Genomic DNA, 57,671 nt, shown 5'->3' on the forward strand with positions numbered 1-57,671 from the left:
CGCTGACCGAAGCCGGACCAGTCGTCGATGATGTACAGCCCCGGCGTCCCGCGTGGCACGAACACCAGCACCTGCTTGCCGTCGTCATTGATGGCCTTGACCGCGACCCAGTGGGCGAACAACGCGCCGGTCGAATAGAACTTGCGGCCGTTGAGCAAAAACTGATCACCGTCTGCGGTCAGTCGCGTACGGATATCGAGGGTGTTTTTGGTCCCCCGCTCGGGGCCGCCATTGCCGATGCGTGCGCCGCCGAGAACGCTGGCGAAGAGGGTTTGTTTCTGAGCCTCTGAGGCGCTGCCGATCAGCGAATTGAGAATACCGAAGTGGTTTTGCGGAATCTGGCCCACGGCAGGGTCGGCTGCCGACAGGATGGCGAAGACTTCGGCGAGGGTTACGAATGACACCTGTGGCCCGCCATAGATCCGCGGTACCGAGATGCCGCCCAGGCCACTGCGGGTAAACAGCTCGATTTCCGACCAGGGCAGTTGCCGCTCACGGTCTCGCGTGGCGGCATGGGTGCGCACGACGGCGGCCAATTCATGGGCCGCGGCAATCGCGTCGGCGTCGTCGCGCAATAGGTTGGCGGGGAGCAGGGGAGGAGCCACGTCCAGGGTGTGCTGGACAGAAAGGGCGTTCAGATCAGTCATGGTGGTGACCTTCACGAGCGCGAGCACGGGAGTCGTTGTGCTTGACCATTCGAACCTCGAATCAATACCGCTGTGGCGGCGAGAAAATTGACGATGGTCCGGTGGTCCGGTGCATATACCCTAAGCGTGTATAAACATTAAATAAACTCACATTTGGGAATAAGCATAGAAGGTGATGCGGCGGATGCCGTCGCCAGCGCCGTGGCTTGGGTGTAGGTCAGGCATGAACCGAAAGCCAGGGCCAGAATCATGTACTTGACGATATGTCTGCAGGGCATGGTGGACACCTCGTGAGGGGTTTCACCGCAGGCTAGCAGCCTGTTTTCGCGCAGTGAGGAGGTGACCTGTAGGACGCTAATGGAGATGATGTGGGAGGTTTCCCCTCAGTGACTGATCTGTGGCGTCGATCACGATTGCGGCATGTGATTGGAGGCGCGAGGCCAGAGGAGGCGGGCTGCAGACGTGTCGCAGCGCGCTGATGCTGCGCCGCGACAACGTCCTGAGGAGGGCCGATGTCAAGTTTCGGCCTCATCGGTCATGTCGGTCGCCACCTTGATCAACCGCGGCGGCGCCCAGCGCGAGTTGTTGCCGACACGGTCAATCACGCAATAGCTCACCTCCAGATGCGGATCATCGCCCGCCTCGCGCACCAACTCCGCCGGTACGTCCACAACAATAGGCATGCCGACGTCGTCTTGGGTGAGCGCTGGCAGATCCAGACGCATGTCGCCCCAGCGCAGGGTGATTTCGTCGTAGGCGTCCATGTTGGGATAAGCGTCGAGAGTGAGTTGCACGCCCTCATCGAAGTGGCGCGCCGTCAAGCCGCCTTGCATGACTGACTCGGCAAACGTCACGGGTGCCAGTCCCTGATTCTCATCACCCTCGCCGCTGACCAATTGACCGCCGGGAGTCTCCAGTTTGACCCATAGCTTGGCACCGGGGGACTTAATGGGTTCGCTGCCTATCTTTGTAACGCGATAGTAGGTTTTAACCTTTCCACTTCGAAGAAAACTTTCAGGTACATGTAGGACGGATGTATGTCCGATGTCAGACTCTGATAGAAGTTTTGATGCGGCATAACAGCCTCCCCAAAACAATTCGATCAAGTCACCGCAGTCCATCTCTGGCCAGGGATCAATGTGTACCTGCAGATCGGCCGCCGCAAGGGCGCCAATCCCGTGCTTGTTCGACTGCGGAAGGTACGGGGCCATCAGCTTGAAAGACTGCGTCATTACAGGGGTATGGATCATCTCTTAATACTCTTCGAATGTGCGCCTGGGTTAAGGCAAGTCAGGTGATTAATTCATCGCAACTGCAGCGTGAAAACGACTGGCACTAGTACACGCCGGGATGCGCAGGCATGGCAAACATTACAAACGGTGGTAATTAGAGGGTTGCCGTTTTGGAAAGAAAATACACCTAGAGCGATTTCAGCTAATTGTGTTGCGGTGTTTGTGTCAACGGTAATTAAGTTTTTAAAGTGTGTGTAACGCAAATGCAGAAGTTTCCTACACTCGGGCGCTGCTTATGGGGAGGGAGGTGCGACTGTGGTCCTACCTGAGCCGCCGGGCACGCGGTACTCCACAGTCAGCAAACTGATGAAAAGTGTCAGCGGCAGTTATTTGTGGGTGAAGAAATAGTCAATCAACGTTGCGGGGAAGTGGAGAGAGTGAGCGCTGTTTATATTGAAAAAACAGATAGATTGATTACGGTTAGCCGGCGTTGAAATAGTAGGACTTTTAGTGGGTCAACGCTTTTCTAAATATGAACGACAAAGAAAACGGCGCCTGTTGGCGCCGTTTTAAACACATTACGTGTCAGACTAATTCCTGCTGCGCTCAAGAAACTGCCTTGTGCGTTCTTCTTTGGGATTGGCGAACAGCGCTTTCGCCTCGCCCTGTTCAACAATGACGCCCTTGTCGATGAAGATCACCCGATTGGCGACGTCCCGCGCGAAGCTCATCTCGTGGGTCACGATGACCATCGTGCGTTTCTCCAGGGCCAGGGCGTGAATCGTGTTGAGCACCTCGCCCACCAGCTCGGGATCAAGCGCCGACGTTGGCTCATCAAACAGAATGACCTCGGGCTCCATGGCCAGCGCCCGGGCAATCGCTACCCGTTGCTGCTGACCGCCGGACAGTCGACGCGGATACGCGTCCTCTTTGCCCGCGAGGCCAACCTTCGCCAATAGCGCGCGGCCCAGCTCAATGGCCTGTTCGCGAGGCATCTTCTTGACCACGGTCGGGCCTTCGATGACGTTTTCCAGCGCGGTGCGGTGGGGGAACAGATTGAAGTTCTGGAAGACGAACCCGACATGCTGGCGCAGTTGCCGGATCAAACCCTGCTGCTGGCTCAACGGGCGGCTCAGATCGACTTTGATGTCGCCCACGATAATGCTGCCGCTCGTAGGCACTTCCAGTAGATTCAGGCAGCGCAACAGGGTGGTTTTGCCTGATCCGCTGGGGCCGATGATTGCCACCACTTCGCCCGGCTCGACCTTCAGGTCAATGCCCTTGAGCACTTCGTTGCCCTTGAATTGCTTGGTCAGTTTTTCAACCGTGATCATGCCTCAGGACTCCACATCGTGGCGGTTGGCCCGCGCTTCCAGGCGATTTTGAAAATGCGCCAGGATGCTGCACAGCACCCAGTAGATCACCGCAACGGTGAGGTACATGGTGAAAATCTCCAGCGTCCGCGAGGAGATCAGCTGCGCCTGGCGGAACACTTCCGGCACCTGAATGGTGGCGGCCATCGCCGTGTCCTTGACCAGTGAAATAAAGCTGTTGCCCAAGGGCGGCAACGCGGTACGTGCAGCTTGCGGCAGAATGGCGCGGCGCATGGTCTGGGCGCGCGTCATGCCAATGCTCGCTGCAGCTTCCCATTGCCCTCGATCCACCGAACCGATCGCGGCCCGAAGGATTTCGCAGGCATACGCGGCCATGTTCAGCGACAGGCCGATCAGCGCTGCGGTAATCGCATCCAGTTCAATCCCCAGGTCCGGCAGGCCGTAGTAGATCATGAACAGCTGAACGAGCAGCGGCGTGCCACGGAAGAACGACACGTAAACCCTGGCAATGGCACTGATGACCCAGATCTTTGACAAACGCATCAGTGCCAGGCCGAAGCCCAGCACCAATCCGAAAAACATCGACCCCAGGCTCAAGCCCACCGTGTAATACGCGCCCTTGAGCAGGAAGGGCGCGGAGTCCAGCGCGAGCTGAAGGCTCTCTGGGATCATTTGGTCACGTCAGCCTTGAAGTACTTGTCCGACAGCTTGGCGAGGGTGCCGTCGGCGCGCAGCTTGTCGATGGCTTTGTTGATCGCGTCCAGCAATTCAGGCTCGCCCTTGCGCAGCGCGACACCGGATTCCTGGCGGGAGAACGGTTCGCCGGAAACGGCCAGCTTGTCCTTGGTCTTGGCGACCAGTTCGAGCGCAGCGAGGCGGTCGACGAGGATGGCGTCGATGCGGCCGACACGCAGGTCCTGGTATTTGGTCGGATCATCATCGTAGGTTTTGACGATGGCATCAGGCACGTTGGCTTTCAGCCACTCTTCGTAGTTGGTGCCCAGGCCGACGCCGACTTTTTTGCCTTTCAGGTCTGCAGCCGTTTTGATCACGCCGACGTCTTTGGTCTGCACCAGCGCCTGAATACCCGACACGGTGTAGGGTTCGGAGAAGTCGTACTTCTTCTTGCGCTCGTCGGAGATGGTCACCTGATTGACCACAACATCCAGACGCTTGGATTCCAGCGCAGCCAGAATGCCAGCCCACGGTGTGGCTTGCAGCTTGACCTTGACGCCCAATTCCTTGGCCAGTGCTTCAGAGAACTCCACTTCAAAGCCGGTCAGTTTGCCGTCCTCACCCACGAAGCTGAACGGTGGGTACGTGCCTTCCAGGCCGACGTTGAGGGTTCCGTTCTTTTTGATGGTTGCCAGTTGATCGCCAGCCATAGCCTGGCTGACCAGACCCGTTCCCAGCACCAGGCTGAAGGCCGACAACAGAAAGGTGCGGCGGATTGCAGACATGTTCATGAAAGTCCCCTGTTTTAATTGGAATGTCAGGCAAGTATCAGACCCGACGAAGCTACGTTGGCATCACGCGTTTATCCAGCTTTTTCAGTCGCCTGCGGGGCTCTGCGCGCCGGCTGGCGGCGATCATAAGACTCGAATCCAGCGATGAAAAATAATAAAAAGCGGACCGCTTATCAGTTTTTCGAATAACTGGCCCGGACCGCCCTGTGAACAGGAGCGCGACCAAGGCCCTATCTCGCCGAGAAAACATCTGGATATGCAAACAAGGCAGGTGCGCCGCCGGTGTGGAGAAAGACGATAGGACCGTCCTCGAATCGCTGCCGACCAATGCCGTCGAGCAGGCCGGCCATGGCTTTGCCGGTGTAGACCGGGTCCAGCAGCAACCCTTCATGACTGGCCACCAGCCGGATTGCCGCCAACGTGCCGGCATTTGGCTCGCCGTAGCGGGGGCCAAAGTACTCATCCCACAGCTGCACCTTGAACGCGGCCGGCAGTGATTCGCCCAGCAGCTCTACCGTTTGCTCGGCCAAGCGCTGAACTTTGGGCGCCTGGGTTTCTTCCGGGCGCGACACGGTCACCCCAATCACCGATAACTCGGGCAACTCCTCGGCAAGGGCCAATGCCAGGCCGCTGTGGGTGCCGGCACTGCCAGACGCGAGCACGACGGCTGCGAATGAGAGGCCGCTTTGCTTGATCTGCTCGGCCAGTTCAAAACCTGCGCGCACATAACCCAATGCGCCGAGGGCATTCGAACCGCCGATCGGCACCAGGTACGGCTTTTTGCCGCTGAGGCGCAGTCGGCTCGCCAGGGCTTGCAGTTGCTCATCGGCGTTGTCGAGGTTCTCGACCAGCTCGACCTTGGTATCAAACAAATCCAGCAACAGGCGATTGCCGTTGCCCAGGTAATTGCTGTCGTCGGTTGCAATCGGGTTTTCCAGCAGCGCCACACAGCCCAGGCCAAGGCGGGCGGCGAGGGCGGCCGTCTGACGCACATGATTGGACTGAATGGCGCCCGCGGTGATTAGCGTGTCGCACCCTTGAGCCAGGGCATCGGCCGCGAGGTATTCGAGCTTGCGCAGCTTATTGCCGCCCATGGCCAGCGGCGTAATGTCGTCGCGTTTCACGTAGACGTCGCGGCCGGCCCAGGTCGAAAGGCGTTCCAGCTTTTCGAAGGGCGTGGGACCGCCGAGCAATTCCAGACGATTAAAACGGGCGAGCTCTTGTTTGATCATGGTGGTGTCGACAGGTCTGCAATTGGGTCGCAGGACTATAGGCAGACGGTTCCTACAGGGCAACCGCCCAGCGTCCTTCATACTCTGCGCAGAAGCCCCACGAAAATTGTTATTTTTTTGCCGCGAAGGGATATCGTAGAGTGATTCCACTTCGGCCGTTACAGCCTGACTCGCCGTTGAATTGAGGAGAAATCTGCGTGAGCACTATTCCCGACCTGTCCCCGGAGTCCTGCGCCGAGGGCGTGACCGGCCACTGGCAATTGCAGCGGATTGTGGGTGAATTGCGCGCCGCGCGTGATGACTGGCGTACCAGCAACGGCCGAATCAGCGGCGAGAAGGGCGGCCGCGAGCTGCCTTCGCGCGAGGCCATGCGCGACATTCTCGATGCGCTGTGCGGCGCGCTGTTTCCAATGCGACTGGGGCCGGTGGACCTGCGCGAAGAGAGCGAGGACTTCTACGTCGGCTACACCCTCGACGTGGCGTTGAACTCGCTGCTCGACCAGGCGCGGCTCGAATTGCGCTACGCCGCCCGGCAGAAAGGCCAGGATGCCAGCTGCGCGGATGTGCATGCGGAGCGGCTGATTCAGGATTTCGCCAGCGCGCTGCCGACCATTCGCCGCATCCTCGACACCGACGTGCTGGCGGCGTACCACGGTGACCCCGCCGCGCGCAGTGTCGATGAAGTGTTGCTGTGCTACCCGGGCATTTTGGCGGTGATTCACCATCGTCTGGCCCACCACCTGTACCACAACGGTTTGCCCTTGCTGGCGCGCATCAGCGCCGAACTTGCCCATTCCGCAACGGGCATCGACATCCATCCGGGTGCGCAGATCGGCCCGAGCTTCTTTATTGACCACGGGACCGGCGTGGTTATCGGCGAGACCGCCATCATCGGCGAGCGCGTGCGCATCTACCAGGCCGTTACGCTGGGTGCCAAACGTTTCCCGTCCGATGAAGACGGGCAATTGCTCAAAGGACATGCGCGTCATCCGATCGTCGAAGATGATGTAGTGATCTATGCCGGTGCCACGATTCTGGGGCGCATCACCATCGGCAAGGGCTCGACCATCGGCGGGAATGTGTGGCTGACGCGCGGCGTTCCGGCGGGCAGCAACGTCAATCAGGCGAGCCTGCAGCACGAGGATGGTTGTCCGAAGTAGCCCGTCATATCGCAAATTTCAGGGTGCGCACGCTGGCCTCTTCCCGGCTGAAGCCGGTCCCACTGATCGATCGCGTACATCGTGTGGGACCGGCTTTAGCCGGGAAGGCGGCGTGTCACTCCGCAATTTATTCAGTGCTTTGAAAACCCTCCCGAACCCACGGGACGAAAGGCTTTCGGCGTCCGTCCTACCCTCGCCTGAGTGAGCGTCATGCCACTGTGCATTAGTCTCTGGCTGTCTTTTCGTGCTTTAATTGAACGTTCAATCAAGTTAAACCGGTGGTTCGCTGCCCGCTGATCTCAGGAGGCCTACCTTTGCCGCATTCACGTTCCATGATCGATCCCCTCGCCCGCGCGGCGGTATTCATATGAATAATTCAAGCGCACCAAACAGCTCGGCTGTTCGCATGAACGGCCCTGTTTTCTACTTTGCCGCCAGCTTTATCCTGATCTTCGGACTGGTCGTGATCGGCTTCCCGGAAGCCTCGGGCGCCTGGTTGCTCGCCGCGCAGAACTGGGCCGCCAACACCGTTGGCTGGTACTACATGCTGGCCATGACCCTGTATCTGCTGTTCGTTGTGGTCACTGCGCTGTCTGGCTACGGCAAGATCAAGCTTGGTGCTGACCACGACGAACCCGAGTTCAGCTACCTGTCCTGGGCCGGCATGCTATTCGCCGCCGGGATCAGCATCACGCTGTTCTTCTTCTGCGTGTCCGAGCCGCTGACCCATATGCTGCAGCCGCCCCAGGGTGAGGGCGGGACCACCCAATCGGCACGTCAGGCCATGCAGCTGCTGTTTCTGCATTGGGGCCTGCACGGTTGGGGCGTGTTCGCCTTCGTCGGCATGGCGCTGGCCTACTTCGCCTATCGCCATAACCTGCCTCTGGCATTGCGTTCAGCGCTGTATCCGCTGATCGGCAAGCGCATCAATGGCCCGATCGGCTACGCCGTCGACGGCTTCGGCATCATCGCCACCATCTTCGGCCTCGGCGCCGACATGGGCTTTGGCGTACTGCACCTGAATTCCGGGCTGGACTACCTGTTCAACGTGCCGCACACCCAGTGGATTCAGGTCGGTTTGATCACCCTGATGATGGGCGCAGCCATCCTGGTGGCTATTGCGGGCGTCGACAAGGGCGTGCGCGTCATGTCCGACATCAACATGCTGCTGGCTTGCGCGCTGCTGCTGTTCGTGCTGTTCGCTGGACCCACGCAGCACCTGCTCAATACCCTGGTGCAGAACATTGGCGATTACCTCGGCGCGTTGCCGGTCAAGAGCTTCGACGTGTATGCGTACGATGGCCCAAGTGACTGGCTGGGCGGCTGGACCGTGTTCTATTGGGCGTGGTGGATTGCATGGTCGCCGTTCGTGGGTCTGTTCATCGCGCGCATCTCCCGTGGTCGCACCATTCGTGAATTCGTTTGCGGCGTGCTGCTGATCCCGCTGGGCTTCACCCTGGCGTGGATGTCGATTTTCGGTAACAGCGCAATCGACCTGGTGCTGAACCACGGCATGGCTGCGTTGGGCCAGTCGGCCATCGAAGATCCTTCGATGACGCTGTATCTCATGCTGCAGACGTACCCATGGAGCCGGACGGTCATTGCCGTGACGGTGTTCATCAGCTTCGTGTTCTTCGTGACGTCGGCCGACTCCGGCACCGTGGTGCTGTCGACGCTCTCCGCCAAAGGCGGCAGCCCGGACGAAGACGGCCCGAAATGGCTGCGGGTGTTCTGGGGCGTGATGACTGCTTTGATCACCAGCGGCTTGCTGTTCTCGGGCAGCATCGATGCGCTGAAGTCTGCGGTGGTGCTGACCTCACTGCCGTTCTCGCTGATTCTGCTGCTGATGATGTGGGGGCTGCACAAAGCGTTCTACATGGAGTCCCAGCGCCAGATCGCTCAGCTGTACTCACTGGCACCGGTCTCCGGATCCCGGCGTGGCGGCTGGCGTCAGCGCCTGACCCAGGCCGTGGCGTTCCCGTCCCGTGATGAGGTTTACCGCTTCCTCGACCAGACCGTGCGCCCGGCGATTGAAGAAGTCACGGCAGTGTTTGTCGAGAAAGGACTGACCGTCGTGACTCAGCCGGATCCGGCCAATGACACAGTGGGCCTGGAAATCGGCCACGGTGAAGAGCGTCCGTTCGTGTACCAGGTGACCATGCGTGGCTACTTCACGCCGTCCTTCGCACGCGGCGGCATGGGCTCGAAACAGCTCAACAACCGCCGGTATTACCGCGCTGAAGTGCACCTGAGCGAGGGCAGTCAGGACTACGACCTGGTGGGCTATACCAAGGAACAGGTCATCAACGACATTCTCGACCAGTACGAGCGCCATATGCAGTTCCTGCACCTGGTGCGTTGAGGCTGGTTGTTTTCCAGGAGCACGCGTGCCCGCGATGGCGTCGTGTCGGTCCCCTAACCGGGACTGACACGAAATCTTCGCGGGCACGCGCGTTTCTGCAGTCTGGTTTTTTACGCCAAGCCACCATTGGCCCGCAGCACCTGCCCATTCACCCAGCCTGAATCCGGGCCGGCAAGAAACGACACGACGCTGGCGATATCGTCCGGCTGTCCCAGGCGTTGCAACGGCGGCATGCTGGCGAAGTGCTGAATTTGCTCCTCGCTCTTGCCGTGCAGGAACAGTTCGGTGGCTACCGGCCCCGGCGCGACCGCATTCACCGTGATATTCCGCCCGCGCAGCTCTTTAGCGAACACATGGGTGAAGGCCTCGACGGCCGCCTTGGTTGCGTTATAGATCGCGTAACCCGGCAGGTTCAGCGCCAGTGCAGTGGTGGAGAAGTTAATGATGCGGCCGCCGTCGTTCATCCGCGCGCCTGCCTCGCGCAAGGTGTTGAAGGTGCCTCGGGTGTTGATGTTGAACGCCTGATCGAACTGCTCGTCGCTGGTCTCTGCCAGCGGCAACGCCTTCATTACGCCTGCGTTATTAACCAACACATCCACCTTGCCCAAGTGCGTCTCGGTTTGCTCGAACAACGCGCGGACTTCGTTAGCATTGGCAACGTCGGCTTTGATCGCGATGGCCTGACCGCCATCGGCATTGAGCTGCGCAACCAGGGCGTCGGCTTCTGCCGCGCTGCTGGCGTAATTCACGACCACCGCGAAACCGTCGTGGCTCAAGCGCCGGGCGATTTCCGCGCCGATACCACGGGAGGCGCCGGTGACGATGGCGACCGGACGGGGGATGTGTGGAGTGGGCTGCGTCATGGTGAGTCTCCGCTTCATTGAGAGTGAGTGCAGCTTCACATGGCAGACCGCGCTGATAAACGCCGCAGAAGCGCATTCATTGTTCTGCTGCAGCGAACAATGCGATGGCCCTGGCTATCTGTCAGCGCTGAAGCGAAGCGTTCGTCCACTCTCTTGAACCCCCTCGCCGCAGAGAAATCCGAGTAATCTCGCAGGTTCGTTTTGTGACCTGACTTCCATACAAGAAAGAGAGGACCGGATGACTTACATCGCTGCCGAGAACCGTTATGAACGCATTCCCTATCGTCGCGTAGGCCGCAGTGGCCTGGTGTTGCCAGCGCTCTCCATGGGTCTGTGGCACAACTTCGGTGACAGCACCCCGATCGACACCCAGCGTGCGATGCTGCGCACGGCCTTCGATTTGGGTATCAATCACTTCGACCTCGCCAACAACTATGGCCCGCCCTACGGCAGTGCCGAAATCAACTTTGGTCGCCTGCTCAAGGAAGACTTCAAGCAGTACCGCGACGAGCTGATCATTTCCAGCAAAGCCGGCTGGGACATGTGGCCGGGGCCTTACGGTCAGGGCGGCGGGTCACGCAAGTACGTGCTCGCCAGCCTCGACCAAAGCCTGCAGCGCATGGGACTGGACTACGTCGATATTTTCTATTCCCACCGCTTCGACCCGGACACCCCGCTGGAAGAAACCGCCAGCGCGCTGGCGACGGCTGTACAGCAGGGCAAAGCGCTGTATATCGGGATTTCGTCGTATTCGGGCGCCAAGACCCGCGAAATCGCCGGCTTGCTGAAAGAGTGGAAAGTGCCGCTGCTGATTCACCAGCCGGCCTATAACCTGCTCAATCGCTGGGTCGAAAAAGACCTGTTGGACACCACTGAAGAACTCGGCTCGGGGGTTATCGCGTTCACCGCACTGGCCCAGGGACTGCTCTCGGACAAATACCTGAACGGCATTCCAAAAGACGCACGGGTCAACCGTCCCGGCGGCGGCTCGTTACAGGCGGGGCACTTATCGGAACAGAACATCGAGCACGTGCGCGCGCTGAACGAGATCGCCAAGCGTCGTGGTCAGAGCCTGGCGCAGATGGCACTGGCCTGGACACTGCGCGATCCGCGCGTCACCTCCGCGCTGATCGGTGCGAGCCGCCCGGAGCAGATCGTCGAGAACGTCGGCGCCCTCGACAATCTGGAATTCAGTCAGGAAGAACTGGCCGAGATCGACCGGTTCGCGCTGGAAGGCGGGATCAATCTGTGGGAGAAGCCGTCTTCAGCGGAGTAAACGGCTCACTTCGCTGGGGGCGGGTATAGCTCACCGCCCCCAGCGGTGCACGCCAGTTCACTGTCAGATAAGGCTCGCATCGATCCGTTACCAATTGTGCTGGAGCGCTGGCTGGGCGCCAGGCGATGACGAAGAAGGGCAGTTGAGCCGTCGGATCGCTCTTCATGGTCGCAGACTGCCTTCTCTGACCAGTGGATCTGTCGAGTTTTCGCGGGTGACTGGCCAGTGGGGCTGTGCAAGCGTGGCAGGCGCTCGGAGCTGAGGATCATCGGGTGCCTGTTGGTGGTACTCGGGATAATGGTGCTGATAGTCCAAGGCCGCCTGAACCAGACATGCATCGCTGAAGCGTGGTCCCCAGAACGCGGCGTTCACCGGCAACGGTCTGGTGATGCCGGTAGTCCCATGGTCGATGGGAAAAGTCACCATCGGCCATCCCAATGCATTGGGCAGATCGTAATAGCGTCGTTGATTCTGCAATCCGGAAGGCTCGCCCAGTCCCAATCGAAACCCTACATGCGCGCCCAATGGCATGACTACCATGAAATCCACGCCCGCTTCATCCAGAGCGTCTTGCCATAAAGCCATCTGTTCGCGACGTCGCTGCTCCGCTTCTATTCGCACTGAGCACGGCATCTGCTCTATGACAGGGTGGGTGAACGCCGTGCCGTAGTAGCGCAAAAGTGTTTCCTTGTCCTCGTTGGGTCGGCCGGCGGCAAAGTCTTCGACGGCTTGCCAGTAATTTGCTTCGTATTGCTGGCAGTAAGTCGTCGCCATTGCTGGCGTGACACGTATATCGAGGTGTTCAATCGTCCATAGGACGGGGCCTGCGTAATAAAGGCAGTTCGCCTCATCGGCCATGTTCACTCCCTCAAAGTCGAGCACTCTTGCGCCGAGCTGCTGCAACTGCTGTTTGAAGCGCTCAAACGCCAGTCCATGGTCGGGGTCGTAAGTGTGTCCCGGAGGAGCGTCTGAGGCAGACATCCAGTCAGTCTGTGGCACGCCGATCGTAAGTCCCGCCAGCGGGGTTTCTCCCGGACGTGGTGTAGTCGGCATCTGTGGAAACGGCAGCGGCGTATACAGCGTCTGCGGATCGCCAATGGGATCGGGGCCTTGTATCGCGGCCAGGAGATGAGCCGCGTCCTGTACTGAACGTGCCATCGGACCGACCACATCCCAACCTATGCGCAACGGCATCACGCCGCCGGTCGATACGTAGCCCAGCGACGGCTTGATGGCGCTGGCACCGTTGGCAGCGGCCGGAATGATCATGGAGCCGCCGGTTTCCTCACCCAGCGTTGCGACACACAGCCGAGCGATCGGGGCTATAGCGGATCCGGAGCTGGAGCCACCGGGCACTTTGTCCACATCCCAAGCGTTACACCCGAAATCACCGACGGTGCTGCCTGAGAAGCGTGAGCAAATGGTATGCCCCAGCACGACAGCCCCCGCAGCGCGCAACCGGGCGACGGCGGTGGCATTGCGAAGTGCGAAATTGGTACTGAATTCCGGTGCGCCATTCTTGCTCTCAAGGCCGACGATGCCTATGGAGTCCTTGACGCCAACGGGTATTCCGCAAAGCATCGGTGCGATGCCACGCGGATCGTCCGGATTGTTGATCCATGCGTCAGCGTCTTGTGATTGGGCGAGCGCCTGCTCGCGATCAATACGCACAAAGGCGTTATAGCCGCCATTGTCGTTGTAGGTTTCCAACGGACCATTGAGCTGATCAATCCGCTCAAGATAGGCGAGGGTGATTTGTTGGGACGTCAGTTCACCAGTACGCAGCAATGCGGCCATTTCGACGAGCGAATAGTCGACCAGGCGCGCTTGAGTTCTGATTTGCCGGCGTTTAATTCGTTGGCCGATGCCCCATCGAAGGGCGTATTGCCAGAATCGGTTCACGTGATTGAGCTCCCTGTCTCAGTGGTCGAGACGTCAGGAGCTAATCACTGTTGCGGTACTGCGTAAACTGTCACAAATGACAGTGAGATCAGCTTTCATCCCCCTCGTCGTCATCCCCGCCATCGATCTTCATGCCCAGCTCCTTGATCTTGCGGGTCAAGGTATTGCGGCCCCAGCCCAGCAGCACGGCGGCATCGCGACGCCGGCCGGCGGTGTGCTTGAGCGCGGTCTCGATCATGATGCGTTCGAACGTCGGTACAGCACTGTCCAGCAGGCTGGATTGGCCACGGGCCAGTGCTTGATCGGCCCATTGGCGCAGCGCTTGTTCCCAGTTGGTCACTGGCGCGGCGTCCTGGGGCAGGCTCAGCAGTTCGGGCGGCAAATCGCTGACATGCACTTCTCGGCCCGACGCCATCACCGTAATCCAGCGGCAGGTGTTTTCCAGCTGACGGACGTTGCCCGGCCACGGCAAATGCTTGAGGTATTCCTCGGTTTCCGCCTTCAGCAGCTTCGGCTCAACTGCCAGTTCCTGCGCAGCGCGGCTGAGGAAGTGACGCGCCAGTGTCGGGATGTCTTCGCGACGGTCGGACATGCGCGGGATGTGGATGCGGATCACGTTCAGGCGGTGGAACAAATCCTCGCGGAACTTGCCGGCCTGAACCAGCGTTTCCAGATTCTGGTGCGTCGCCGCGATGATGCGCACGTCGACTTTGACCGGCACGTGGCCGCCGACCCGGTAGAACTCTCCGTCGGCCAGTACGCGCAGCAGTCGGGTTTGGGTGTCGGCCGGCATGTCGCCGATTTCATCGAGAAACAGAGTGCCGCCGTCGGCTTGTTCGAAACGGCCGCGCCGCAGGTTGGCCGCGCCAGTGAACGCGCCTTTTTCGTGGCCGAACAGTTCGGATTCCATCAGATCTTTCGGAATCGCGGCCATGTTCAGTGCAATGAATGGCGACACCGAACGCGGGCTGTGGCGGTGCAGGGCGTGGGCAACCAACTCTTTACCGGTCCCGGACTCACCGTTGATCAGCACGGTGATGTTGGAGTGGCTCAAGCGGCCAATGGCGCGAAACACTTCCTGCATCGCCGGCGCTTCGCCGATGATTTCCGGCGTGCGGGTCAACGCTGGTGGAACGGCCAGGCCTTGCTGCTCCTGAGCGTGCTGATTGGCACGCTTGACCAGCGAAACGGCTTCGTCAACGTCGAACGGCTTGGGCAGGTATTCGAACGCCCCGCCCTGATAGGACGCCACGGCGCTGTCGAGGTCCGAGTGCGCAGTCATGATGATGACCGGCAGGCGCGGATGCTGTTCGCGAATACGTGCCAGCAAATCCAGGCCGCTGGCGCCGGGCATGCGGATGTCGGAAATGATCACATCCGGTTGCTGGCGGGCCAGGCGGCTCATCACGCCGTCGGCGCTGTCGAAACTTTGCGTGGTCATGCCCTCTTGTTGCAGGGCTTTCTCCAGTACCCAGCGGATGGAACGGTCGTCATCGACGATCCAGACAGTTTCACTACGGCTCATGTCGACGCTGCTCCTTGTTCCAGCGGCAGGAAGATCGAGAATGTTGTATGGCCAGGGTGGCTATCACACTCGATCAGCCCCTGGTGCTGACTGATGATGTTCTGGGTAATGGCAAGGCCCAGCCCGGTGCCATCCGGACGGCCACTGACCATGGGATAAAAAATGGTTTCTTGCAGCTCCGGCGGAATGCCGGGGCCGTTGTCGATGATTTCGATCTTGCTGACCAGACGGTGGCGCACGTGGCCGATGGTGAACTGGCGCATGGCGCGCGTGCGCAGGCTGATGCGGCCCAGGCGCAGTTCGTTCTGGCTGCTGATGGCCTGCATGGCGTTGCGAACAATGTTGAGCACCGCCTGAATCATCTGCTCGCGGTCGATCAGCACATCCGGAATGCTTGGATCGTAGTCGCGCACGATGGTGATGCATCCCTGGCTCTCGGCTTCTACCAGGCTGCACACGCGTTCGAGCACTTCATGCACGTTGGTCATCGCCAGCATCGGCAGCTTGTTCGAGCCCAGCATGCGGTCGACCAGATTACGCAGACGGTCGGCTTCTTCGATGATGACGTTGGTGTAGTCCTTGAGGCTCTCTTCTGGCAGCTCACGTGCCAGCAACTGCGCGGCGCCGCGAATCCCGCCGAGGGGGTTCTTGATTTCATGGGCCAGGCCACGCACCAGCATTTTGGTGGTTTCCTGCTTGGACAGCTGAGCCTCTTCCTTGGTGATCCGCAGCAAGCGATCACGGGGATGGACTTCCAGCAGCAGCATGGTCTCGGCCTGGGAAAGAATCGGCGTGACGGCGTAATCGACCGTCAGCGTCTGGCCGGTCAGCGCGGTCAGCATCGCTTCACGTTTCGTAAACGGGTGTGCCTGTTCCACTGCCTGACGAAGCGAACTGAGCGCTTCTGCAGATTCGGTGAACAGTTCGCTGATGAATTGTCCGTGGCTGCGCTGACCGCTGATGGCCAGCAGCATCTCAGCGGCAGGGTTCATGTACTCCAGACGCAGGTCCGAGTTGAGCAGAATCGTGGCAGTGGTCAGGTTGTCGAGTAACAACCGATGCAACGCATCGCTGATAGTCATGAATCCCGGTGACCTCTTTTGGCTTTATGCACACGGGCTAGGCCGTGGGTGCAGGCTCTGATTGGTCTTTGCCAGCGCTTGGAAACCGCTGAAACCTGTGATGTGCTCGCGCATTCATTACAAAATGCAAAAACCAAACCAAGGCTCCGAAAAGAAGCGCGGATTGAGAAATTGCGAGCGTTTTTCGGAAGACAGGCCCGGCGACAGTGCATGGATTTCTGAATGCTGAACCAAAATGGGCTTTTTGTGCGCGAGCTTGTCCAGCCCGCGCACCACATTGGAGCATACCTGGTCAGGCAGGATTAACGGAAAAAGGGAAAGAAGCTCGATTTTTCTTCCGGTTTGTCCTTGATGGGGCATTCGGGGCGCACGCCGTAATCATCGGTTTTGCAGGGCTGCGCGAGTCGTTTCTGAGCCAGAGAAATGCGGACCAGATGGAAGGGCTGATTGGGGGTTCGCTCCAGCACCCGCCCGTATTGATCGATGATCTCTACGGACAGCTGGTGAGTGCCGCGGTCAATGTTCTTCAGCGGGAAAACCGGGCTGCGCGTCGGTTCGCCGTAGGGCTTGCTATCGAGCAGTAACCTGTACAAGTGATCCGGCTGCAACTCGGGATCATTGCTGACGGTGACGTTCAGATTGCCTTCAATGTCGCGGATCGTGCTGTCGGGTTCCGGCGCCAGTATGCGCAGCAACTGATAATGAAAGATCGGACTCGCCGCTGGCTTCGCTTTGGATGCCCGACTGGGCGCCTTCGTAGGCTGATCGACCCGGTTGGTTGGCGCTATCTCGACCTTCTTCGCATTGCGGTGAGGTTGATCGGTGAAGACCCGATTACCGTCCGCATCGATGTAGGTATACACCTGGGCGAGGACGGACTGACTCACGCCGAACAGCAGGCATAGGGCAATGGCCAACCGGCGAAAGTGTTTAAGGTCGGCCGACATGGACTCGCTGCACTGTCAGGTTGACCGTCTCGCTTTGCTGGATTGAACGCTGGTTTTCCAGCACCTGAACCGAAAGGCTGTGTTCGCCCCGGTCAAGCTCCACGACCTGCAGTCGCGGAATGTTGGTGGGCTGGCCGTAGGGCGCGCCGTCCACCATCAACTGCAATAAGTGCCCGGGCTGCAAACGAGGCTCTATGGCAACGCCAACAGTAAACGAGCCGTTGTTGGCACGAAGTGCTTCGTCCTCCGGCAGGTCTTTCAGCGCGAGCACCTGATAGGCAGCGGCGCTTTGCTGGTTCTGGTTCTGGTTCTCGGGCAGTGGCGGCGGCGCGGCAGGCACAACGGTCTCGACACTGTTGAGTGGCGGCAACTCGACAGTTTCGGCTTTGGTACCGTTCGGCGGCTGGTTGCTGTACGCCGTGTTCCCGGAGGCATCGGTGTACTTGTAGATCTGCGCGGCAGCGGGCAGTGCGAACACCAGCAGCAGAAAGGCGAGACATTGACGCATGAACACTCCAGTGCAGCGATCAGGACAACCAACAATGGTGCCGCGCTCAATGCAGGGCGCGGCACAAGATCAGCATAGAGGAATACTGATCGACGGTGTCAGTTGAGAAGCGGATCTGCGTGCCTGCTTACTGGGTTGCCGTGATCCGGCAGAGCTCGCCTGCCGCCCGTTGCAGCGCGGTCACAATGACCGGATCGCTTGCCTGTCGCTGGATTTCCGACTGCACCCAACCCGAGCACTTGGCATCGTTGCGGTAAGGCTGAAACGCCGAATAGCTTTGCATCAACACCGGCATCAGCGTATCCAGCCGACCCCGGATGCCGTCGGTGAGGCCGGATTCGGGCTTCTCCGGGGAGTGGCCGGTTTCACGCCACTGCTCGATGCGCGCGTATTGCACCATCTTGTTGGCTTCCATCTGGGCGGTCATGAACTCGCGTGTATCGTCGGGGGCCAGCTTGAATTCACCCGCCCGAGATTCGGCGTTCTGGATCACCTGGCGCTCGCGCTCACTGTCCTGCACCGGCTTGCCGCTGTGCCATTTGCTGCGCGCCACGTCATTGGCGATTTCCAGCCTTTGCTCCATGGCCGCAATAAGCGGCTGGAGTTGCGCGGGAGGCTGCTGAGCGGATGCTGCATTGAGGCATGGCGCAAACAGGGCCATTGCCAGAGCGGTTATGTGAAATGACTTGAGCATGGTTGTCTGTTCTCGCATGAGTGATCGTCGCCCGCAACGGGCCAGGCACAGATTCACCGTTTGGCAGTGCTGCAGTGCTGAGCATATTGCCCGAGAAGGTCGGCTCGAATGCGTTACATGTGTATATGTACCACGCAGTAAAAACCAGGCACAAAAAAGGCCTCCCGAAGGAGGCCTCTTGTTCACGCGGCTTTCGCCGGCGCGACTGGATCAGCAGCTGTAGTACAGCTCGTATTCCAGTGGGTGCACGAAGGTGCGCACTTTGATTTCTTCTTCGGATTTCAACGCGATGTAAGCGTCGATGAAGTCGTCGCTGAATACGCCGCCTTTGGTCAGGAACGCACGACCTTTGTCCAGCTCTTCCAGGGCTTCTTTCAGGCTGCCGCACACTTGTGGGATCTCTTTCGCCTCTTCAGGCGGCAGGTCATACAGGTTTTTGTCAGCCGCATCGCCAGGGTGGATCTTGTTCTGGATGCCGTCCAGGCCAGCCATCAACAGTGCAGCGAAGGCCAGGTACGGGTTGGCTGCCGGGTCCGGGAAACGTGCTTCGATACGACGGCCTTTAGGGCTGTTGACGTAAGGAATACGGATCGAAGCCGAACGGTTGCGAGCCGAATAAGCCAGCATGACCGGCGCTTCGAAACCTGGAACCAGACGCTTGTACGAGTTGGTTGCCGGGTTGGTGAAGCCGTTCAGGGCCTTACCGTGCTTGATGATGCCGCCGATGAAGTACAGAGCGGTGTCGGACAGGCCGGCATAACCTTCGCCAGCGAAGGTGTTCTTGCCATCTTTGGAGATGGACATGTGAACGTGCATGCCCGAACCGTTATCGCCGTACAGAGGCTTTGGCATGAAAGTAGCGGTGCGGCCGTAAGCGTCGGCAACGTTGTGCACGACGTACTTCAGGGTCTGAACTTCGTCGGCCTTCTTAACCAGCGTGTTGAATTTCACGCCGATTTCGTTCTGGCCAGCGGTTGCCACTTCGTGGTGGTGAACTTCGACGACCTGGCCCATTTCTTCCAGAGCGTTGCACATTGCGGTGCGGATTTCGTGGTCGTGGTCGAACGGTGGAACCGGGAAGTAGCCGCCTTTGATGCCTGGACGGTGGCCCTTGTTACCGCCTTCGATGTCCGCGTCGGACATCCATGAACCTTGTTCGGAGTAAATCTTGAACATGGAGCCGGAGATATCGGACTTGAACTTCACTTCGTCGAAGATGAAGAATTCTGGCTCAGGGCCGGCGAATACGGTGTCACCGATACCGGTCGACTTCAGGTATTCCTCGGCGCGGTGAGCGATGGCGCGTGGGTCGCGATCGTAACCTTGCATGGTCGAAGGTTCGATGATGTCGCACACCAGGATCAGGGTAGGCTCTTCGGTGAACGGATCCAGCACTGCGGTTTCGTCGTCCGGCAGCAGGATCATGTCGGAGGCTTCGATGCCTTTCCAGCCCGAGATGGAGGAACCGTCGAACATTTTGCCGACTTCGAAGAAGTCGTCTTCCAGCGCATCGCGGGCCGGCATGGTCACGTGGTGCTGAGTGCCTTTGGTGTCCGTGAAGCGCAGATCAATCCACTTAACGTCATGATCTTTGATGAGTTGAACCGACTTCGACATGCTGTCCTCCGGGGTGGATTAGGGCCTGAGTAGTAGTGAGCCCTTCAATTTGGGTGATGCCGGGCGCGATACTCGACCAAGGCAACCTGCCTCACAAGGGAGCAATTTGCATGCCAGTGCCCTGTGTTGGGTTTTCGGCGGGAATACCTGCCTTCAAGCGCGGTAAACGTCGCATATTCGAAAACCGGCGCACTCTTATGGTGCCAAGTAATTGTATACAGGGCCGTTTTGGTGCGTGGACGATTGACCGTACGATAACTGGTTAAACCTTGAGCAATTTCCGCTATAATCCGCGCCCCCTTTTTCGACCGGGACCTAGCGCGCTGTTTTCATGAAATTAATCGTCAAAGTCTTCCCAGAAATCACTATCAAAAGCCGGCCTGTGCGAAAGCGCTTCATCAAACAGCTGGCCAAGAACATCCGTACGGTGCTCCGCGACCTGGACCCGGCGTTGGTGGTGGATGGCGTGTGGGACAACCTTGAGGTCGAAACCAGGGTCGAGGATGCCAAAGTCCTGCGCGAAATGACCGAGCGGCTCAGCTGCATGCCCGGCATCACGCACTTTCTGCAGGTGGACCAGTATCCGCTGGGCGACATGGACGACATCTATGAGAAGTGCAAACTGCACTTCGGCGACGCGCTCCCCGGCAAGATATTCGGGGTTCGCTGCAAGCGGGCGGGCCATCACGACTTCAGCTCCATGGACGTCGAGAAGTACGTCGGTAGTAAATTGCGCCGTGAGTGCAACGCCGCTGGTATCTCGCTGAAGGCGCCGGAAGTCGAAGTCAGAATCGAGATTCGCGACCAGCGCCTGTTCGTGATTCACAGCCAGCACAACGGCATCGGCGGTTATCCGCTGGGTTCGCTTGAACAGACCCTGATCCTGATGTCCGGTGGTTTTGACTCCACCGTGGCGGCCTACCAGATCATGCGTCGCGGCCTGATGAGCCATTTCTGCTTCTTCAATCTGGGCGGACGTGCCCACGAGCTGGGCGTGATGGAAGTCGCGCACTTCATCTGGAAGAAGTACGGCAGTTCCCAGCGGGTGCTGTTCGTCAGCGTACCGTTCGAGGAAGTTCTGGGAGAAATTCTCGGAAAAGTCGATAACAGTCATATGGGCGTAGTATTGAAGCGTATGATGTTGCGCGCTGCGACCAACATTGCCGACCGGCTGGAAATCGACGCGCTGGTCACCGGCGAGGCGATTTCCCAGGTGTCCAGCCAGACGCTGCCCAACCTGTCGGTCATCGATTGCGTGACGGAGAAGCTGGTCCTGCGACCGCTGATCGCCAGTCACAAGCAGGACATCATCGACCTGGCCGATCAGATCGGCACCGGCGATTTTGCCCGGCACATGCCCGAATACTGCGGTGTGATTTCGGTGAACCCGAAGACCGCCGCCAAGCGCAATCGGGTCGAGCACGAAGAAAAATCGTTCGACATGGCCGTGCTCGAGCGTGCGCTCGAAAACGCTCGTCTGGTACCCATCGACCGCGTGATCGAGGAGTTGGGTCAGGACGTTCAGATTGAAGAAGTCAGTCAGGCGCTGGCCGGGCAAGTGGTCATCGACATCCGTCACCCGGATGAAGCAGAAGACCGCCCGCTGGCGCTGACTGGCGTTGAAGTACAAACGCTGCCGTTCTTTGCATTGAACAGCCGTTTCAAGGAACTGGATGACACGCGCCAGTACCTGCTCTATTGCGACAAAGGCGTCATGAGTCGCCTGCATGCTCATCATCTGCTCAGTGAGGGGCATGCCAATGTGCGCGTTTATCGACCGAGCTAAGTGCCCGGGGCTGTTTGCCTGTGGCTTGCGTCACCGGCCCCCCGACACCAGTCGTCAGCCGTAACGGCTTTCGCCGGCTCTACCGTTCATAGCTGCCTACAATCAGACAGCTGACCGAATCCTCTGATCGAGATACACAAGTGATCGAAAATCTACGCAACATCGCCATCATTGCTCACGTTGACCACGGTAAAACTACCCTCGTCGACAAGCTTCTGCGCCAGTCCGGCACCCTTGAGCGCAACGAGCTCAACGACGAACGCGTGATGGACTCCAACGACCAGGAAAAAGAGCGCGGTATTACCATTCTCGCGAAGAACACCGCGATCAACTGGAATGGCTACCACATCAACATCGTTGACACCCCGGGCCACGCCGACTTCGGTGGTGAAGTAGAGCGCGTGATGTCGATGGTTGACTCCGTTCTGCTGCTGGTCGACGCCCAAGACGGCCCTATGCCGCAAACCCGTTTCGTGACCAAGAAGGCTTTCGAAGCCGGCCTGCGTCCGATCGTGTGCATCAACAAGGTTGACCGTCCAGGCGCGCGTCCGGACTGGGTTCTGGACCAGATCTTCGACCTGTTCGACAACCTCGGTGCCACCGAAGAACAGCTGGACTTCAAAGTCGTCTACGCCTCGGCCCTGAACGGTATTGCCGGTCTGGATCACACCGACATGGCTGAAGACATGACCCCGCTGTACCAGTCGATCGTCGACAACGTCCCTGCGCCAAAGGTTGACCGTGACGGTCCGTTCCAGATGCAGATCTCGGCTCTGGACTACAACAGCTTCCTGGGCGTCATCGGTGTTGGCCGTATCGCTCGTGGCCGCGTCAAGCCGAACACTCCGGTTGTCGCGATCGGTGCTGACGGCAAGCGCCGCAACGGCCGTATCCTGAAGCTGATGGGTCACCACGGTCTGCACCGCATCGACGTAGAAGAAGCCGCCGCTGGCGACATCGTCTGCATCAGCGGTATGGATTCGCTGTTCATCTCCGACACGCTGTGCCACCCGGACGCAGTTGAAGCGATGAAGCCGCTGACCGTTGACGAGCCAACCGTTTCGATGACCTTCCAGGTCAACGATTCGCCGTTCTGCGGTAAAGAAGGCAAGTTCGTGACCTCCCGTAACATCAAGGAGCGTCTGGACAAAGAGCTGCTGTACAACGTTGCTCTGCGCGTTGAAGAAGGCGACTCGGCTGACAAGTTCAAGGTCTCGGGCCGTGGTGAGCTGCACTTGTCGGTACTGATCGAAACCATGCGTCGCGAAGGCTTCGAAATGGGTGTCGGTCGTCCTGAAGTGATCATCCGTCAGGTAGACGGCGTGAAGCAGGAACCGTTTGAAAACGTGACCATTGATACCCCGGAAGAATCCCAGGGCAAGGTCATGGAAGAGATGGGTCTGCGTAAAGGCGACCTGACCAACATGGTGCCGGATGGCAAAGGCCGTGTGCGTCTGGAATACAACATCCCTGCTCGTGGCCTGATTGGTTTCCGTAACCAGTTCCTGACCCTGACCAACGGTGCTGGCATCCTGACCTCGATCTTCGACCGCTACGACACCATGAAGTCCGGCGACATGTCCGGCCGTCAGAACGGCGTTCTGGTATCGGTTGAAACCGGTAAGGCACTGACCTACTCCCTGGAAACCCTGCAGGCGCGCGGCAAGCTGTTCGTCGAGCACGGTCAGGAGATCTACAACGGTCAGATCGTTGGCTTGAACAGCCGCGACAACGACATGGGTGTGAACCCAACCAAAGGCAAGAAGCTCGACAACATGCGTGCTTCGGGCAAAGACGAAACCATCGCTCTGGTTCCACCTGTTCGCTTCACTCTGGAACAGGCTCTGGAATTCATCCAGGACGACGAGCTGTGCGAAGTCACCCCTAAGTCGATCCGTCTTCGCAAGAAGATCCTCGACGAAGGCGAGCGTACCCGTGCTGCCAAGAAAGCCAAGGCGTAACTAGCCCCGGCTGAACGAAAACGCCCCCGGTCGAAAGGCCGGGGGCGTTTTTGTTTGTCTAGGGTTTGGGATAGTCGATGTCGATGCTGTGAGGGCGATGTCGCTCAATCCGGCCTCTTCCCGGCTAAAGCCGGTCCCACTAAAGTCTGCGCGCCTTTATAGACGGCTTAGAACTTCAATGGCACCCGGCCGGAGTTCGAGTTCAGCGTGCCGGTGCTTTCGCGCACGACTTCTTTCGGCTTGTACGCGCAATAACCTGGACGCGGGCCGATCTTCGGGTGGTTGCGGCAGGTGTCGGGGCGTTTGTCATAGATGGTGCACAGCCGGCTCTTGCGATCCAGGTACAGGCAGTCGTTGTTGCTCATGCGCTGGAGGGTAAAGATCCCGGATTTCTGATTGAAGCGTTCGACGATCCCGTCCTTCTGCAACCGCTTGGCGATGTTCTTCGGGTTATCGCCCTGTTCGAACTCGTCGACGATGCCGATGCGGATCAGGTCCTTGATCTTCACTTCCACAGGCAGCGTGCAGCAACTGGAAACGCAGCCTCCGCACATGTAGCTGGAATATTTCTGCCAGGTCTCGATGCGGTCGAGTTCTGCAGCGGCGATCAAGGTGGGTTTCATGCGCGTGTGCTTCCGGGTGTATCGGGCGCGCGATCATACCGGTCCGCGCGCAATTCCCCTATCGCAAAATGATTGAAGCGACTGTCGGCTGCTGATCGGTAGATCATCGCCGCTGCCCATTTCAGACCAGCACTGTCTTGGCCAATGCCTCGACCTGCTCCTGCCGCTCCGTCTGGTTCAGCTTTGCCCCTGGATTCAGCGACGACCATTGCGGATGCGCCCGCGCCTTGTGCAGCGCCTCCGGCAGCTTGCCTTCGCGCCAGGTCTTGTCCAGCGGGGCAGTCAGTTTGATGCTGTCCATCGCGGCATGGCCGCGCACTTCCAGCGCTTGCAACAGTTGCCGTTGGCGCAGCGCCAGCAGTCGCAGCACGGCGTCGTCAACAGTCAGTTCGCGCTGACCCTTGAATTTGTCCATCAGCCGCCCACCGTAACTTCGCGCTGTTTGCAGGGCGCCGCCGGCAATCGCGCCGACCAGTGCCGCAGCGCCCAGCGTGATGCCGCCGACCAGTAAATCCACGCCAGCACCTGCCGCCGCGCCCGCAGCGATACCGCCACCCACACGTACGCCCAGCAATTTCAGGGTTTCGGGATTGAACAGATCATCGCCCCAGCGGCCATCCATCAAGGGTAAATCGCTGGCCGAGGCGTCTTCGCGACGAAAGGCGTAGAGCTTGAGCAGCGACTCGACGCAGCGTTGTTCGCGCTGGCGCACGGCCTTGCGCAGGTCATCGATCGCCGCCTGGACCTGACCGGAATCGGTGGCCACACTTCGGCGGCAGGCTGCGCAGTCCAGCAACAGTTCGGAGATCAGCCTGGCTGCGCTCTGCTTGCGGGCTTCACGCTGGGCCTGTTGGTCTGCGATGAGACGCTCCAGCCTGCCCCGTGAGGTTTCCAGCAACAGGGCGAGGCTTTCATACAGGCGGCGTTCGCCATCTTCGGGCGGGGCGACGCTGTCGAAACGCACCAGCGCATGCAGGCCAAGACGCGCCAGCGCTTCACGCCAGTCCGGTTCGCGCTGCTGCGCACTGCTGACAAAATTGAGCACGGGCAGCAAGGGTTTGCCGCAACTGGCGAGCACGGCAAGCTCGTCGCGGTACTTGGCAAGCACCGGCTCCCGTGCGTCGATCACGTACAGGCCGGCGTCGGAGGCGAGTAACTGACGAAGGACTTTGGCCTCTTGTTCGAAACGCTGGCGCGCCTCGCTGCCCTCCAGAAAGCGCCCGAGCCGCGCCGGGCCATCGAGCCGTTCGCCGGGTCGGTCCAGCCGCTCGAGGTAATCCAGCAGGGCGATGGCGTCTTCCAGGCCGGGCGTGTCGTACAGCTCCAGCAGCGCCTCGCCATCCACCGACAACCGCGCGCCTTCGACGTGCCGGGTGGTGCTCGGGCGGTGGGAGACTTCGCCGAAACCGACATCGCGGGTGAGCGTGCGCAACAGCGAGGTTTTGCCGACGTTGGTGTGGCCAACCACGGCCAGTTTCAGCGGCCGCATTGCGTCCTTATCAGTCATGCCCGCTCTCCAGCCAGGTCATCGGCGCACTGTCTGTCCAGTGCAGTTCAAGCTGCTGCAGCGCCATGTGCCAATCCTCCAATCGGTCGGCATCCAGCGCCTGTCCGGTGGGGGCGGCCAACAGCCAGATGCGCGTCGCGGTCGCGCAGCGCGCGAGTTCGGCAATCAACGACAGGCTGCCGCGATCCGGCGAGCGACGTGGGTCGCAGGCGATGGCAAGGCGTGCGGGGGATAGCGTGTTAGTTGGTCCAGCAGCGTACGCCGTGACTCCCGGGAGTCGAGAATCCCGGCATTGACCACGCTGTCAGGAAGCGCGGGCGGCCATGGCTGCTGATTGTCCAGCTCGATGGCGACCAGCACTGCGCCCTGGCTTTCGTTCGCCGACGGACCGGAGGTTACCGCGTGAAGCTCGGGAGGCGCTGCATCGTTTATGCCCAGCCGTTCGCTGCTGGGCATCAAACGCTCGCGCAGTTCGACGAAGCCGGGGTGATTCAGATCCAGCGCCAACCCTTGTCGACCCACGCGCCAACGCAGGTAACACAGCATCGTCAGCAGCAGACGCGGCACAATACCGAACACCACCAGCACGCCGACCAGCCATCCGGCCCAGGCCTGACGGGCGTTTTCGATGGCGAGCGCAGTGTCGCCGCTGGCGCGGATCATTGATTCAGTCGGGACGCTGAAGCCCAGCAACGACGGAATCGCCCCCAGGCCTCGGGTCAGGCTGACAAAGGTGTCACTGCCCAGAATGGTCGTTTCCCAGACGAAGCCGTAGCGCCGCGTCGCCATGAGCAACAGCAGCAGGGTCAGTGCGCTAAGCAGGGCGATCAGCCACAGGCCGTTGACGCAGATGCCCAGCACCCATCGGTTCAGACGCTTGCGTTGCAGCAGCAATATCAACGCCGGCGCGAGCTGCGCTGCCTGGGCATCCCGCGCCAGTTTCTCGCTCAGCCACAGCCAGAGTCGACCAAGGCCGGCAGTATTTTCCCCGACAACGAGCACGCCGATGGCCCAACTTGTCAGCAGAACCAGGTTAAGCCCGAGCAGGCTGCCCAGCGCCCAGAACACATTGACGGGCGTCCGTCCGTCGCCCAATGCCGCGAAAGCCAGGCCGGCGCCGCTGACCACCGCGAACACCGCCAGCACGATCAACGCCAGGCGCGCGCCCTGTTTCCAGTGATGCAGCGCCTTGAGCATGCCGTCGCGCTCGGCAAGCCACAGGGCGCGGTGTTTAATCCGGGTTTGCAAGTCGCCCGCAGCGGCGCGTGCGCGGCGATTGGCTTCTTCGTCTTCGAGCGCGCCGGCGTGTTCTTCACGCAGCCGCACGGCTTCGGTCAGCCAGAGTTCATCTAGGGGAGTCAGTGCAGTCACGCGGCGTCTCGTCGGTAAAGTCGTGGGTGAGCATAACCGGTGTGGCTGCGATCGCGCATTGCCAAGGGTTCGCGTTGTTTGGACAACCGCCATCGCGAGCAAGCTCACTCCTACAGGTTCGTCGTTCGCAATTTTCCGCCATCTGCGGCCATTGTAGGAGTGAGCTTGCTCGCGATAGGGGCCTTCCGGGCGATGGTCATTCGGCTCGCACTCCGGGGAAGGAATCAGGGGGCGGCCTCTGATATCCTCGCGTCATGAAAAAACATCTCCCCCTGAGCATGATTGCCGCACTCGCTGAAAACCGGGTCATCGGCATCGACAATTCAATGCCCTGGCACCTGCCGGGCGATTTCAAATACTTCAAAGCGACCACGCTGGGCAAGCCGATCATCATGGGTCGCAAGACCTGGGATTCTCTGGGCCGTCCGCTGCCGGGCCGGTTGAATCTGGTGGTCACGCGTCAGCAGAATTTGCAGCTTGAAGGCGCGGAAGTGTTCACCTCTCTGGAGGCGGCAGTGGAACGCGCCGAAGAGTGGGCGGCCGAGCAGGGCGTCAGTGAAGTGATGCTGATCGGCGGCGCGCAGCTTTACGGCCAGGCGCTCGAGCATGCTGACCGCCTATACCTTACCCGCGTGGCGCTGAGCCCCGAAGGAGACGCGTGGTTTCCGGAATTCGATCTGGCGCAGTGGACACTGGTTTCCGACACGCCAAACCCGGCGCTGGACGACAAGCCTGCGTACCGTTTCGAGGTTTGGGAGCGGGCCTGATATCGCTCTCGCGAGCAAGCTCACTCCTACAGGGGAATGCGACCAACTGTGGGAGTGAGATTGCTCACGAAGATGGCATTTCAGCCGGTGAAGATTTAGGGGATGTGCCGGCCTATTCGCGAGCAAGCTCGCTCCCACAAGTTTAAGCAGCTCAAGCGTTGTCACAAAAACGTCGTTTTCATGTCATCTGTCGCGAATGGCGATCTGGGTGACGCCAGCAAGACGGACGCTGTCGCTGACGCATCGAAACAGTCATGGCTTTTTGTTACGGTCCTCCTCGAACCAAAAAATGGGAGGGGATCACCATGAAATTCGTACCAAAATTATTGGCCACCGCGCTGTGCCTGGGCCTGGTCGGACAGGCACTCGCCACCGAGCTGACCCACTGGCCTGCGCCTGCCGCCAAGCAGCTCAACGCCATGATTGCGGCGAACGCCAACAAAGGTAATTTCGCCGTTTTCGACATGGACAACACCAGCTACCGCTACGACCTGGAGGAGTCACTGCTGCCGTTCATGGAAAACAAAGGGCTGATCACCCGCGACACACTCGATCCTTCCCTCAAGCTCATCCCGTTCAAGGACACCGCCGACCACAAGGAAAGCCTGTTCAGTTACTACTACCGACTCTGCGAAATCGAAGACATGGTCTGCTATCCGTGGGTTGCGCAAGTGTTTTCCGGCTTCACCCTCAAAGAACTTAAAGGCTACGTCGACGAACTGATGGCCTCGGGCAAACCCGTGCCGAGCACGTATTACGAAGGCGATGTAGTCAAGACCATCGAAGTGCAGCCGCCCAAGGTCTTCACCGGCCAGGCCGAGCTGTACAACAAGCTGATGGAGAACGGCATCGAGGTCTATGTCATGACGGCGGCATCAGAAGAGCTGGTCCGCATGGTCGCCGCTGATCCTAAATACGGCTACAACGTGAAGCCGCAGAACGTCATTGGCGTGACCACGCTGCTGAAGAACCGCGAGACAGGCGAACTGACCACCGCGCGCAAGCAGATCACCGCCGGCAAATACGACGAGAAAGCCAACCTCGGCCTTGAGCTGACGCCTTACCTGTGGACCCCGGCGACCTGGATGGCCGGCAAGCAGGCGGCAATTCTGACCTACATCGATCAGTGGAAAAAACCGGTATTGGTGGGCGGCGATACGCCCACCAGCGACGGATACATGCTGTTCCACAGCGTCGACGTCAGCAAAGGCGGCGTTCATCTGTGGGTTAATCGCAAGGACAAGTACATGACCCAGCTCAACGGCATGATGAAGACCAACGCCGAGGCTCAGGCCAAAGAGGGCTTGCCGGTCACGGCGGACAAGAACTGGGTGATCGTCAAGCCGGACGAGATTCAGTAAGCCGTCTCATCGCGCGGCGCGGCGATTTGCCGTGCCGCGCACTGTCAGGCCCATAGCCTGCGGTATGCGCCGTCGGCATCATGTTCGTCGGCCTGCTTCGTGGTGTTGAAGCGCCGACCGCCCCTGGGGTCCGTTCCGTAGCCGGCGATGTACAGCCAATTGCCCTGATTGCTGTAGACGTCGTAATCCACCAGCTGCGCTTCGAACCATGCGGCCCCAGCGCGCCAATCGCCCTTGAGGTCGAAGATCAGGTAACTGGCGACGATCTGGCGCATTCGGTTGGACAGATAGCCCGTCGCCGCCAATTCCGCATACCCGCGTCAATCAACGCCTCTCCGGTTTCACCCCGACACCAGCGCGCAAACCCCTGTGGGTTGTGGCCCGGCTCACTGCCACCTTTCAGGCCGCTGGCGCGGTACAACAGGCGGCCGTATTTGAGGTGCAGCAAACGAAAGTAATCACGCCACAGCAACTCGAAATAAATCCAGTACGTGCTGTCGTTGGCGCCGTGCTCGGCTTCGAAAGCCTTCAGCGCCTGATCGATCTGCGGTGCTGACAGCGAACCGCGTGCAAGCCAGGGCGAAAACTTGGTGGAGTCGTTCACAGCGCTCAGGTTGTTGCGCGTGGCTTTGTAGCTGTTCGCCAGACCCCGACGGAAATACTGCTGCAGATGCTCGATGGCCGCATGCTCGCCGCCGTGGAACGCTTGCTGTTGGTAAGGAAATGCCGAGCGGGAGTCCAGAGGCGCAGGCGATTGCAGCGTGATCGGTTCAATGCTCATGCCTTGCGGCAGCGCAGGAATTGTCGTGGGCGACGGTATGGCGGGGCGTGCAGAAGTGTGGGCTTTTTCCACAAGGCGCCGAAAGCTGCTGAAGATGTCGGGCAGCTCCTCGACCGCCATCGGTAACTCATCCAGCGGAAACAGTGTCGACTGCCAGTGATCTTCCACAGTTAGTCCCGCTGCGCGAAGGGCCTGCACCTGTGCTTCCTCTTCCGGCGCTGCGATGCGTTCGCAGATGATCGTATCGATGCCCAGGTCGTGGGCCAGGGCGACAAGCCGTTCAACCGGATCACCCTCGATCTGCATCAACCCACTGCCGTGAGCCCGCAATTGCTCGGCCAGTGCGCTGACCGCTGATTGTTCGAAATACTGACGGTGGGCGCTGATGCGTTCAAAGCCCCATGGCGTTGGGCCCGCCGCCGGTGTGCAGTAAACCGGCAGCAGCGTCTCGGCCCGTTCACACGCGCGAGTAAAGGCAGGGTTGTCGGCAAGTCGCAGGTCCTGACGGAACCAATAGATCAACGTATTCATATGAAGGTCTCAGCGACTAGGGTTCAAGGACTTGATCAGTGGGTTTCAGGACGCGGTCCTTTTTCCGGTCGAGCGAAGAGAAGCTAAACAGGTTTGCTCTTTTGAGCGATAGTCTTTCAAGTAAATGACTGGAAGGGGCTCAAATGAAAGCGTTGTCGCTGTCTTCGTCGCCAAAGTATGTCGCCCTGCTGGGTTATGGGGGTTGCTGCCGTTCGTTGGGCTGCTGTTGCTGATCCTGTTTTCAGTCGAATACCGCCCGTTCTTGACGCAAGCGCTGGTCGCTTACGGGGCGGTGATCCTTAGTTTTGTGGGCGCGCTGCATTGGGGATTCGCCATGACCCTGCAAGGCTTGAATCCCGATCAGTGTCGCGAGCGGTTCATCTGGAGTGTCATCCCGGCACTGATCGCCTGGCCCGCGCTGTTATTGCCGGCACCATTGGGGCTGTTGCTGCTGATTTTCGGTTTCGTTGCGCACTACTGGCAGGACCGGCGTCTGGTGAAAGCCACAACACTGCCCGCCTGGTATCTGCCGATGCGTCTGCGTTTAACGTTGGTCGCCAGTCTTTGCCTGCTGTTGGGCGCGATCACTGTAGCGATTGGCGCCTGAAACCTCCGGTGTCCGGATCTGTTGGAGGCTAAATTGATGGTTCGGCTGGATGTCCGAGCCTTAGCTCCTCTAATCGGCTGGCAGACAAAAAACACCCCGACATGCGGGGTGTTTTTTTATGCGCAGTGATGCTTACGGCATGAGCTTGTCGAGCATCGCCTTGTCACGCACAGCACCTTTGTCGGCGCTGGTGGCCAGCAAGGCGTAGGCCTTGAGGGCGGTGGTCACTTTGCGAGGGCGTGACTCAACCGGTTTCCAGCCTTTCTTTTCCTGCTCGGCGCGACGTTCGGCCATTTCAGCGTCGTCGATCAACAGATTGATCGAACGATTCGGAATGTCGATCAGCACCTTGTCGCCGTCACGGACCAGACCGATTGCGCCGCCCGCTGCGGCTTCAGGGGAAGCGTGGCCAATGGACAGGCCAGAGGTCCCGCCCGAGAAACGCCCGTCGGTCAGCAGCGCGCAGTCTTTGCCCAAGCCTTTGGACTTCAGATACGAGGTCGGGTAGAGCATTTCCTGCATGCCCGGGCCGCCTTTCGGGCCTTCGTAACGGATGATCACGATGTCGCCGGCCTTCACCTCGTCCGCCAGAATGCCGCGTACCGCGCTGTCCTGACTTTCGAATATCTTGGCGTTGCCTTCGAACACGTGGATCGACTCGTCCACGCCGGCGGTTTTCACCACGCAGCCGTCGAGCGCGATGTTGCCGTACAGCACGGCCAGGCCGCCTTCTTGCGAGTAAGCGTGCTCGACGCTACGAATGCAGCCGTTCTTGCGGTCGTCGTCCAGTGTTTCCCAACGGGTCGACTGGCTGAAGGCCGTCTGGGTCGGAATACCGGCAGGGCCCGCTTTGAAGAAGTGATGCACCGCTTCATCGTCAGTCTGGGTGATGTCCCACTTGGCGATGGCTTCTTCCATGGATTTGCTGTGCACGGTCGGCAAGTCGGTGTGCAGCAGGCCGCCACGGGCCAGCGAGCCGAGGATGCTGAAGATGCCGCCGGCGCGGTGAACGTCTTCCATGTGGTACTTCTGGATGTTCGGCGCAACCTTGCACAGCTGCGGCACGCGGCGCGACAGGCGATCGATGTCGCGCAGGTCGAACGGAATCTCGGCTTCCTGGGCAGCGGCCAGCAAATGCAGGATGGTATTGGTCGAACCGCCCATCGCGATGTCGAGGGTCATCGCGTTCTCGAACGCCTTGAAGTTGGCGATATTGCGCGGCAGCACCGAGTCGTCGTTGTCTTTGTAATAGGTTTTGCACAGGTCGACGATAGTGCGGCCGGCCTGCAGGAACAGCTGTTCGCGGTCGGAGTGGGTCGCCAGCGTCGAGCCGTTGCCCGGCAGCGCAAGGCCCAGTGCTTCGGTCAGGCAGTTCATCGAGTTGGCGGTGAACATCCCGGAGCACGAACCGCAGGTCGGGCAGGCGCTGCGCTCGTACTCGGCGACTTTCTCGTCGGACGCGGTGGAGTCGGCAGCGATGACCATGGCGTCGACCAGGTCCAGGCCGTGGCTGGCGAGCTTGGTCTTGCCGGCTTCCATCGGACCGCCGGAGACGAAGACCACCGGGATGTTCAGGCGCAACGCAGCCATCAGCATGCCGGGGGTGATCTTGTCGCAGTTGGAGATACAGACGATGGCGTCGGCGCAGTGGGCGTTGACCATGTACTCGACCGAGTCGGCGATGATCTCGCGACTTGGCAGCGAATACAGCATGCCGTCGTGGCCCATGGCGATGCCGTCATCTACCGCGATGGTGTTGAATTCCTTGGCGACGCCGCCTGCTTTTTCGATCTCGCGCGCCACCAGTTGGCCCATGTCCTTCAAATGGACATGGCCCGGAACGAACTGGGTGAACGAGTTGGCGATGGCGATGATTGGTTTCTTGAAATCGTCGTCCTTCATGCCCGTGGCACGCCACAAGGCGCGGGCGCCGGCCATATTGCGACCGTGGGTAGACGTTTTCGAACGGTAATCAGGCATTGGAACACTCCGGCTAATCGGCTGAATAAGGAAGGGAGTGAGCTTCTAGTGACGTCGTGTGCAAAAGGCAGTGACCGGATGCAGCGAAGAAACCGAACGATACGGGATCACCGTACGCCCAGCCTGAGCTCATAAACCCGCCGGGGGATGACTGGCGATGAATAGCGCTGATTCTACACCTGTGAGGGCGGGAGGGAATGGCGGGAAGTGCTGCTGCGGACTCATCGGTCTGATAACACAAATGTATCTGCAGACAAACGCAACCGTGGGAGTGAGCTTGCTCACAAAGGTGGCGGTACATCCGCTAAAGCTTCAGCGGGTGCAACGCCGTCTTCGTGAGCCAGCTCACTCCCACAGGGATCAATCGCCTGCAGATCCGCGCGGGCTCTGCAGAAATGGGCGATCTTGTTACGCCACAGCCATCAACTGTTCGGCAGCAACCGGCAGGTGATGCTTTTGATGTAGCGCGTTTCGGGGATTGCAGGGTGAACCGGGTGGTCCGGGCCCTGGCCGCCGCGCTCGAGCAGCTGGATGTTGCGGTCCAGATGGCGGGCGCTGGTGAGGAGGATGTTTTGCAGGTCGTCCTCCGGCAGGTGCATCGAGCAGGAAGCGCTGACCAGAATGCCGTCCTTGCTGAGCAGGCGCATGGCTTGCTCGTTCAGGCGGCGGTAGGCGCCTTCACCGTTTTTCATGTCCTTCTTGCGTTTGATGAACGCCGGCGGGTCAGCGATGATCACGTCGAAACGCTCTTCAGCCGCTTTCAGCTCCTTCAGCGCCTCAAACACGTCGCCTTCGATGCAGGTGACCTTCTCCGCGAAGCCATTGAGTGCCGCGTTACGCTCAACGCCGTCCAGCGCAAAGGCCGACGCGTCTACGCAGAACACTTCGCTGGCGCCGAACGCACCGGCCTGGATGCCCCAGCCGCCGATGTAACTGAACAGGTCCAGCACACGCTTGCCCTTGGCGTACGGCGCCAGGCGCGCGCGGTTCATGCGGTGGTCATAGAACCAGCCGGTCTTCTGGCCTTCCATCACCGGCGCTTCGAACTTCACGCCGTTTTCTTCCAGCGCGACCCACTCCGGCACCAGGCCGAACGCGGTTTCAACGTAGCGGCTCAGCCCTTCGGCGTCGCGCGCGGCGGAGTCGTTCTTCAGCAGAATGCCGCTCGGCTTGATCACTTGAATCAGCGCAGCGAGCACGTCGTCCTTCAGTTGCTCCATGGCCGCTGACGCCAGCTGCACCACCAGGATGTCGCCGAAGCGATCCACCACCAAACCTGGCAACAGGTCTGAGTCGCCGTAGACCAGGCGATAGAACGGCTTGTCGAATAGACGCTCGCGCAGCGACAGGCAGACATTCAGGCGATGAACGAGCAGCGACTTGTCCAGTGGCAACTTGATGTCGCGGGACAGCAGCCGTGCGCAGATCAGGTTCTGCGGGCTCATCGCGACGATACCCAGCGGCTTGCCGCCGGCTGCTTCAAGAACGGCTTGAGCGCCCGGAGCAAAGCCGTTGAGCGGGGTGGCAGCGACGTCGATTTCGTTGCTGTAGACCCACAAATGACCGTTGCGCAAACGGCGATCGGCGTTGGGCTTGAGGCGCAAGCTAGGCAGGGACATGACGTCGCTCCGGAAAAAGAGCGGGAGTATAGCGCGTCAGCCTGCTGGAGGTCGCGCCGTGCTCAATGACCGTCTGGCTGTCCGTCGGACCCGTTGAATCGTCATACAGTTGTAGACCCATGGCCGCGAGGGTTAGAATCGTGGCCTGAACCCGAGTGTGAAGTTATGTCCCAAGAGCTTACGTCCGAGCAGATCCAGCAGGCGTTACAAGGCATCAGCGTTCCGCCCCAGCCGCAAATCATGGTGGATTTGCAGATGGAGCAGTACATGCCCGACCCTGACCTGGGTGCCATCGCCCGGCTGATCGCTCAGGATCCGGGGCTCTCCGGGGCGTTGCTGAAAATCGTCAACTCCAGCCATTACGGCCTGAGCAACAAAATCGCATCGATTCAGCGGGCGGTGAATCTGCTTGGTAGCCGCTCGGTCATCAACCTGATCAACGCGCAATCGATCAAGGGGAGATGAGCGATGAAACCATCGTCGTGCTCAACCGTTTCTGGGATACCGCTCAGGACGTGGCGATGACCAGTCTGACGCTGGCCAAGCGCATCGGCTCGCAAACCGTGGACGAGTCCTACGCGCTGGGTCTGTTTCATGACTGCGGCGTGCCGCTGATGATCAAGCGTTTTCCCGATTACATGAGCGTCCTCGAAGAAGCGTATGCCAACGCCACCGCCGAGTGCCGTGTGGTCGACACCGAGAACAGGCTGCTGAACACCAACCACGCCGTTGTCGGTTATTTCACCGCCAAGTCCTGGCGTTTGCCGGAACATGTCAGCAATGCGATCGCCAATCATCACAATGCGCTGGCGATTTTTCAGGACGACTCGGGTCGCAATGCGCCGTTGAAAAACATGCTCGCTGTGCTGAAAATGGCCGAGCATGTCTGTGAATCTCACCGCGTTCTGGGCAACGAGCCCGTCGATCATGAGTGGAACAGCATTGGTCCGCTGGTGCTCGATTACGTTGGCTTGTCCGACTATGACTTCGAAAACCTCAAAGAAAGCATTCGTGAGCTGAGTGCGCACTGACCCTGCGCGCGTGACCTCATCCTTCATCGAGCGGCCCCATGCCTGAATTACCAGAAGTCGAAACCACTCGCCGGGGCATTGCGCCGCACTTGGTGGGCCAGCGCGTCAGCCGGGTAATCGTGCGTGATCGTCGCTTGCGCTGGCCGATCCCTGAAGACCTCGACGTGCGCCTGTCGGGGCAGAAAATCGTGGCGGTCGAGCGGCGTGCCAAATACCTCCTGATTCAGGCGGAGGTTGGCACCTTGATCAGCCACCTCGGCATGTCGGGCAATCTGCGTCTGGTGGATGCCGGCCTGCCGCCACTCAAGCACGAGCACGTCGACATCGAACTCGAATCCGGTCTGGCCTTGCGCTACACCGACCCTCGGCGTTTCGGCGCCATGCTCTGGAGCCTCGACCCGCTCAACCACGAGCTGCTCGCGCGCCTGGGGCCGGAACCGCTGACCGAGGTGTTCGACGGGCTGCGTCTGTTCGAGCTGTCGCGCGGCAGGGCAATGGCGGTCAAGCCGTTCATCATGGACAACGCAATCGTCGTGGGCGTCGGCAACATCTATGCGACTGAAGCTCTGTTTGCCGCCGGCATTGATCCGCGCCGTGCCGCCGGGAGCGTTTCCAAGGCTCGCTATATAAAGCTGGCGATTGAAATCAAACGCATCCTGGCCGCCGCCATCGAACGGGGCGGTACCACGCTGCGCGATTTCATCGGCGGGGACGGCCAGCCTGGCTACTTCCAGCAGGAACTGTTCGCCTACGGCCGCGGCGAGCAACCATGCAAGTTGTGCGGGACCACGCTGCGAGAAGTGAAGCTGGGTCAGCGGGCCAGCGTTTACTGCCCGAAGTGCCAGAAGTAGTTCCCGACAGCGACGGAGGCCGGGAACACTTACCTCCACCCTATCGCCAGGGTTTATCCGATCCCTCCTACAAGGCGTGTGTCGTCAATGAGACACGCCGCCCCTTGCGTAAGCCCGCGCCCTGTTTATAGTGAACAGCTCCGTCTCTGCCTTAGCCTGAAGGACCATGCCATGAGCTCGTTTCGCATGCTTGCTGCCACGTTGGCCGTGTTCTTCGGCTTGCAATTCACGCCTGCGCTGGCTCAGGACGCGACAGGCAGTGGTGATCCCGTCTACGAAATCGAAAGCCCTCCTGCCTACGCGATGATCGGCGACCTGCTGATTGCGCGGCCGATTCTCATCGTTGCCACCGTCATTGGCGCCGGATTGTTTGTGGTTGCATTGCCGTTTACCGCCACCGGCGGCGGCATTGGCCGTACCGGCAAGGCGCTTGTCGTGGATCCGGGCAAGGCGGCATTTGTCCGCTGCCTCGGTTGCACCGGTGATGGTTACGGCAAGCAGGACTGATCGGCGCAGGCGCGCATCAGCTTCAGCGCGCCATCGGGTTTGAAGATCGTCGACACGCCAATGCCGCGTGGGTCACTGGCCGCTTCAACCCGGGCACTGTTCTTGTGCCACAACAATATTTGCTGATTGCCAAAATCCTTCGCTGTCTCCTTCAGTGCGTAACCGCGCTCGCGCAGGTCGGCCAAGTCCTGCTCCGTGAATGTGCCCGGTTCGTACTCGACCACATCCGGCGTGAACTGGTGGTGATAACGCGGCGTCGATGCCCAGTTGGCAATCGGCTGATCGTCGAGGTACTGCAGCATCGACAGCAGCACCATGCTGGGGATGCGGCTGCCGCCCGGGGTGCCAAAGGCGGCGAGGGACTGCGGGCCTTCGATGAAACTCGGACTCATGCTTGAGATCGGTCGCTTGCCCGGCTCGATGGCATTGGCATGACCGGCTGCTGCTGCCGCCGAGCTGCCCTGGCCCTTGGTGTCGATGGCAAAGTCGTCCATTTCGTCGTTGAGGATGATCCCGGTGCCAGGCACGGTAAACGCCGAGCCAAAGGGCAGATTCAGCGAGAGTGTCGCCGTGACGGCATTGCCTTCGTTGTCCAGTACGGCGAAATGGCTGGTGTTGTCGCCCTCACGCCAGCGCGGGGCGGGTGGCAAGATGTTGTTGGGCGTGGCGCGGTGGGGGTCGATGCTGGTGGTGAGTTGCAGCAAGTAGTCGGGGGAGAGCAGTTGAGCCACCGGGTTGGGCACAAAGTCAGGGTCCCCCAGCAATACGCGATCACGGTAAGCGCGGCGCAGTGCCTCGATCACAAAGTGCGCCCGCTGGATTTTCTCTGACGCCCGCCACGGCAGTTGTTGCAGCATGAACAGGCTTTGCGCCAGTGCAATGCCACCTGCCGAGGGCGGCGGCGCGCTGATCAGCTCCCGTTGATCGGCCAGCTGAAGGCGCAGAGGCGTGCGCGTTATGACTTCGTACTCTTCGAAATCGTGGTAATTCCAGATGCCGCCGGCGCGACGAACGCCACTGACCATCGCCTGCGCCACCAGCCCGCTGTAGAACCCTGCGCGACCATTGTCGGCAAGGTGCTCCAGCGTCTGCGCGAGCTCCGGCTGGGTGATGACGTCACCCAGGTTCGGTACGTCGTTGTTGCGCAGGAACAGGCGCGCGCTCTCCTTGTTATTACGCAACGCGAACAGCCGCCAACTGGCGCGCTCGCGATAAACACTGTCTACCTTAAAACCGCGATACGCGACCCGAATGGCCGGCGCCAGCGAGATCGAAAGCGGCAGTCGGCCGTAGCGTTCAGCCAGTTCGACCAGCGCAGCGGGCAGTCCCGGAATCGCGGCCGCCAGAGGTCCGTTCAGGGACAGGTCCGGCTGGAGGATCCCGTTGCGGTGGAACATCTTGGGTTTGGATTTGAGCGGCGCTTTTTCGCGCGCGTCGAGAAACTGATACTGGACGGGGACACCCGATTGGCGCAGCAGGAAAAACCCGCCGCCGCCGAGGCCCGACCCGTAAGGTTCAACCACGGCAAGCGTGGCGCTGATGGCAATGGCGGCATCGAATGCGTTACCGCCGTCGACCAGGATTTCCTGACCGGCTGCCGTCGCGATGGGATGCGGGCTGGCGATGGCGGCCTGATCAGGATGATCGGGGCTGGCCTGAGCCGAACAAACGCACAGCAGAAACACTGCGCCCGACAAAACAGGTATCCGTTCCAGCATAGAGATCATGCGTATCTCGCTCAATTCAACAGGCGTTATAAGCCAGTGTCTTCGGCGAAAGCACGTATGCCGACAGGATATGCGTTCGGTTATGCCTTGCTGGTGATCAGGTTGTACTTGGCCATGAGCTCGTCCTTGCTCTCCACATGGTTTTCATCCAGCGGGATGCAATCCACGGGGCAGACCTGCTGGCACTGCGGTTCGTCATAGTGGCCGACGCATTCGGTGCACAGGTTGGGATTGATCACGTAGATCTCTTCACCCTGGGAAATGGCTTCGTTCGGGCACTCGGGTTCGCAGACGTCGCAGTTGATGCAATCGTCGGTGATGATCAGGGACATGGATACTCCTGCCACGGTCGACACCGAGGCATATCAAAACGAATGCGGCGAATTGTGCCGCATTAGCGCTCGGTATGCACCTTACCTCGACGCAAGGCCTCAGGCTTTGAAGCGTTCGCTCAGCGCCTGGGCCACGGCGGGGTGTACGAACTTGGTGATATCACCGCCTAATGCGGCGATTTCCCGGACCAGCGTAGATGAAATGAACGAATAGCGTTCGGACGGCGTAAGAAAAAGACTTTCGATGTCCGGGGCCAGTTGCTTGTTCATGTTGGCGAGCTGAAATTCGTACTCGAAATCCGACACCGCGCGCAGGCCGCGCAGCAGGATATTCGCGTTCTGTTCCTGGGCAAAGTGCGCCAGCAGCGTCGAAAATCCTACGACTTCCACGTTGTGCAAGTGTTTGGTCGCTTCGCGGGCGAGCGCGACACGTTGCTCCAGCGGGAACAGGGGGTTTTTCTTGGGGCTGGCGGCAACGGCGATGACCACTTGATCGAACAGGCGCGAGGCGCGCTCGACCAGATCGCCATGACCCTTGGTGATAGGGTCGAAGGTGCCGGGGTACAACACTCGGTTCATCGCGTCGTCCTGGTCGGAGTTCGTTGGGGACTGGATGGTAACGCAGCGCAGTGGACCGGCCAAGCTGCTGAAGAATGCAGTGGGGCGTTGCGGTGTGACGCGAGACGCCTTCCCGGCTAAAGCCGGTCCTACAGGTTGGCCTCGTTCAAATAGTGGAACCGGCTTCAGCCGGGAAGAGGCCGTTGTGGGCGCCATCAGATTTGCGGTGTGACGCGAGACGTCTTCCTGGCTAAAGCCAGTCCTACAGGACGATCGCGTTCAAATAGTGGGACCGGCTTCAGCCGGGAAGAGGCCCGTGTGGGTGCCATAAGATTTGCGGTGTGACGCGAGACGCCTTCCCGGCTAAAGCCAACCCCACAGGACGATCGCGTTCAAAATGGTGGGACCGGCTTCAGCCGGGAAGAGGCCGGTGTGGGCGCCGTAAGATTTGCGGTGTGACGCTAGACGCCTTCCCGGCTAAAGCCAGTCCCACAGGACGATCGCGCTCAAATAGTGGGACCGGCTTCAGCCGGGAAGAGGCCGGCGCGGGCACCGTCAGATTTGCGGTGTGACGCGAGACGTCTTCCCGGCTAAAGCCAGTCCTACGGGACCATCACGTTCAAATAGTGGGACCAGCTTCAGCCGGGAAGAGGCCGGCGTGGGCACCGTCAGATTTGCGGCGTGACGCTAGACGCCTTCCCGGCTAAAGCCAGTCCTACGGGACGATCGCGTTCAAATAGTGGCACCGGCTTCAGCCGGGAAGAGGCCCGTGTGGGCGCCATAAGATTTGCGGTGTGACGCGAGACGATTTCCTGGCTAAAGCCAGTCCCACAGGACGATCGCGCTCAAATAGTGGGACCGGCTTCAGCCGGGAAGAGGCCGGCGTGGGCACCGTCAGATTTGCGGTGTGACGCGAGACGCCTTCCTGGCTAAAGCCAGTTCTACAGGATAATCGCGTTCAAATCGTGGGACCGGCTTCAGCCGGGAAGAGGCCGGCGTGGGCGCCATAAGATTTGCGGTGTGACGCGAGACGATTTCCCGGCTAGCCGGTCCCACAATGTTCCACAGCCAGCCCCGCTGGCCAAGTGTGTTGGGTCAGTCAGAATTCGCAAGCCCATCAGCGCACGAACAGTCGCTGAATCAGCTTCTGAATTGCCTTTCCATAGGGCGGGTAGAGCAGCCGTGCGGCGTTGAATCGTTGCTTGATCAGCACACCTTTGGCATGGCTGAACGTCAGAAACCCTTCGTGCCCGTGGTAATGGCCCATGCCCGACGCGCCGATGCCGCCGAAAGGCAAGTCGTCCTGGGCGACATGCAGCAGGGTGTCATTCAGGCAGACGCCGCCCGAATGCGTCTGCTCTAGCACGCGTTTCTGTTCATGTCGGTCGTAGCCGAAGTAGTACAGCGCCAGTGGCCTTGGACGCTGATTGATGTAGGCGAACGCGTGCTCGATTTGGTCGTAGGGCACGATCGGCAGCAGCGGGCCGAAGATCTCGTCCTGCATGATTAGCATGTCGTCGCTCACATCCAGAATCAGGCTGAACGGCATTCTACGATCCTGCCCCTCGGCGAACAGCTGAACCACCCGGGCACCCTTGGTTTGCGCGTCGGCGAGATACGAATTCAGCCGTGCGACATGCTGCTGATTGATGATTGCGGTGTAGTCCGGGTTGTCGGCCAGCGTGGGATAAAAACGCAGGACGGCTTCTTTGTAGGACTCAACGAATTCGTCAACGCGATCCCTGGGCACCAGAACGTAGTCGGGCGCGACGCAGGTTTGCCCGGCATTGAGGGTTTTGCCAAAAGCGATGCGTTCGGCGGCGTCCTTAAGCGGGACGTCGCGGGACACGATGGCGGGGGATTTGCCGCCCAGCTCCAGCGTCACGGGCGTGAGGTTTTCCGCCGCCGCGCGCATGACATGCCGCCCGACGCTGGTGGCACCCGTGAACAATAAATGATCAAACGGCAACTTCGAAAAGGCCACGCCGACCTCCGCCTCGCCCAGCACAACCCCGACGTGGTCCTCCGCAAACACTCGTGCCAGCAGGCTTTTTAGCAAGGTGCCGGTGGCGGGCGTGGATTCGCTGAGCTTAAGCATCACACGGTTACCCGCCGCCAACGCGCCCACCAGCGGCCCGATGGCCAGATACAGTGGGTAATTCCACGGCACCACCACGCCAATCACCCCCACTGGTTGGTAAACGACTTTGGCGCTGGCGGGCTGGAACGCCAGGCCGACGCTTCGGCGCGAAGGCCGCATCCATTTCTTCAAGTGACGTTGGGCGTGGCGGATGTTGTGCAGGCAGGGCATCAGCTCGGCGAGGAGCGTTTCATCGGCGCTGCGGTGGCTGAAATCAGCGCTGATCGCATCAATGATCGCCTGACGCTCGGTGCTGAGAAGCGTGTGCAGGCGGTCGAGCCATTGCCTGCGTTCTTGCAGCGTCGGCATCGGATTGGCCGCGAATGCGCGACGTTGTTCGTCGAATACCTGCTCCAGGCTGCGGCGAAGGGGAGGGGCATCGTCTGCACAGGGCAGAAGACTGGATTCGACGGGCATCGCAGCGGTCCTGATTGACGTTATGCAGTGCTTTTAGAGTCGTTGCTCTACGAAGTCAAAGGTTCTTGCATTCGCTCGCAGGCGCACGCCAGACTGTCCGGGCTAACAACTGAACTGCCGCCCTGCATCACCTGACACGGAGTCTCAATGCGCACGGATTATCTGGCGTTTTTTCTTTCCCTGTTCCTCTCGCGCCTCGCCGATCAGGTTCTCCTGTTTCTGGTGCCGCTGATTGTGTTCCAGAGCACCAACAGCGCGTCACTGGCAGGGCTGGCGTTCTTCGTCGAGACATTGCCGCGCTTCCTTGCCTTCCCGATTTGCGGCGCGCTTTGCGACAAATACTCGCCCATCCGGCTGCTGCACATTAGCCAGATATATCGCGCCTTGATCTGCCTGGTCGCCATGGGGCTGTACGGCCTGTTTGGCGGCATCGGCTGGCTGATCGGTTTGTCGGCAATATGCGGCGTCCTGACCACCCAGGGAATCATGGCCCGTGAGGTGGTGATGCCGCACATTTTCCCGGATTACCGCTACGGCAAGACGCTGTCCTACTCTCAGATTGCCGACCAGAGCGGCTTGGTGCTCGGCCCTTTGCTGGCGGCGCTGGCGCTGGAAATCTGCCCGTGGTGGGGGCGTCATCGGTGTGGCGCTGGTCTTCATCGCGGCGGATCTGGCCATGCGCGTCTGGCAACGCAACAGCGACGTCACGCTGGAGCGCTTTGATCAACACGCCGACATCTGGACTCAGCCACTGAAAATCGCTTTCGGGCATATTCGCCGGCTGGCCGAGTTGCAGAAGATCATTTTGCTGGCGGTCGGCGTCAACCTGATCGTCGGTGTCACGCTGGCCAGCTCCGCCGCCATGGTGATCGGCTCATTCAGCGAGAGCAAAGATTTCTACGCTGGCCTCCAGGCGGCGGGCGCCTTGCTGACCATCGCGATTCTGTTTGTCCTGGCGCGGATAAGCCTGCCGCTGAAACTGCTCGGTGCGATGTCATACATCGCCTTGCTGCTGGGTGCATTCATTACCGCTACCAGTGCGTCATCCGGGGTCTACCTCGTAGGCTTTCTACTGATCGTCGGCTTCGACAAGATGTTCAACGTGTACATGCGCAGCATCCGTCAGCGGGTCATCCCGGCGCGCGACTTCGGCAAGACCGTGGGCGTCATCACTCTGCTGAACAACCTGTCGCAACCGCTGGCCGGTCTGCTGGTCGGCGTGCTGACGGCGCCTATCGGGCTGCGCGGTGTCATTTTGATCAACGCGCTGGCGGCAGGCGTGCTCGGGGTGGGTGTGGCAGCGGTGGTACGGCTCAGGCTGGCGACTGCCGTGGAGCGATGAAGTCTGCAACGGGCCCGACGCTTGCGTTAAGATCCGGCACATTCCTGTTACATTTCGACGTTCGAGTTGAACATGGCGCCGCGCATCAAAACCGTACGCATCAACACACGTGAACGCATCGTGCATAGCAGCCTGGACCTGTTCAATCAGCAGGGCGAGCGCAGCGTCAGCACCAACCACATCGCTGCGCACATGGAAATGTCGCCCGGCAATCTGTACTACCACTTCCCCAACAAGCAGGCGATCATCGCCGAGTTGTTTACCGAATACGAAACCCTGGTCGACAGCTTTCTGCACCCGCCCAAGGGCCGTCTGCCGGGTGTCGAAGACAAGCGTCATTACTTGATGGCGATTCTCGACGGCATGTGGCGCTACCGTTTTCTGCACCGCGATCTCGAGCACCTGCTTGAAACCGATTCTGAGCTGGCGGTGCGTTACCGACGCTTCTCCCAACACTGCCTGATCAAGGCGATGTCCATTTACAGCGGCTTTGTCGACGCGCAGATTCTGAGCATGGACAAGGTCCAGATCGAATCGCTGACGCTCAATGCGTGGATCATTCTTACGTCCTGGGTACGTTTTCTCTGCACCACGCGGGAAAACGCCGATCACCTGAATGATGACGCGATTCGACGCGGGGTCTATCAGGTGCTGATACTGGAGCTGGCTTACGTCACGCCCCAGGCGCGGGAAGCGGTGAATGCGCTGTGCGCGGAGTTTTATGTGCCATTGGCCAAGGCACTGGGGGACGCTGGCTGAATCGGGCCGGTTATCTCACTCGATCGTGATCACCTTTTTTACTGCCTGCAGGAGTCTGTCATGTCCATCGCGCAATTGATCAGCCCGCAACAATTGTCAGAACGCCTGACCCAGCCCGGGCTTGTGATACTGGATTGTCGTTCGTCGCTGGACGATCTGGACTACGGCCAGCGCAGCTACGCAGAGGGACATATCGAAGGCGCTTCCTACGCTGACTTGCTCAATGATCTCAGTGGTCCCATCACCAAAGGTGTGACCGGCCGCCACCCACTGCCGGATCCGCAAGCGCTAATCGAGCGCTTGCGGTTTTGGGGTGTGAACAATCAGAGCGATATCGTGCTGTACGACGATGGGCCAGGTGCGTACGCCGCCCGAGCCTGGTGGTTATTGACGTGGCTGGGCAAGCGCGACGGTGTTTCTGTGCTCGATGGCGGCCTCAAAGCCTGGCACGCGGCGGGTTTACCGCTGAGTCTTGATCCGCCGCATCAACCCGAAGGTGCGTTTGACGGCGTGCCGGATGAGGCGATGGTGCTGACGGCTGAGCAACTGCTGGCGCGCATCGGCGATCCCTCCATGACGTTGATCGACGCCCGTGCCCCCGCGCGGTTCCGGGGTGAGGTCGAGCCCATCGACCCTATTGCGGGGCACATTCCTGGCGCGCAGTGCGCGGCGTTCACCGACAACCTCGGGCCGGACGGCCGCTTTCTTCCGGCAGAGCAACTGAAGCAGCGGTTTGCCGAGGCGTTACAAGGTCGTCCTGCCCATGAGCTTGTCGCCTATTGCGGCTCCGGCGTGACGGCTTGCCATAACCTGTTTGCCTTGGCCCTCGCCGGGTATCCATTGGGCGCGCTGTACGCGGGATCGTGGAGCGAATGGATCAATGATCCGCAGCGGGGCGTCGCGACCGGGGACTGAGGTGGCGGCGAATGGCCCTCACATCTGGCCCATCGCCCAGCGCAGCAAGAAGAACACCAGCAATCCGCCGCCGATGGTCGCCAGAAGATTGCGGCTGAATGCCGCAATGCCAATCGACACGATCCCGGCCAGCAAGTAGGCGTTGTCCAGGGACAACTGCCAGTGCGCGCTGTCGGGCAGCAACATGCCAGGGACGACGATGGCGGTCAGCACGGCGGTGGGTACGTAATGCAGGCCTTGGCGCACCAGCGGCGGGAAACGCAGGTTCGGCCAGGCGAACAGGCTGTAGCGCATCAGAAAAGTGATCGCCGCCATGCCCAGAATCAGCCACCAGTACGTCATGGGCGCACCTCGTTCGGGGTCACGTCGTCCTGCCTTTCTGCCTGCCGTCTTTCCAAAAACACCCCCGCCGCGATGCCACTGAAGGCTGCGGCCATGAGCCCCAGCTTGAAGGGCCATGACCATGTCAGCAGGGCAACCGCGCCAGCGACCAGCGCGGCGGCGATCTGCGGTCGGTTGCGCAGCAGGGGCACGACGATGCCGATGAAAGTTGCCAGCATCGCGAACTCCAGGCCCCAACTGGCCATGTCGGGAAAAGCCTGACCAAACAGCACGCCAACCAGTGAGCTGCTCACCCAGCAGGCATACAGCGAGCTCGCCACGCCTATCCAGTACCAATGCGCAAGCGGCGTCCGGCCGTGGACCAGGTAGTGGCGTTGGACGATGGCGAAGGTTTCGTCCGTCAGCCAGAACGCCAGCAGCAATCGCCATCGCTGGGGCAGCCCCTGAACCTGTGGCTGCAGGGTGGCGCTGTACAGCACGTGGCGCAAATTGACGATGAACGTAGTCAGCAGAATCACCACCGCGCCGGCCCCGGCGCCCATCAGGCTGATGACGATAAACTGCGCCGATCCTGCGTAAACGAACATCGACATGCCGACCGCCTGCCACAGGGTCAGCCCGCCGACGCCTGCGAGGGTGCCGAAGATAATGCCGAACGGGGCAATACCGACCAGCATCGGCACGCTGTCGCGAAGACCGCGGACGAAGAATTGATGACGGGACATGGTTTTTCTCCTTATGCCCCGGATGGTAAGCGGGTGGCGCATAAGTGTCTTGAACGATCGTGCAGGCGTTAGCGGCTTGGCTGCGTGCCATGGACGTCCGTCAACCACGCCGGAATCCGTTGCTCCAGGTAATACGTCGGCTTTCTAATCGTGCCGCCGACAAAACCCACGTGCCCGCCTTTTTTCTGCAGGTCGAACTCGGTGCTGGACGACAGCTCAGAGGCTTCAGGCAGGCTGTGCTTGAACACGAACGGGTCATCAAGGGACTGAATCAGCAGGGTTGGCGTGCGGATGGCGCCGAGGAAGTACCGACTGGAGGCGCGCCGGTAGTAATCATGGGCGTCCACGAATCCATTGAGCGGCGCTGTCACGCGCCCGTCGAAGTCCCAGAAGGTGCGCATGTCTTTCAACGACCCCAAGGCCGCCAGCTCCGCCAGCCCGTCGCTGAGGCCTTCATGCTGAAAGCGTCTCTGCTTGTCCTTGATGTAGCCGACCATCTCGCGCATGAAGTGCCGTTGGTAAACCCTGGAAAACCCCAGCCCGATCCGGTCGGCGCATTCGTCCAGACGAAACGGCACGGATACCGCCGCAGCGCCTTGCAGGTGGCTGTCGAGGCCGGTTTCGCCGAGGTGCTTGAGCAAGATATTGCCGCCGAGGGAATACCCGACCGCGTAAAGCGGCGCCAGTGGCCGGGCCTTGCGCAGATGATCGATCACGGCGGCAAGGTCTTCGCTGGCGCCGGAGTGATAGCTGCGGGGCAACAGATTTGGCTCTCCTGAACAGCCTCGCCAGTTAAGGGCGACACTTGCCCAGCCGCGTTTTTCCATGGCGTGCTGCAGCCCGGCGACATAGGGGGAGTTGGACGAGCCGGTCAGACCGTGCAGCACCAGCACGACCGGCACAGTGGCGTCGTGTGGGCCGTGCCAGTCCATGTCGAGGAAATCCCCGTCCTCAAGCCAGACGCGCTCGCGCCGGCGCTCAAGGTGAGTGGTCGGACGCCAGAGCGGTCCCCACAGCGTCTGCAAGTGCGGGTTGCCCAAGCCGAACGCCGGGGTAAACCCTGGAAGGTCAGCTCGCGACGACACTGCGTTCCCACACCGCGTAGTGCACCTGACCGGCCTTCTTCTCACGGTGCAGGCGCCAGTTGGCCGGCATGCCCAGCGTGGAGGGCGCGGTTTCGCTTTCGGTGTAGATCCACGCGTTGTCCGCCAGCCAGTTACGCTCTTCCAGCAGCGTGCACGCAGGCATCAGTAAGTCCTGGTGGAACGGCGGGTCGAGGAACACCACGTCGAAGTGTTCGGCCGGCTGGGTTTCCAGATGGCGAAGGGCGTCGCCGGTCGCGGTTTTGCCAACCGTGCAACGCAGCGTACCGAGGTGCTCGCGCAGGCTGGAAATCGCCATCGAATTGGTGTCCAGCGCCAGGCCCATGCTGGCGCCGCGGGACAGGGCTTCGAGGTACAGCGCGCCACTGCCGGCGAACGGATCCAGAACGCGCGCGCCCTCGATGTACGGCGCCAGCCAGTTGAACAGGGTTTCACGCACACGGTCCGGCGTCGGGCGCAGACCGGGGGCGTCAGGGAAACTCAGACGCCGACTGCGCCATTCGCCGCCGATGATCCGCAGTTGGCCGAGGCCCGTGTGGATTTTGTGCCCTTTGTGGATACGTGGCGGCTTGGAAGTCGAGGTCATCAGTGCTCCGGAACGCCGAGCGGTTGCTCGGCGGGTTTGTCAGTAGGGGGCGGCAGTGGCTTCTGCGGGACGGTCGGACCTGCAGTCACGATCACCAGCTTGTCAGCGTCCAGATGTTTGTTCATCACGGTCTTGATTTGCTCGACCGTGACGCTCTGGGACTGCGTCATGAAATCTTCGAGGTAGGTCAGCGGTAGATTATAGAAGCCGACCGCGCCCAGTTGCCCAACGATGCCCGCGTTGCTGGCAGTCGCCAGCGGAAAGCTGCCCGCCAGTTCGCGCTTGGCATCGTCGAGTTCTTTCTGGGTCGGGCCGTTGGCAAGGAAGTCACGGGTGATGTCCTTGACCAGCTTGAGGGTGTTCTCGCTCAGCTCGGCGCGGGTCTGCAGGCTGATCATGAATGGACCTTGTGCCTGCATCGGCGTGAAGCCTGAAGACACGCCATAGGTCAGGCCGCGTTTTTCCCGCACCTCGGTCATCAAACGGCTGCCGAAACCGCCGCCGCCGAGAATCGAGTTGCCCAGTGACAGGGCCGCGTACTCAGGATCGCCTCGGGTGATGCCCAGTTCAGCCAGCATGAGGTGCGTCTGCTTGGACGGAAACTCGATGTGGGTTTCACTCGGCTTGGGTTCGGTCGGTGCAACGGTTTGTGCCAGCGCCGGACCTTTCGGCAGCGCGGCGGAAACCTGGGTCGCTACCGCTTCGGCCTCTGCGCGTGTCAGGTCGCCAGCCAGCGCGATGACTGCGTTGCCAGCGGCGTAGGCCTTGGCATGAAAGGCCTTCAGCTGAGCCAAAGTCAGAGGTGCGATGCTCTTCGCCGTGCCCATACTTGGGTGCGCGTAAGGATGATCGCCGTACAACCGCTTGAACAGCTCATCGCCTGCCAGCTTGCCCGGGTTCTGCTTTTGATATTCGAAACTTGCCAGTAACTGGTTTTTGATCCGCGCCAGCGAGTCCGCCGGGAACGTGGGTTTGCCCACCACTTCAGCAAACAGTTTCAACGCAGGCTCGCGCTTGTCGGCGGCGCTCAAGCTGCGCAGCGAAGCGATCGCCATGTCGCGATAGGAGCCGTTGCCGAAATCAGCGCCCAGCCCCTCAAAACCTTCGGCGATGGCGCTGACGTTCTTGCCTTTGACGCCCTCGTTGAGCATCGCGTTGGTGACCAGCGCAATACCGGGGTTTGCGCCGTCCTGGCTGCTGCCCGCCGCGAACAGCAGGCGCATGTCGAACATCGGCAGCTCATGGGCTTCGACAAACAGCACGCGAGCGCCTTCGGCGGTATTCCACGACTGAATGTTCAGCGAGCGGCGAGCCGGCGCTTTACCGTCCAGTTCCTTCAGGGACTCTAGCGTGCTGGCGGCCTTGTCGATGGCCTTAGGGGCATCGGCAGCGGTCTCTGCCATCGCCGACGCCGAGCCCAACAGGCCAAACGTCACGGCGAGTGCGAATGAGCAGGCCCGCGTTCGCGCAAAGCGGGATTCGTTGCGCTGGCTCATTGGGCTTTCTCCTCAGGCAAAACATGCGCAACGGCGAGGCGCTCGCGGGTGAAGTAAGTACGGGCGGCTTTCTGGATGTCTTCCGGCGTCACGCTTTGCAGCCCCGCCAGTTCCTGATCGATGAGCTTCCAGGACAGGCCCACCGTTTCCAGTTCGCCGATGGTGCTGGCCTGACTGGTAATGGAATCGCGCTCATAGACCAATCCGGCGATCACCTGGGCCCGGACCCGCTCCAGCTCTTCCTTGGCGGGCGGCTTGGTTTTCAGTTCGTCGAGCAGGCGCCAGATACCGGCTTCAGCGTCGGCGAGGCTTTTCTTCTTCTGTTGATTGGGTGTGGCGCTGATGGTGAACAGGCTGTCGCCGCGGGTGTAGGCGTCGTAGTCGGACGCCGCGCCGGTGACCAGCTCTTCACCGCGCTCCAGGCGCGTCGGAATGCGCGCGCTGTAGCCGCCGTCAAGCAAGGCCGAAATCAGGCGCAGTGCGTTGACTGACTGTGGATCGGTGGCGGTGGCCAGGCTCGGCACGTTAAAGCCGTACATCAGGCTCGGCATCTGCGTGGCGACATGCACGGTGATCTGCCGCAGGCCAGGCTCGGCCAGCTCCAGCGGTTTTTTCGACGGCGGTACATCGCGGCGCGGCACCGGACCGAAGAAGCGCTCGGCCAGGGCTTTCACCTCATCGGGCTTCACGTCCCCGACCACCACCAGCGTGGCGTTGTTGGGCACGTACCAGGATTCATACCAGTGGCGCAGCTCCTCGACCTTCATGCGCTCAAGGTCTGCCATCCAGCCAATGGTCGGCGTGTGGTAGCCGCTGGCGGGGTAGGCGATGGCCTTGAAGCGCTCGTATGCCTTGGCGTTCGGCTTGTCATCGGTGCGCAGGCGGCGCTCTTCCTTGATGACTTCGATTTCCCGCGCGAACTCTTCAGGGGGCAGGCGCAGGGTGGCCATGCGGTCGGCTTCCAGTTCGAAGGCAACCGCCAGTCGATCACGGGCCAGCACCTGGTAGTAAGCGGTGTAGTCGTCGCTGGTGAACGCATTCTCTTCCGCGCCCAGGTCGCGCAGGATCAGCGATGCTTCGCCGGGGCCCGCTTTCGAGCTGCCCTTGAACATCATGTGTTCAAGGGCATGGGACAGGCCCGTCTGGCCAGGCGTCTCGTAGCTGGAGCCGACCTTGTACCAGACCTGCGAAACCACGACCGGTGCGCGGTGATCTTCACGGACGACGACCTTCAGGCCGTTGTCCAGCGTGAATTCGGTGGTGGGTTGAGGGTCGGCAGCCGATGCGGCGAAGGGCAAACAGATTGTGCTGAGCAGCAGGCCTGCGGCACAGCGGGCTAGAGCATTCATTCGTGATTTGAACCTTGGAGACGGCCTGCTTAGCGTCAGCGGGCGCGGGGGTGTTAGGATAGCGGCCAGTTTGCCTGACGACTATGGCTAAGATGTCCGAGCCGTAAACAGACCTTGTAAGACTTGGCCTGGGTTAGCGTGTAGGACGGCCTGGCGAGGTCCGATCATTTGACGCGGGCAACCTATGAACAAGCGGACATAAAAGCAGTCTGTTTCGCATACAGAATTTTTCAGAGGCGCCGCTCTGGCGCGTCGTTACCGTGAGATAGCCGTCCTCCATGTTTGGTTCCAACGACGACAAGAAGACCCCAGCCCCGGCTGGCGAGAAGAAAGGCCTGTTCGGATGGCTGCGCAAAAAGCCGCAGGAAGTCACTCCCGAGCCGCCTCAGAATGCCCCCGCTCCAGCGCCAGAGTCCGTGCCCGATCAGGCCCCGGCGGTTGCTGAGCAGCATAACGCCCCGGCCATCCCGGCCGAGCGCGCGCCGCAAAACGCAACGCAACCCTTGCCACAAACCGCTACGATTGAAGCGCTTTCGGCCCCTATCGAAGATCCCTGGCTTCACCTGCCCGTTGCCGAAGAGCCCGTCGCCTTCACCGATGAGCGCGAGCCTCACGTCACGCCGCCCATTCCGGTACACACCGAATCCAACGTGGAATCCGCCGCCGCTTCTGTGGCTGAAGTGCCTGCTCAACCGACGGTCATCGACACAACGTCGTTCGAGGTGGCTCCGTCCATCGAGCCGACCCCGGTCGCACTGCCTGACCCGGTTTCCGGCAATGATCTTCCTTCGCTGACGCCGCCGTTGACGACAGCACCGATGGTTCCAGCCGCGGCCGCTGTGCCCGTTCTTGAAACCAGCGTGCCACCTGTTCCGTTCGAAGGAACAACCGCACCCAAGCAGCCTGGTTTTTTCGCGCGCCTGAAGCAGGGCCTGTCGAAAACCAGCGCCAGCCTGGGCGAAGGCATGGCCAGCCTGTTCCTCGGCAAGAAAGCCATCGACGACGACATGCTCGACGAGCTGGAAACCCGGCTGCTGACCGCGGACGTTGGGGTGGAAGCAACGTCGGCAATCGTGCGCAACCTGACGCAGAAAGTGGCGCGCAAGCAGCTCACTGACAGCGACGCGCTGTACAAATCGCTGCAAAATGAACTGACCGAAATGCTCAAGCCAGTGGAGGCTCCGCTGGTCATCACGGCACAGCACAAGCCGTTCGTGATTCTGGTCGTGGGCGTCAATGGTGCGGGTAAAACCACCACCATCGGCAAGCTCGCCAAGAAGCTCCAGCTTGAAGGCAAAAAAGTCATGCTGGCGGCGGGTGACACCTTCCGCGCTGCAGCCGTTGAGCAGTTGCAGGTCTGGGGTGAGCGCAACAAGATCCCGGTCATCGCGCAGCACACGGGCGCTGATTCGGCTTCGGTGATTTTTGATGCCGTTCAGGCCGCCAAGGCGCGCGGCATCGACGTGTTGATCGCTGACACCGCAGGCCGCTTGCACACCAAAGACAACCTGATGGAAGAGCTGAAGAAGGTTCGCCGCGTGATCGGCAAGCTCGACGCCGACGCGCCTCATGAAGTCCTGCTGGTGCTGGACGCCGGTACGGGCCAGAACGCGATCAATCAGGCCAAGCAGTTCAACCAGACTGTCCAGCTGACCGGCCTTGCGTTGACCAAGCTCGACGGCACCGCCAAAGGCGGCGTGATCTTCGCCCTGGCGAAGCAATTTGGCCTGCCGATTCGCTATATCGGCGTGGGTGAAGGCATCGACGATCTGCGCACCTTCGAAGCCGAGCCGTTCGTCCAAGCCCTATTCGCCGAGCGGGAGCGCCCATGATTCGTTTCGAACAGGTCGGTAAACGCTATCCGAACGGACACGTCGGCCTGCATGAGCTGAGCTTTCGAGTACGTCGTGGCGAATTTCTGTTTGTGACCGGTCACTCCGGGGCTGGCAAGAGCACTTTGCTGCGCCTGCTGCTGGCGATGGAGCGTCCTACCACTGGCAAGCTTCTGCTGGCGGGTCAGGATCTGGGCCAGATCAGCACCGCGCAGATTCCATTCTTGCGTCGGCAGATCGGCGTTGTGTTTCAGAATCACCAATTGCTGTTTGATCGCACGGTGTTCAATAACGTTGCGCTTCCGCTGCAGATCCTCGGCCTGTCCAAGACTGAAGTGGTCAAGCGCGTCGATTCGGCCCTTGAGCGCGTTGCGTTATCCGACAAAGCCGAACTGTACCCGGGCGACTTGTCCACCGGTCAGCAACAGCGCGTCGGCATCGCCCGCGCCATCGTTCACCGTCCGGCCCTGCTGCTGGCAGACGAACCCACCGGTAACCTCGACCCGCGGCTGGCAGCTGAAATCATGGGCGTGTTCGAAGACATCAACCGCTTGGGCACCAGCGTGCTGATTGCGAGCCACGACCTGGCACTGATCGCACGGATGCGCCACCGCATGCTGACGTTACAGCGCGGCCGACTGATCGGCGACGGGGAGGCAGGCGTATGAGTGCCACCCGCAGCCCCAAGGTTTCCGAACGCGTAGCGCCCAAAGCTTCAGAACCGGCGCCGCAAAAGAAAAAGAAACGCGATGACGATGACGGCCCGAGTTTCGGCGAGTTGTTCAACGCCTGGATCGAGGCCCACCGCTCAAGCCTGCTGGACAGCCTGCGCCGTCTCGGCAAGCAGCCCATCGGCAGTTTCTTTACCTGTCTGGTGATGGCCATCGCGCTGAGCTTGCCAATGGGCTTGTCATTGTTGCTCAGCAATGTCGAGCGTCTTGGCGGTTCGTGGCAGCGTGCGGCGCAGATATCCCTGTATCTGCAGCTGGATGCGTCGCCGAGCGAGGGCGAAGGCCTTGTCCGTCAGATCAAGGAAATGGGCGGCGTCGCTGACGCTGAGTACATCAGCCGCGATGAGGCGCTGAACGAATTCCAGAAACAGTCCGGGCTGGGCGAGGCGCTCAAGGAATTGCCTGAAAACCCGCTGCCCGGTGTCGTGCTGGTTACACCACTGGAAGTTGACAAAGCCGCGCTGGAAGCATTACGTACACAGCTGGCCGAGTTGCCCAAAGTGCAGCAGGCACAACTGGACCTGGTCTGGGTCGAGCGCTTAGCCGCTATTTTGAAGCTGGGTGATCGGTTCGTGTTTGGCCTGACGGTGTTGCTGGTCGCAGCACTGCTGTTGGTCATCGGTAACACCATTCGTCTGCATATCGAGAACCGTCGCACGGAAATCGAGGTCATCAAATTAGTAGGCGGCACAGACAGCTACGTTCGCCGGCCTTTCCTCTATATGGGCGCGTTGTACGGGCTGGGTGCAGGTGTCTTGTCCTGGGGCGTGCTGGCGTTCGGGCTGGACTGGCTGAACGATGCGGTGGTCAAGCTGGCCGGGCTGTACGGCAGTGATTTTGCCCTTGCCGGCGTGCCAGTGTCTGACGGCGTGTCGCTCTTGCTTGGGGCGGTGCTGTTGGGGTATATCGGTGCGTGGATCGCGGTAGCACGCCATTTAAGAGAGTTGGCGCCTCGTTAGTGTTGAGTTGTCATGTGTTGTGAGTAAATTTTGTTTCATCTATTGACTTTTCAGCTAAGGGAACTTGTCTAGCGGCTCCCGGTCAATTTCGCAGTGCTGAACTGCACGAGTTATGTGTCGGAGGTTTTTCGTATGACCAATTCTTTGCAACCTGCGTATGCCTTAGTCCCGGGTGCAAACCTGGAAGCCTATGTGCACACGGTTAACAGCATTCCACTGCTGACGCCCGAGCAGGAGCGTGAACTGGCCGAGAGTCTCTACTATGAGCAGAATCTAGGGGCGGCTCGGCAGATGGTGCTCGCCCACCTGCGATTTGTCGTGCATATCGCACGCAGTTATTCCGGTTATGGACTGGCTCAGGCTGACCTGATTCAGGAAGGTAACGTTGGCCTGATGAAGGCCGTGAAGCGCTTCAACCCCGAGATGGGTGTGCGTCTGGTGTCTTTTGCAGTGCACTGGATCAAGGCCGAGATTCACGAGTTCATCCTGCGCAACTGGCGCATCGTGAAAGTCGCGACCACCAAGGCTCAGCGCAAACTGTTCTTCAATCTGCGCAGCCAGAAGAAGCGTCTGGCCTGGCTGAACAACGAAGAAGTGCATCGCGTTGCCGAAAGTCTGGGCGTTGAGCCCCGAGAAGTGCGCGAGATGGAAAGCCGTCTGACCGGCCACGACATGGCCTTTGACCCGGCGGCAGAAGCCGACGACGACAGCGCTTTCCAGTCGCCGGCCAACTATCTGGAAGACCATCGTTACGATCCGGCGCGTCAGCTGGAAGATTCCGACTGGACTGACAGCTCGACGGCCAACCTGCACGAAGCGCTGAACGTGCTCGACGATCGCAGCCGCGACATTCTGTATCAGCGCTGGCTGGCGGAAGAAAAAGCCACGCTGCACGACTTGGCTGAGAAGTACAACGTCTCTGCCGAGCGTATTCGTCAGCTCGAAAAGAGCGCGATGAACAAGCTGAAACTGTCGATCGCTGCCTGATCGCTGCGCTGAAGCGCAAAACGCCCCGAGTTGATCGGGGCGTTTTTGTTTGTGGGGTGTATTGCGCCTGATGCGGAAACTACTAACAGCGTGAACGCGAATCTGACCCTGCCCATCCCGCAGGCTGGACGCGGTTTCTGAGTAGGACCGGCTTCAGCCGGGAAGAGGCCGGGTTGAGCACCATCAGGCTTGCGGCGTGACGCATAAGGCTTTCCCGGCTAAAGCCAGTCCTACGAAAGCTATAAAGCCAGACTGGGGCTCACCACCTGCGACTGTGGTTAAGCCCCATCAAATACTCATCCCCACCCAGCTGCCGCATCTGTTGGCGGATCCAGCTTGCGCGACTCGCGACGTAGCTGCTGGGATGGCTGGCGCTCCATTCCCTTGGGTTGGGCAGGACGGCGGCGAGATAGCTCGCTTGTTGCGTGGACAGCTGGCTCGCATTCACATGAAAGTGATGCTGCGCAGCGGCCTGAGCGCCGAAAACGCCGTCGTCCCATTCCACGCTGTTCAGGTACACCTCAAGAATGCGTTGCTTGGACCAGAACACCTCGATCAGCCCGGTGAACCAGGCTTCCAGGCCCTTGCGAAAGTAACTGCGCCCCGACCACAGGAACAGGTTTTTCGACACCTGCTGGCTCAGCGTGCTGGCGCCGCGCAGGGAGCCGCCGCGTTCGTTATGAACCAGTGCTGCCTGAATGGCGTCGATATCGAAACCCCAGTGCTCGGCGAACTTCTGGTCCTCGCCGGCAATGACGGCGATTTTCAGGTCATCTGAGATATGGTCCCATGACTCCCAGTCGCGCTGCAGGTCAATGGGCTGACCGTCAAACCAGGATTCAATCTTGCGTTCGACCATCAAAGCGGTAAACGGAGGAGGGACCCAGCGGAAAATCAGCACCAGCACGACACTTGCCGCTGCGAACCAGAGCAGGCCTTTGGCGACAAGACGGAGTAGTAATTGCAGCATAGAGATGGCTTGGCCGAACCGGTTGAGCGGGCCATTATACAGACCACGCGTCATTGAACTTGCCTGGAGTTGTACATGTTACGAACCTTTCTGATGTTGGCCTCCTTCTTCGGATTTACCGGCGTTGCCCTTGGTGCGTTTGCTGCCCACGGCCTGAAAAACCGTCTGACCCCCGAATACCTGGCGGTCTTCCACACCGGCGTGCTCTACCAGCTGATTCATGCGCTGGCGATTTTTGGCGTGGCACTGCTGGCGATGCAGATCCAGGGCCGGCTCGTCACCTATGCCGGCATCTCTTTCACACTGGGCATCATCCTGTTTTCAGGCAGCCTCTACCTGATGACACTGACGGGCGCGACCAAGCTGGGAATCATCACCCCGTTCGGTGGCCTGTTTTTCCTGATCGGCTGGGCGATTCTCGGCTGGACGGCATGGCGCCTGGGGCTCGATACGCTTTAATCCCGTCTGGAGCGCTCGTCTGCCGCGGACGCGTTGCAAGCACTCGGCCACGCCGAAGACGAATGGCGTGGCTTTGCCTTGGTCATACCGACCGATCGGGCTAGAATGCTCGCCCCCTAAAATGATGGCTGCCCTCTCGCATGCGCATTCAGTTGAACGGTGAATCCTTTGAGCTGCCCGATGGCGAGACCGTCGCGGGATTGCTGTCGCGTCTGGAGCTGACCGGGCGCCGAGTTGCCGTCGAGCTCAATCTGGACATTGTTCCGCGCAGCCAGCATGCCGCCACGGCGCTGACCGAAGGCGATCAGGTCGAAGTGGTGCACGCCATCGGTGGCGGCTAGCCCTCGACGCGCTGCGGCCGGGTCCGCAAGCACTGCAAGAACCTCAACCGTAAAGAGGATTTCAGATGAGCAACGTTCGCAGCGACAAGCCGTTCACCGTGGCCGGTCGTACTTTTCAGTCGCGCCTGCTGGTCGGGACTGGCAAGTACACGGACATGGAACAGACCCGTCTGGCCATCGAAGCCTCGGGCGCCGAGATCGTCACCGTTGCAGTGCGCCGGACCAACCTGGGGCAGAACCCGGGTGAACCGAACCTGCTCGACGTGCTGCCGCCGGACCGCTACACCATCCTGCCGAACACAGCGGGTTGCTACGACGCCATCGAAGCCGTACGCACCTGCCGCCTGGCCCGCGAGCTGCTCGATGGCCACAATCTGGTCAAGCTGGAAGTCCTCGCTGACCAGAAAACCCTTTTCCCCAATGTCATTGAAACCCTCAAGGCGGCCGAAACGCTGGTCAAGGACGGCTTCG

Annotated in this window: 49 protein-coding genes and 4 pseudogenes (2 of these 53 only partly in view); 21 read left to right on the plus strand and 32 right to left on the minus strand. The window is 60.3% G+C overall.

What is annotated here, in order from left to right; all coding sequences use genetic code 11:
* The 6 genes from JN403_RS05560 to JN403_RS05585 all read right to left on the minus strand — a co-directional run.
* Positions 1–647, minus strand: partial view of an SfnB family sulfur acquisition oxidoreductase gene (locus tag JN403_RS05560; protein ID WP_205486006.1) — the 5' portion only. Its footprint begins 595 nt before the window's first position; 647 of the gene's 1,242 nt are visible here — the first part of the coding sequence; its start codon is at positions 645–647; its stop codon lies beyond the left edge, outside the window.
* A gap of 515 nt (positions 648–1,162) precedes the next feature.
* Positions 1,163–1,897, minus strand: a complete 735-nt coding sequence (locus tag JN403_RS05565; RefSeq protein ID WP_205486008.1) for a hypothetical protein — start codon at positions 1,895–1,897, stop codon at positions 1,163–1,165.
* 572 nt (positions 1,898–2,469) lie between these two features.
* Entirely contained in the window at positions 2,470–3,213 is a 744-nt protein-coding gene (tcyN, locus tag JN403_RS05570) for an L-cystine ABC transporter ATP-binding protein TcyN (RefSeq protein ID WP_122536761.1), read from the minus strand.
* Positions 3,214–3,216: 3 nt separating this feature from the next.
* Positions 3,217–3,885, minus strand: coding sequence for a cystine ABC transporter permease (gene tcyL, locus JN403_RS05575; protein ID WP_172610062.1), 669 nt, complete (start codon positions 3,883–3,885; stop codon positions 3,217–3,219).
* Positions 3,882–4,679 (minus strand): cystine ABC transporter substrate-binding protein, encoded by a 798-nt coding sequence (tcyJ, locus tag JN403_RS05580; protein ID WP_205486010.1) that lies wholly within the window; start codon positions 4,677–4,679, stop codon positions 3,882–3,884. The genes tcyL and tcyJ overlap by 4 nt, the downstream gene beginning before the upstream one ends.
* Positions 4,680–4,909: 230 nt before the next feature.
* The gene (locus tag JN403_RS05585) at positions 4,910–5,911 is read right to left on the minus strand and encodes a D-cysteine desulfhydrase (RefSeq protein WP_205486012.1); all 1,002 of its coding nucleotides are present in this window, start codon (positions 5,909–5,911) and stop codon (positions 4,910–4,912) included.
* Between the two features lie 206 nt (positions 5,912–6,117).
* On the opposite strand from JN403_RS05585, the gene epsC reads away from it, so the two are divergent.
* Together epsC and betT are read left to right on the plus strand one after the other, a co-directional pair.
* Complete coding sequence (gene epsC / locus JN403_RS05590; protein WP_065991374.1) at positions 6,118–7,071, plus strand: serine O-acetyltransferase EpsC; 954 nt, start codon at positions 6,118–6,120, stop codon at positions 7,069–7,071.
* Between the two features lie 367 nt (positions 7,072–7,438).
* On the plus strand, positions 7,439–9,433 hold the full coding sequence (gene betT, locus JN403_RS05595; protein WP_205486014.1) for a choline transporter BetT: 1,995 nt from the start codon (positions 7,439–7,441) through the stop codon (positions 9,431–9,433).
* A 110-nt stretch (positions 9,434–9,543) separates the two neighbouring features.
* Here betT and JN403_RS05600 read toward each other — a convergent pair whose 3' ends face one another.
* On the minus strand, positions 9,544–10,296 hold the full coding sequence (locus JN403_RS05600) for an SDR family oxidoreductase (RefSeq protein ID WP_205486016.1): 753 nt from the start codon (positions 10,294–10,296) through the stop codon (positions 9,544–9,546).
* Between the two features lie 238 nt (positions 10,297–10,534).
* On the opposite strand from JN403_RS05600, the gene mgrA reads away from it, so the two are divergent.
* Positions 10,535–11,572 carry an L-glyceraldehyde 3-phosphate reductase gene (gene mgrA / locus JN403_RS05605; RefSeq protein ID WP_205486018.1) on the plus strand — a complete coding sequence of 346 codons (1,038 nt, stop codon included), beginning with the start codon at positions 10,535–10,537 and terminating at the stop codon, positions 11,570–11,572.
* Between the two features lie 162 nt (positions 11,573–11,734).
* Here mgrA and JN403_RS05610 read toward each other — a convergent pair whose 3' ends face one another.
* The 7 genes from JN403_RS05610 to glnA all read right to left on the minus strand — a co-directional run bounded on the left by JN403_RS05610 (position 11,735) and on the right by glnA (position 19,847).
* Positions 11,735–13,474, minus strand: coding sequence for an amidase (locus JN403_RS05610; protein ID WP_205486020.1), 1,740 nt, complete (start codon positions 13,472–13,474; stop codon positions 11,735–11,737).
* Positions 13,475–13,562: 88 nt separating this feature from the next.
* Entirely contained in the window at positions 13,563–14,999 is a 1,437-nt protein-coding gene (ntrC, locus tag JN403_RS05615; RefSeq protein ID WP_122536769.1) for a nitrogen regulation protein NR(I), read from the minus strand.
* Positions 14,996–16,081 (minus strand): nitrogen regulation protein NR(II), encoded by a 1,086-nt coding sequence (glnL, locus tag JN403_RS05620; protein WP_074890143.1) that lies wholly within the window; start codon positions 16,079–16,081, stop codon positions 14,996–14,998. The genes ntrC and glnL overlap by 4 nt, the downstream gene beginning before the upstream one ends.
* A 302-nt stretch (positions 16,082–16,383) precedes the next feature.
* Positions 16,384–17,028, minus strand: a complete 645-nt coding sequence (locus JN403_RS05625; protein ID WP_205486022.1) for a DUF4124 domain-containing protein — start codon at positions 17,026–17,028, stop codon at positions 16,384–16,386.
* The gene (locus JN403_RS05630) at positions 17,012–17,536 is read right to left on the minus strand and encodes a DUF4124 domain-containing protein (RefSeq protein ID WP_205486025.1); all 525 of its coding nucleotides are present in this window, start codon (positions 17,534–17,536) and stop codon (positions 17,012–17,014) included. The genes JN403_RS05625 and JN403_RS05630 overlap by 17 nt, the downstream gene beginning before the upstream one ends.
* A 127-nt stretch (positions 17,537–17,663) precedes the next feature.
* A complete protein-coding gene (locus JN403_RS05635; protein ID WP_205486027.1) occupies positions 17,664–18,230 on the minus strand; it encodes a chorismate mutase in 567 nt (188 codons plus the stop codon).
* 210 nt (positions 18,231–18,440) lie between these two features.
* The gene (gene glnA, locus JN403_RS05640; protein ID WP_037018763.1) at positions 18,441–19,847 is read right to left on the minus strand and encodes a glutamate--ammonia ligase; all 1,407 of its coding nucleotides are present in this window, start codon (positions 19,845–19,847) and stop codon (positions 18,441–18,443) included.
* A gap of 331 nt (positions 19,848–20,178) precedes the next feature.
* Between glnA and thiI the strand changes: the two genes are divergently transcribed.
* Together thiI and typA are read left to right on the plus strand one after the other, a co-directional pair.
* Positions 20,179–21,633 carry a tRNA uracil 4-sulfurtransferase ThiI gene (gene thiI, locus JN403_RS05645; RefSeq protein ID WP_205486029.1) on the plus strand — a complete coding sequence of 485 codons (1,455 nt, stop codon included), beginning with the start codon at positions 20,179–20,181 and terminating at the stop codon, positions 21,631–21,633.
* A 140-nt stretch (positions 21,634–21,773) separates the two neighbouring features.
* Positions 21,774–23,594 carry a translational GTPase TypA gene (typA, locus tag JN403_RS05650; protein WP_122536774.1) on the plus strand — a complete coding sequence of 607 codons (1,821 nt, stop codon included), beginning with the start codon at positions 21,774–21,776 and terminating at the stop codon, positions 23,592–23,594.
* Positions 23,595–23,761: 167 nt separating this feature from the next.
* Here typA and JN403_RS05655 read toward each other — a convergent pair whose 3' ends face one another.
* The 3 genes and pseudogenes from JN403_RS05655 to JN403_RS05665 form a co-directional block, all read right to left on the minus strand.
* Complete coding sequence (locus JN403_RS05655) at positions 23,762–24,217, minus strand: YkgJ family cysteine cluster protein (RefSeq protein ID WP_074890161.1); 456 nt, start codon at positions 24,215–24,217, stop codon at positions 23,762–23,764.
* Between the two features lie 121 nt (positions 24,218–24,338).
* Positions 24,339–25,706 carry a GTPase/DUF3482 domain-containing protein gene (locus tag JN403_RS05660; protein WP_205487238.1) on the minus strand — a complete coding sequence of 456 codons (1,368 nt, stop codon included), beginning with the start codon at positions 25,704–25,706 and terminating at the stop codon, positions 24,339–24,341.
* 10 nt (positions 25,707–25,716) lie between these two features.
* A pseudogene (locus tag JN403_RS05665) lies at positions 25,717–27,095 on the minus strand (DUF2868 domain-containing protein).
* Between the two features lie 254 nt (positions 27,096–27,349).
* On the opposite strand from JN403_RS05665, the gene JN403_RS05670 reads away from it, so the two are divergent.
* Complete coding sequence (locus JN403_RS05670) at positions 27,350–27,862, plus strand: dihydrofolate reductase (protein ID WP_205486031.1); 513 nt, start codon at positions 27,350–27,352, stop codon at positions 27,860–27,862.
* A 305-nt stretch (positions 27,863–28,167) separates the two neighbouring features.
* Positions 28,168–29,223 carry a haloacid dehalogenase-like hydrolase gene (locus JN403_RS05675; RefSeq protein ID WP_205486033.1) on the plus strand — a complete coding sequence of 352 codons (1,056 nt, stop codon included), beginning with the start codon at positions 28,168–28,170 and terminating at the stop codon, positions 29,221–29,223.
* A 44-nt stretch (positions 29,224–29,267) separates the two neighbouring features.
* On the opposite strand, the gene JN403_RS05680 is transcribed toward JN403_RS05675, so the two are convergent.
* Entirely contained in the window at positions 29,268–29,498 is a 231-nt protein-coding gene (locus JN403_RS05680) for an FAD-binding domain-containing protein (protein WP_205486035.1), read from the minus strand.
* Positions 29,471–30,535, minus strand: a complete 1,065-nt coding sequence (locus tag JN403_RS05685; protein ID WP_205486038.1) for a deoxyribodipyrimidine photo-lyase — start codon at positions 30,533–30,535, stop codon at positions 29,471–29,473. Before JN403_RS05685 ends, JN403_RS05680 begins: the two co-directional genes overlap by 28 nt.
* A gap of 143 nt (positions 30,536–30,678) precedes the next feature.
* Here JN403_RS05685 and JN403_RS05690 point away from each other — a divergent pair.
* Positions 30,679–31,142, plus strand: a pseudogene (locus JN403_RS05690) (DUF3429 domain-containing protein).
* A 132-nt stretch (positions 31,143–31,274) separates the two neighbouring features.
* Here JN403_RS05690 and ilvD read toward each other — a convergent pair.
* Positions 31,275–33,122: a dihydroxy-acid dehydratase gene (gene ilvD, locus JN403_RS05695; protein WP_205486040.1), complete on the minus strand. Its 1,848-nt coding sequence runs from the start codon at positions 33,120–33,122 to the stop codon at positions 31,275–31,277.
* Between the two features lie 422 nt (positions 33,123–33,544).
* Complete coding sequence (locus JN403_RS05700; RefSeq protein ID WP_205486042.1) at positions 33,545–34,741, minus strand: class I SAM-dependent rRNA methyltransferase; 1,197 nt, start codon at positions 34,739–34,741, stop codon at positions 33,545–33,547.
* Between the two features lie 165 nt (positions 34,742–34,906).
* On the opposite strand from JN403_RS05700, the pseudogene JN403_RS05705 reads away from it, so the two are divergent.
* The 3 genes and pseudogenes from JN403_RS05705 to JN403_RS05715 all read left to right on the plus strand — a co-directional run bounded on the left by JN403_RS05705 (position 34,907) and on the right by JN403_RS05715 (position 37,130).
* Positions 34,907–35,772 (plus strand): annotated as a pseudogene (locus tag JN403_RS05705) (HDOD domain-containing protein).
* Between the two features lie 38 nt (positions 35,773–35,810).
* Positions 35,811–36,623: a bifunctional DNA-formamidopyrimidine glycosylase/DNA-(apurinic or apyrimidinic site) lyase gene (gene mutM, locus JN403_RS05710; protein WP_205486044.1), complete on the plus strand. Its 813-nt coding sequence runs from the start codon at positions 35,811–35,813 to the stop codon at positions 36,621–36,623.
* 171 nt (positions 36,624–36,794) lie between these two features.
* Positions 36,795–37,130 (plus strand): multidrug transporter, encoded by a 336-nt coding sequence (locus JN403_RS05715; protein ID WP_205486046.1) that lies wholly within the window; start codon positions 36,795–36,797, stop codon positions 37,128–37,130.
* Here the strand turns inward: JN403_RS05715 and ggt are convergent.
* From ggt to JN403_RS05735, 4 genes are all read right to left on the minus strand, one after another.
* Positions 37,112–38,848, minus strand: a complete 1,737-nt coding sequence (ggt, locus tag JN403_RS05720; protein WP_240356937.1) for a gamma-glutamyltransferase — start codon at positions 38,846–38,848, stop codon at positions 37,112–37,114. The genes JN403_RS05715 and ggt overlap by 19 nt on opposite strands.
* Before the next feature lie 89 nt (positions 38,849–38,937).
* Positions 38,938–39,189 carry a YfhL family 4Fe-4S dicluster ferredoxin gene (locus JN403_RS05725; RefSeq protein ID WP_065991092.1) on the minus strand — a complete coding sequence of 84 codons (252 nt, stop codon included), beginning with the start codon at positions 39,187–39,189 and terminating at the stop codon, positions 38,938–38,940.
* 99 nt (positions 39,190–39,288) lie between these two features.
* Positions 39,289–39,768, minus strand: coding sequence for a pantetheine-phosphate adenylyltransferase (gene coaD, locus JN403_RS05730; RefSeq protein WP_065991094.1), 480 nt, complete (start codon positions 39,766–39,768; stop codon positions 39,289–39,291).
* A 1,096-nt stretch (positions 39,769–40,864) separates the two neighbouring features.
* Complete coding sequence (locus JN403_RS05735; protein ID WP_205486051.1) at positions 40,865–42,304, minus strand: coniferyl aldehyde dehydrogenase; 1,440 nt, start codon at positions 42,302–42,304, stop codon at positions 40,865–40,867.
* Positions 42,305–42,451: 147 nt separating this feature from the next.
* Between JN403_RS05735 and JN403_RS05740 the strand changes: the two are divergent.
* From JN403_RS05740 to JN403_RS05750, 3 genes and pseudogenes are all read left to right on the plus strand, one after another.
* Positions 42,452–43,646: pseudogene (locus JN403_RS05740) on the plus strand (MFS transporter).
* Between the two features lie 72 nt (positions 43,647–43,718).
* Positions 43,719–44,405, plus strand: coding sequence for a TetR/AcrR family transcriptional regulator (locus JN403_RS05745; protein ID WP_205486053.1), 687 nt, complete (start codon positions 43,719–43,721; stop codon positions 44,403–44,405).
* A 60-nt stretch (positions 44,406–44,465) separates the two neighbouring features.
* The gene (locus tag JN403_RS05750; protein ID WP_205486055.1) at positions 44,466–45,320 is read left to right on the plus strand and encodes a sulfurtransferase; all 855 of its coding nucleotides are present in this window, start codon (positions 44,466–44,468) and stop codon (positions 45,318–45,320) included.
* Between the two features lie 18 nt (positions 45,321–45,338).
* Here the strand turns inward: JN403_RS05750 and JN403_RS05755 are convergent, their stop codons facing one another.
* The 6 genes from JN403_RS05755 to JN403_RS05780 all read right to left on the minus strand — a co-directional run bounded on the left by JN403_RS05755 (position 45,339) and on the right by JN403_RS05780 (position 50,921).
* On the minus strand, positions 45,339–45,662 hold the full coding sequence (locus JN403_RS05755; RefSeq protein ID WP_205486058.1) for an AzlD domain-containing protein: 324 nt from the start codon (positions 45,660–45,662) through the stop codon (positions 45,339–45,341).
* Positions 45,659–46,387 carry an AzlC family ABC transporter permease gene (locus tag JN403_RS05760; protein WP_205486059.1) on the minus strand — a complete coding sequence of 243 codons (729 nt, stop codon included), beginning with the start codon at positions 46,385–46,387 and terminating at the stop codon, positions 45,659–45,661. Before JN403_RS05760 ends, JN403_RS05755 begins: the two co-directional genes overlap by 4 nt.
* Before the next feature lie 68 nt (positions 46,388–46,455).
* On the minus strand, positions 46,456–47,472 hold the full coding sequence (locus tag JN403_RS05765) for a hydrolase (protein WP_205486062.1): 1,017 nt from the start codon (positions 47,470–47,472) through the stop codon (positions 46,456–46,458).
* Complete coding sequence (gene rsmD, locus JN403_RS05770; protein ID WP_122624404.1) at positions 47,456–48,076, minus strand: 16S rRNA (guanine(966)-N(2))-methyltransferase RsmD; 621 nt, start codon at positions 48,074–48,076, stop codon at positions 47,456–47,458. The genes JN403_RS05765 and rsmD overlap by 17 nt, the downstream gene beginning before the upstream one ends.
* Complete coding sequence (locus JN403_RS05775; protein WP_345945847.1) at positions 48,076–49,512, minus strand: pitrilysin family protein; 1,437 nt, start codon at positions 49,510–49,512, stop codon at positions 48,076–48,078. Before JN403_RS05775 ends, rsmD begins: the two co-directional genes overlap by 1 nt.
* A 56-nt stretch (positions 49,513–49,568) precedes the next feature.
* Complete coding sequence (locus JN403_RS05780) at positions 49,569–50,921, minus strand: pitrilysin family protein (protein ID WP_205486067.1); 1,353 nt, start codon at positions 50,919–50,921, stop codon at positions 49,569–49,571.
* Positions 50,922–51,199: 278 nt separating this feature from the next.
* On the opposite strand from JN403_RS05780, the gene ftsY reads away from it, so the two are divergent.
* From ftsY to rpoH, 4 genes are all read left to right on the plus strand, one after another.
* Positions 51,200–52,753, plus strand: a complete 1,554-nt coding sequence (gene ftsY / locus JN403_RS05785) for a signal recognition particle-docking protein FtsY (protein WP_205486070.1) — start codon at positions 51,200–51,202, stop codon at positions 52,751–52,753.
* The gene (gene ftsE, locus JN403_RS05790; protein WP_037018829.1) at positions 52,750–53,421 is read left to right on the plus strand and encodes a cell division ATP-binding protein FtsE; all 672 of its coding nucleotides are present in this window, start codon (positions 52,750–52,752) and stop codon (positions 53,419–53,421) included. Before ftsY ends, ftsE begins: the two co-directional genes overlap by 4 nt.
* A complete protein-coding gene (gene ftsX / locus JN403_RS05795) occupies positions 53,418–54,443 on the plus strand; it encodes a permease-like cell division protein FtsX (RefSeq protein ID WP_205486073.1) in 1,026 nt (341 codons plus the stop codon). The genes ftsE and ftsX overlap by 4 nt, the downstream gene beginning before the upstream one ends.
* A gap of 132 nt (positions 54,444–54,575) precedes the next feature.
* Complete coding sequence (gene rpoH, locus JN403_RS05800) at positions 54,576–55,430, plus strand: RNA polymerase sigma factor RpoH (protein ID WP_205486075.1); 855 nt, start codon at positions 54,576–54,578, stop codon at positions 55,428–55,430.
* Positions 55,431–55,689: 259 nt separating this feature from the next.
* On the opposite strand, the gene mtgA is transcribed toward rpoH, so the two are convergent.
* The gene (gene mtgA / locus JN403_RS05805) at positions 55,690–56,400 is read right to left on the minus strand and encodes a monofunctional biosynthetic peptidoglycan transglycosylase (protein ID WP_205486084.1); all 711 of its coding nucleotides are present in this window, start codon (positions 56,398–56,400) and stop codon (positions 55,690–55,692) included.
* Between the two features lie 75 nt (positions 56,401–56,475).
* Here mtgA and JN403_RS05810 point away from each other — a divergent pair, with 75 nt between their 5' ends.
* From JN403_RS05810 to JN403_RS05820, 3 genes are all read left to right on the plus strand, one after another.
* Positions 56,476–56,859, plus strand: a complete 384-nt coding sequence (locus JN403_RS05810) for a DUF423 domain-containing protein (protein ID WP_065991125.1) — start codon at positions 56,476–56,478, stop codon at positions 56,857–56,859.
* 140 nt (positions 56,860–56,999) lie between these two features.
* Positions 57,000–57,200 carry a sulfur carrier protein ThiS gene (thiS, locus tag JN403_RS05815; RefSeq protein ID WP_122536391.1) on the plus strand — a complete coding sequence of 67 codons (201 nt, stop codon included), beginning with the start codon at positions 57,000–57,002 and terminating at the stop codon, positions 57,198–57,200.
* Positions 57,201–57,265: 65 nt separating this feature from the next.
* Positions 57,266–57,671: the 5' portion of a thiazole synthase gene (locus JN403_RS05820; protein ID WP_065991132.1), read on the plus strand. 389 nt of this gene lie beyond the right edge of the window; only the first 406 of its 795 coding nucleotides appear in the window; the start codon lies at positions 57,266–57,268; its stop codon lies off the right edge, out of view.

This window comes from Pseudomonas sp. 15A4 (genome assembly GCF_016925575.1).
Taxonomy (GTDB): Bacteria; Pseudomonadota; Gammaproteobacteria; order Pseudomonadales; family Pseudomonadaceae; genus Aquipseudomonas.

Coding starts and splice junctions, on each gene's coding strand:
- ggt (WP_240356937.1), bottom strand. CDS start 38,848: ATGCTGGAACGGATACCTGTTTTGTCGGGCGCAGTGTTTCTGCTGTGC.
- JN403_RS05680 (WP_205486035.1), bottom strand. CDS start 29,498: ATGCGCCAGATCGTCGCCAGTTACCTGATCTTCGACCTCAAGGGCGAT.
- JN403_RS05735 (WP_205486051.1), bottom strand. CDS start 42,304: ATGCCCGTCGAATCCAGTCTTCTGCCCTGTGCAGACGATGCCCCTCCC.
- betT (WP_205486014.1), top strand. CDS start 7,439: ATGAATAATTCAAGCGCACCAAACAGCTCGGCTGTTCGCATGAACGGC.
- JN403_RS05715 (WP_205486046.1), top strand. CDS start 36,795: ATGAGCTCGTTTCGCATGCTTGCTGCCACGTTGGCCGTGTTCTTCGGC.
- JN403_RS05675 (WP_205486033.1), top strand. CDS start 28,168: ATGAAATTCGTACCAAAATTATTGGCCACCGCGCTGTGCCTGGGCCTG.
- JN403_RS05685 (WP_205486038.1), bottom strand. CDS start 30,535: ATGAATACGTTGATCTATTGGTTCCGTCAGGACCTGCGACTTGCCGAC.
- mtgA (WP_205486084.1), bottom strand. CDS start 56,400: ATGCTGCAATTACTACTCCGTCTTGTCGCCAAAGGCCTGCTCTGGTTC.
- JN403_RS05700 (WP_205486042.1), bottom strand. CDS start 34,741: ATGTCCCTGCCTAGCTTGCGCCTCAAGCCCAACGCCGATCGCCGTTTG.
- JN403_RS05670 (WP_205486031.1), top strand. CDS start 27,350: ATGAAAAAACATCTCCCCCTGAGCATGATTGCCGCACTCGCTGAAAAC.
- thiI (WP_205486029.1), top strand. CDS start 20,179: ATGAAATTAATCGTCAAAGTCTTCCCAGAAATCACTATCAAAAGCCGG.
- JN403_RS05655 (WP_074890161.1), bottom strand. CDS start 24,217: ATGAAACCCACCTTGATCGCCGCTGCAGAACTCGACCGCATCGAGACC.
- JN403_RS05600 (WP_205486016.1), bottom strand. CDS start 10,296: ATGACGCAGCCCACTCCACACATCCCCCGTCCGGTCGCCATCGTCACC.
- thiS (WP_122536391.1), top strand. CDS start 57,000: ATGCGCATTCAGTTGAACGGTGAATCCTTTGAGCTGCCCGATGGCGAG.
- JN403_RS05760 (WP_205486059.1), bottom strand. CDS start 46,387: ATGTCCCGTCATCAATTCTTCGTCCGCGGTCTTCGCGACAGCGTGCCG.
- JN403_RS05635 (WP_205486027.1), bottom strand. CDS start 18,230: ATGCTCAAGTCATTTCACATAACCGCTCTGGCAATGGCCCTGTTTGCG.
- JN403_RS05625 (WP_205486022.1), bottom strand. CDS start 17,028: ATGTCGGCCGACCTTAAACACTTTCGCCGGTTGGCCATTGCCCTATGC.
- coaD (WP_065991094.1), bottom strand. CDS start 39,768: ATGAACCGAGTGTTGTACCCCGGCACCTTCGACCCTATCACCAAGGGT.
- ntrC (WP_122536769.1), bottom strand. CDS start 14,999: ATGAGCCGTAGTGAAACTGTCTGGATCGTCGATGACGACCGTTCCATC.
- tcyN (WP_122536761.1), bottom strand. CDS start 3,213: ATGATCACGGTTGAAAAACTGACCAAGCAATTCAAGGGCAACGAAGTG.
- rpoH (WP_205486075.1), top strand. CDS start 54,576: ATGACCAATTCTTTGCAACCTGCGTATGCCTTAGTCCCGGGTGCAAAC.
- ftsY (WP_205486070.1), top strand. CDS start 51,200: ATGTTTGGTTCCAACGACGACAAGAAGACCCCAGCCCCGGCTGGCGAG.
- JN403_RS05780 (WP_205486067.1), bottom strand. CDS start 50,921: ATGAATGCTCTAGCCCGCTGTGCCGCAGGCCTGCTGCTCAGCACAATC.
- ftsX (WP_205486073.1), top strand. CDS start 53,418: ATGAGTGCCACCCGCAGCCCCAAGGTTTCCGAACGCGTAGCGCCCAAA.
- rsmD (WP_122624404.1), bottom strand. CDS start 48,076: ATGACCTCGACTTCCAAGCCGCCACGTATCCACAAAGGGCACAAAATC.
- JN403_RS05810 (WP_065991125.1), top strand. CDS start 56,476: ATGTTACGAACCTTTCTGATGTTGGCCTCCTTCTTCGGATTTACCGGC.
- JN403_RS05750 (WP_205486055.1), top strand. CDS start 44,466: ATGTCCATCGCGCAATTGATCAGCCCGCAACAATTGTCAGAACGCCTG.
- mgrA (WP_205486018.1), top strand. CDS start 10,535: ATGACTTACATCGCTGCCGAGAACCGTTATGAACGCATTCCCTATCGT.
- ilvD (WP_205486040.1), bottom strand. CDS start 33,122: ATGCCTGATTACCGTTCGAAAACGTCTACCCACGGTCGCAATATGGCC.
- ftsE (WP_037018829.1), top strand. CDS start 52,750: ATGATTCGTTTCGAACAGGTCGGTAAACGCTATCCGAACGGACACGTC.
- JN403_RS05630 (WP_205486025.1), bottom strand. CDS start 17,536: ATGCGTCAATGTCTCGCCTTTCTGCTGCTGGTGTTCGCACTGCCCGCT.
- JN403_RS05660 (WP_205487238.1), bottom strand. CDS start 25,706: ATGCGGCCGCTGAAACTGGCCGTGGTTGGCCACACCAACGTCGGCAAA.
- JN403_RS05745 (WP_205486053.1), top strand. CDS start 43,719: ATGGCGCCGCGCATCAAAACCGTACGCATCAACACACGTGAACGCATC.
- glnA (WP_037018763.1), bottom strand. CDS start 19,847: ATGTCGAAGTCGGTTCAACTCATCAAAGATCATGACGTTAAGTGGATT.
- tcyL (WP_172610062.1), bottom strand. CDS start 3,885: ATGATCCCAGAGAGCCTTCAGCTCGCGCTGGACTCCGCGCCCTTCCTG.
- mutM (WP_205486044.1), top strand. CDS start 35,811: ATGCCTGAATTACCAGAAGTCGAAACCACTCGCCGGGGCATTGCGCCG.
- glnL (WP_074890143.1), bottom strand. CDS start 16,081: ATGACTATCAGCGATGCGTTGCATCGGTTGTTACTCGACAACCTGACC.
- JN403_RS05585 (WP_205486012.1), bottom strand. CDS start 5,911: ATGATCAAACAAGAGCTCGCCCGTTTTAATCGTCTGGAATTGCTCGGC.
- tcyJ (WP_205486010.1), bottom strand. CDS start 4,679: ATGAACATGTCTGCAATCCGCCGCACCTTTCTGTTGTCGGCCTTCAGC.
- JN403_RS05565 (WP_205486008.1), bottom strand. CDS start 1,897: ATGATCCATACCCCTGTAATGACGCAGTCTTTCAAGCTGATGGCCCCG.
- JN403_RS05725 (WP_065991092.1), bottom strand. CDS start 39,189: ATGTCCCTGATCATCACCGACGATTGCATCAACTGCGACGTCTGCGAA.
- JN403_RS05755 (WP_205486058.1), bottom strand. CDS start 45,662: ATGACGTACTGGTGGCTGATTCTGGGCATGGCGGCGATCACTTTTCTG.